Annotated in this window: 49 protein-coding genes, 1 tRNA gene and 2 riboswitches; of the genes, 17 read left to right on the top strand and 33 right to left on the bottom strand. The window is 67.2% G+C overall.

Translation table 11 applies throughout. From position 1 onward, the window contains the following. Positions 1–181 precede the first annotated feature (181 nt). From sucD to AC50YM_RS17285, 6 genes are all read right to left on the bottom strand, one after another. Entirely contained in the window at positions 182–1,084 is a 903-nt protein-coding gene (gene sucD, locus AC50YM_RS17310; RefSeq protein WP_494958180.1) for a succinate--CoA ligase subunit alpha, read from the bottom strand. 12 nt (positions 1,085–1,096) lie between these two features. Then, entirely contained in the window at positions 1,097–2,266 is a 1,170-nt protein-coding gene (gene sucC, locus AC50YM_RS17305; protein ID WP_494958179.1) for an ADP-forming succinate--CoA ligase subunit beta, read from the bottom strand. Between the two features lie 224 nt (positions 2,267–2,490). Then, on the bottom strand, positions 2,491–3,198 hold the full coding sequence (locus AC50YM_RS17300) for a hypothetical protein (protein WP_494958178.1): 708 nt from the start codon (positions 3,196–3,198) through the stop codon (positions 2,491–2,493). A gap of 27 nt (positions 3,199–3,225) precedes the next feature. Beyond that, positions 3,226–3,732 carry a glycosyltransferase gene (locus AC50YM_RS17295; RefSeq protein WP_494958177.1) on the bottom strand — a complete coding sequence of 169 codons (507 nt, stop codon included), beginning with the start codon at positions 3,730–3,732 and terminating at the stop codon, positions 3,226–3,228. Between the two features lie 334 nt (positions 3,733–4,066). Beyond that, on the bottom strand, positions 4,067–6,583 hold the full coding sequence (pcrA, locus tag AC50YM_RS17290) for a DNA helicase PcrA (RefSeq protein ID WP_494958185.1): 2,517 nt from the start codon (positions 6,581–6,583) through the stop codon (positions 4,067–4,069). 166 nt (positions 6,584–6,749) lie between these two features. Next, positions 6,750–7,607: an inositol monophosphatase family protein gene (locus AC50YM_RS17285; protein WP_494958176.1), complete on the bottom strand. Its 858-nt coding sequence runs from the start codon at positions 7,605–7,607 to the stop codon at positions 6,750–6,752. A 125-nt stretch (positions 7,608–7,732) separates the two neighbouring features. Between AC50YM_RS17285 and AC50YM_RS17280 the strand changes: the two genes are divergently transcribed. After that, the gene (locus tag AC50YM_RS17280; RefSeq protein ID WP_494958175.1) at positions 7,733–8,386 is read left to right on the top strand and encodes a hypothetical protein; all 654 of its coding nucleotides are present in this window, start codon (positions 7,733–7,735) and stop codon (positions 8,384–8,386) included. Positions 8,387–8,496: 110 nt separating this feature from the next. Here AC50YM_RS17280 and AC50YM_RS17275 read toward each other — a convergent pair whose 3' ends face one another. Further along, positions 8,497–9,519 (bottom strand): hypothetical protein, encoded by a 1,023-nt coding sequence (locus tag AC50YM_RS17275; RefSeq protein WP_494958174.1) that lies wholly within the window; start codon positions 9,517–9,519, stop codon positions 8,497–8,499. A 210-nt stretch (positions 9,520–9,729) separates the two neighbouring features. Here AC50YM_RS17275 and AC50YM_RS17270 point away from each other — a divergent pair, with 210 nt between their 5' ends. Continuing rightward, positions 9,730–9,882 carry a hypothetical protein gene (locus AC50YM_RS17270; RefSeq protein ID WP_494958173.1) on the top strand — a complete coding sequence of 51 codons (153 nt, stop codon included), beginning with the start codon at positions 9,730–9,732 and terminating at the stop codon, positions 9,880–9,882. 96 nt (positions 9,883–9,978) lie between these two features. Here the strand turns inward: AC50YM_RS17270 and AC50YM_RS17265 are convergent, their stop codons facing one another. The 3 genes from AC50YM_RS17265 to AC50YM_RS17255 all read right to left on the bottom strand — a co-directional run bounded on the left by AC50YM_RS17265 (position 9,979) and on the right by AC50YM_RS17255 (position 13,046). Continuing rightward, positions 9,979–11,514, bottom strand: coding sequence for a putative bifunctional diguanylate cyclase/phosphodiesterase (locus tag AC50YM_RS17265; protein WP_494958172.1), 1,536 nt, complete (start codon positions 11,512–11,514; stop codon positions 9,979–9,981). Further along, the gene (locus AC50YM_RS17260; protein WP_494958171.1) at positions 11,504–11,953 is read right to left on the bottom strand and encodes a DUF7793 family protein; all 450 of its coding nucleotides are present in this window, start codon (positions 11,951–11,953) and stop codon (positions 11,504–11,506) included. The genes AC50YM_RS17265 and AC50YM_RS17260 overlap by 11 nt, the downstream gene beginning before the upstream one ends. A gap of 301 nt (positions 11,954–12,254) precedes the next feature. Continuing rightward, positions 12,255–13,046 (bottom strand): DUF998 domain-containing protein, encoded by a 792-nt coding sequence (locus AC50YM_RS17255; RefSeq protein ID WP_494958170.1) that lies wholly within the window; start codon positions 13,044–13,046, stop codon positions 12,255–12,257. 86 nt (positions 13,047–13,132) lie between these two features. Between AC50YM_RS17255 and AC50YM_RS17250 the strand changes: the two genes are divergently transcribed. From AC50YM_RS17250 to AC50YM_RS17240, 3 genes are all read left to right on the top strand, one after another. Then, positions 13,133–13,205: transfer RNA gene (locus AC50YM_RS17250), tRNA-Arg, on the top strand. Between the two features lies 1 nt (position 13,206). Further along, a complete protein-coding gene (locus tag AC50YM_RS17245; RefSeq protein WP_494958169.1) occupies positions 13,207–13,704 on the top strand; it encodes a DUF6314 family protein in 498 nt (165 codons plus the stop codon). Beyond that, a complete protein-coding gene (locus tag AC50YM_RS17240) occupies positions 13,701–14,105 on the top strand; it encodes an NUDIX hydrolase (protein ID WP_494958168.1) in 405 nt (134 codons plus the stop codon). Before AC50YM_RS17245 ends, AC50YM_RS17240 begins: the two co-directional genes overlap by 4 nt. Positions 14,106–14,150: 45 nt before the next feature. Here AC50YM_RS17240 and AC50YM_RS17235 read toward each other — a convergent pair whose 3' ends face one another. Together AC50YM_RS17235 and AC50YM_RS17230 are read right to left on the bottom strand one after the other, a co-directional pair. Beyond that, complete coding sequence (locus tag AC50YM_RS17235) at positions 14,151–16,064, bottom strand: ABC transporter ATP-binding protein (protein ID WP_494958167.1); 1,914 nt, start codon at positions 16,062–16,064, stop codon at positions 14,151–14,153. Next, positions 16,061–17,731, bottom strand: coding sequence for an ABC-F family ATP-binding cassette domain-containing protein (locus tag AC50YM_RS17230; protein WP_494958166.1), 1,671 nt, complete (start codon positions 17,729–17,731; stop codon positions 16,061–16,063). The genes AC50YM_RS17235 and AC50YM_RS17230 overlap by 4 nt, the downstream gene beginning before the upstream one ends. Before the next feature lie 242 nt (positions 17,732–17,973). Here AC50YM_RS17230 and AC50YM_RS17225 point away from each other — a divergent pair, with 242 nt between their 5' ends. After that, complete coding sequence (locus AC50YM_RS17225; RefSeq protein ID WP_494958165.1) at positions 17,974–18,720, top strand: hypothetical protein; 747 nt, start codon at positions 17,974–17,976, stop codon at positions 18,718–18,720. Continuing rightward, positions 18,717–19,436, top strand: a complete 720-nt coding sequence (locus AC50YM_RS17220) for a hypothetical protein (RefSeq protein ID WP_494958164.1) — start codon at positions 18,717–18,719, stop codon at positions 19,434–19,436. The genes AC50YM_RS17225 and AC50YM_RS17220 overlap by 4 nt, the downstream gene beginning before the upstream one ends. A 427-nt stretch (positions 19,437–19,863) precedes the next feature. On the opposite strand, the gene AC50YM_RS17215 is transcribed toward AC50YM_RS17220, so the two are convergent. The 9 genes from AC50YM_RS17215 to AC50YM_RS17175 form a co-directional block, all read right to left on the bottom strand. Then, positions 19,864–22,893, bottom strand: a complete 3,030-nt coding sequence (locus AC50YM_RS17215) for an alpha-mannosidase (RefSeq protein WP_494958163.1) — start codon at positions 22,891–22,893, stop codon at positions 19,864–19,866. A gap of 103 nt (positions 22,894–22,996) precedes the next feature. Beyond that, positions 22,997–23,872 (bottom strand): formate dehydrogenase accessory sulfurtransferase FdhD, encoded by an 876-nt coding sequence (gene fdhD, locus AC50YM_RS17210; RefSeq protein ID WP_494958162.1) that lies wholly within the window; start codon positions 23,870–23,872, stop codon positions 22,997–22,999. Positions 23,873–23,948: 76 nt separating this feature from the next. Then, positions 23,949–25,490: a molybdopterin molybdotransferase MoeA gene (locus tag AC50YM_RS17205; protein ID WP_494958161.1), complete on the bottom strand. Its 1,542-nt coding sequence runs from the start codon at positions 25,488–25,490 to the stop codon at positions 23,949–23,951. Beyond that, the gene (locus AC50YM_RS17200; RefSeq protein WP_494958160.1) at positions 25,487–25,774 is read right to left on the bottom strand and encodes a DUF6457 domain-containing protein; all 288 of its coding nucleotides are present in this window, start codon (positions 25,772–25,774) and stop codon (positions 25,487–25,489) included. The genes AC50YM_RS17205 and AC50YM_RS17200 overlap by 4 nt, the downstream gene beginning before the upstream one ends. Before the next feature lie 21 nt (positions 25,775–25,795). Continuing rightward, a complete protein-coding gene (gene mobA / locus AC50YM_RS17195; protein WP_494958159.1) occupies positions 25,796–26,512 on the bottom strand; it encodes a molybdenum cofactor guanylyltransferase in 717 nt (238 codons plus the stop codon). 90 nt (positions 26,513–26,602) lie between these two features. After that, on the bottom strand, positions 26,603–27,103 hold the full coding sequence (locus AC50YM_RS17190) for an HNH endonuclease (protein ID WP_494958158.1): 501 nt from the start codon (positions 27,101–27,103) through the stop codon (positions 26,603–26,605). Between the two features lie 215 nt (positions 27,104–27,318). After that, a complete protein-coding gene (locus tag AC50YM_RS17185; protein WP_494958157.1) occupies positions 27,319–28,086 on the bottom strand; it encodes an NlpC/P60 family protein in 768 nt (255 codons plus the stop codon). A 309-nt stretch (positions 28,087–28,395) separates the two neighbouring features. Continuing rightward, positions 28,396–28,554: riboswitch (cyclic di-AMP (ydaO/yuaA leader) on the bottom strand. 146 nt (positions 28,555–28,700) lie between these two features. Continuing rightward, positions 28,701–29,519, bottom strand: a complete 819-nt coding sequence (locus tag AC50YM_RS17180) for a M23 family metallopeptidase (protein WP_494958156.1) — start codon at positions 29,517–29,519, stop codon at positions 28,701–28,703. A 2-nt stretch (positions 29,520–29,521) separates the two neighbouring features. Next, a riboswitch (cyclic di-AMP (ydaO/yuaA leader) is annotated at positions 29,522–29,731 on the bottom strand. 160 nt (positions 29,732–29,891) lie between these two features. Then, entirely contained in the window at positions 29,892–30,587 is a 696-nt protein-coding gene (locus AC50YM_RS17175) for an iron-dependent transcriptional repressor DtxR (protein WP_494958155.1), read from the bottom strand. Between the two features lie 260 nt (positions 30,588–30,847). Here AC50YM_RS17175 and serC point away from each other — a divergent pair, with 260 nt between their 5' ends. Next, the gene (gene serC / locus AC50YM_RS17170) at positions 30,848–31,975 is read left to right on the top strand and encodes a phosphoserine transaminase (protein ID WP_494958154.1); all 1,128 of its coding nucleotides are present in this window, start codon (positions 30,848–30,850) and stop codon (positions 31,973–31,975) included. Between the two features lie 37 nt (positions 31,976–32,012). Here the strand turns inward: serC and AC50YM_RS17165 are convergent, their stop codons facing one another. Genes AC50YM_RS17165 through AC50YM_RS17155 form a run of 3 tightly spaced genes read right to left on the bottom strand, consistent with a single transcriptional unit; the run spans position 32,013 to position 34,464 of the window. Further along, positions 32,013–33,362, bottom strand: a complete 1,350-nt coding sequence (locus AC50YM_RS17165; protein ID WP_494958184.1) for an MFS transporter — start codon at positions 33,360–33,362, stop codon at positions 32,013–32,015. 44 nt (positions 33,363–33,406) lie between these two features. Further along, positions 33,407–34,072 (bottom strand): DUF3027 domain-containing protein, encoded by a 666-nt coding sequence (locus AC50YM_RS17160; protein ID WP_494958153.1) that lies wholly within the window; start codon positions 34,070–34,072, stop codon positions 33,407–33,409. Between the two features lie 8 nt (positions 34,073–34,080). Continuing rightward, positions 34,081–34,464, bottom strand: coding sequence for a cold-shock protein (locus AC50YM_RS17155; protein ID WP_494958152.1), 384 nt, complete (start codon positions 34,462–34,464; stop codon positions 34,081–34,083). A 178-nt stretch (positions 34,465–34,642) separates the two neighbouring features. On the opposite strand from AC50YM_RS17155, the gene AC50YM_RS17150 reads away from it, so the two are divergent. The 6 genes from AC50YM_RS17150 to AC50YM_RS17125 all read left to right on the top strand — a co-directional run bounded on the left by AC50YM_RS17150 (position 34,643) and on the right by AC50YM_RS17125 (position 41,816). Beyond that, entirely contained in the window at positions 34,643–34,876 is a 234-nt protein-coding gene (locus AC50YM_RS17150; RefSeq protein ID WP_494958151.1) for a hypothetical protein, read from the top strand. Between the two features lie 10 nt (positions 34,877–34,886). Next, entirely contained in the window at positions 34,887–37,379 is a 2,493-nt protein-coding gene (locus AC50YM_RS17145) for a helicase-associated domain-containing protein (RefSeq protein WP_494958150.1), read from the top strand. Then, a complete protein-coding gene (locus AC50YM_RS17140; protein WP_494958149.1) occupies positions 37,376–39,022 on the top strand; it encodes a DNA repair helicase XPB in 1,647 nt (548 codons plus the stop codon). The genes AC50YM_RS17145 and AC50YM_RS17140 overlap by 4 nt, the downstream gene beginning before the upstream one ends. Positions 39,023–39,140: 118 nt before the next feature. Next, on the top strand, positions 39,141–39,851 hold the full coding sequence (locus AC50YM_RS17135; RefSeq protein WP_494890182.1) for a response regulator transcription factor: 711 nt from the start codon (positions 39,141–39,143) through the stop codon (positions 39,849–39,851). A 5-nt stretch (positions 39,852–39,856) separates the two neighbouring features. After that, a complete protein-coding gene (locus AC50YM_RS17130) occupies positions 39,857–41,353 on the top strand; it encodes a sensor histidine kinase (protein ID WP_494958183.1) in 1,497 nt (498 codons plus the stop codon). 175 nt (positions 41,354–41,528) lie between these two features. Then, the gene (locus AC50YM_RS17125) at positions 41,529–41,816 is read left to right on the top strand and encodes a WXG100 family type VII secretion target (protein ID WP_494958148.1); all 288 of its coding nucleotides are present in this window, start codon (positions 41,529–41,531) and stop codon (positions 41,814–41,816) included. A gap of 27 nt (positions 41,817–41,843) precedes the next feature. On the opposite strand, the gene AC50YM_RS17120 is transcribed toward AC50YM_RS17125, so the two are convergent. The 6 genes from AC50YM_RS17120 to AC50YM_RS17095 form a co-directional block, all read right to left on the bottom strand. Further along, positions 41,844–42,854 (bottom strand): RNase H family protein, encoded by a 1,011-nt coding sequence (locus AC50YM_RS17120; RefSeq protein ID WP_494958147.1) that lies wholly within the window; start codon positions 42,852–42,854, stop codon positions 41,844–41,846. 227 nt (positions 42,855–43,081) lie between these two features. Next, on the bottom strand, positions 43,082–44,719 hold the full coding sequence (gene groL, locus AC50YM_RS17115) for a chaperonin GroEL (protein WP_160667642.1): 1,638 nt from the start codon (positions 44,717–44,719) through the stop codon (positions 43,082–43,084). A 317-nt stretch (positions 44,720–45,036) separates the two neighbouring features. Then, positions 45,037–46,302, bottom strand: a complete 1,266-nt coding sequence (locus tag AC50YM_RS17110; RefSeq protein WP_494958182.1) for an ABC transporter substrate-binding protein — start codon at positions 46,300–46,302, stop codon at positions 45,037–45,039. Between the two features lie 107 nt (positions 46,303–46,409). Further along, on the bottom strand, positions 46,410–46,616 hold the full coding sequence (locus AC50YM_RS17105; RefSeq protein ID WP_494958146.1) for a cold-shock protein: 207 nt from the start codon (positions 46,614–46,616) through the stop codon (positions 46,410–46,412). Positions 46,617–46,818: 202 nt separating this feature from the next. Beyond that, on the bottom strand, positions 46,819–47,469 hold the full coding sequence (locus tag AC50YM_RS17100; RefSeq protein WP_494958145.1) for a LytR C-terminal domain-containing protein: 651 nt from the start codon (positions 47,467–47,469) through the stop codon (positions 46,819–46,821). Between the two features lie 82 nt (positions 47,470–47,551). Then, positions 47,552–47,869: a DUF3263 domain-containing protein gene (locus AC50YM_RS17095; RefSeq protein ID WP_494958144.1), complete on the bottom strand. Its 318-nt coding sequence runs from the start codon at positions 47,867–47,869 to the stop codon at positions 47,552–47,554. 93 nt (positions 47,870–47,962) lie between these two features. On the opposite strand from AC50YM_RS17095, the gene AC50YM_RS17090 reads away from it, so the two are divergent. Next, on the top strand, positions 47,963–48,787 hold the full coding sequence (locus AC50YM_RS17090; RefSeq protein WP_494958143.1) for a uracil-DNA glycosylase: 825 nt from the start codon (positions 47,963–47,965) through the stop codon (positions 48,785–48,787). A 10-nt stretch (positions 48,788–48,797) separates the two neighbouring features. Then, a complete protein-coding gene (locus AC50YM_RS17085; RefSeq protein WP_494958142.1) occupies positions 48,798–49,637 on the top strand; it encodes a siderophore-interacting protein in 840 nt (279 codons plus the stop codon). A gap of 169 nt (positions 49,638–49,806) precedes the next feature. Here AC50YM_RS17085 and AC50YM_RS17080 read toward each other — a convergent pair whose 3' ends face one another. Further along, positions 49,807–51,303, bottom strand: coding sequence for a threonine/serine exporter family protein (locus AC50YM_RS17080; RefSeq protein ID WP_494958141.1), 1,497 nt, complete (start codon positions 51,301–51,303; stop codon positions 49,807–49,809). A 31-nt stretch (positions 51,304–51,334) separates the two neighbouring features. After that, positions 51,335–52,408, bottom strand: coding sequence for a lipid II:glycine glycyltransferase FemX (locus AC50YM_RS17075; RefSeq protein ID WP_494958140.1), 1,074 nt, complete (start codon positions 52,406–52,408; stop codon positions 51,335–51,337). A 184-nt stretch (positions 52,409–52,592) separates the two neighbouring features. On the opposite strand from AC50YM_RS17075, the gene AC50YM_RS17070 reads away from it, so the two are divergent. After that, positions 52,593–53,078: a TspO/MBR family protein gene (locus AC50YM_RS17070; RefSeq protein WP_494958139.1), complete on the top strand. Its 486-nt coding sequence runs from the start codon at positions 52,593–52,595 to the stop codon at positions 53,076–53,078. A 54-nt stretch (positions 53,079–53,132) separates the two neighbouring features. Here the strand turns inward: AC50YM_RS17070 and AC50YM_RS17065 are convergent. Beyond that, positions 53,133–53,245 (bottom strand): L-serine ammonia-lyase, iron-sulfur-dependent, subunit alpha (locus AC50YM_RS17065; protein ID WP_494958181.1); only part of this gene is annotated, 113 nt, incomplete at its 5' end.

Here is a 53,245-nt window from a genome sequence, read left to right as displayed (position 1 = left end):
GTGTGCATGGTGTGCGCCATAAGAGAAGGCCGGGAAGAGGGCGAAGGGCCTCCCTCCGGGGGAGGGGGTCCTCCCGCCGTCGTACTTAAACAGCAACGCGGGGTCACTTCTGGCCCATCCCGGGGTGTGGGATGGGCCGTAGGTGACCCCGCGTTGTGGTTGGTGCCTTGGTGCTTGGTGCCTAGAGGGTGGCGAAGACTTCGCGCAGGAGCTTGGCGGTCTCGGACGGCGTCTTGCCGACCTTGACACCGGCAGCCTCGAGGGCTTCCTTCTTGGCCTGGGCGGTGCCCGCGGAACCCGAGACGATGGCGCCGGCGTGGCCCATGGTCTTGCCTTCCGGAGCGGTGAAGCCGGCCACGTAGCCGACAACCGGCTTCGTGACGTGTGCCTTGATGTAGTCGGCGGCACGCTCTTCGGCGTCGCCGCCGATTTCGCCGATCATGACGATCGCCTTGGTTTCCGGATCGGCCTCGAACGCTTCGAGCGCATCGATGTGGGTGGTGCCGATGACCGGGTCCCCGCCGATGCCGATGGCGGTGGAGAAGCCCAGGTCGCGGAGTTCGTACATCATCTGGTAGGTCAGGGTGCCTGACTTGGAGACCAGGCCGATGGGGCCCTTGCCGGTGATGTTGTTCGGGGTGATGCCGACGAGGGCCTCACCGGGAGTGATGATGCCGGGGCAGTTCGGTCCGATGATGCGGGTGACCTGCTTGCCGTTGGCGTCGACCTTGGACTGGGCCAGTGCCCAGAACTCGGCTGAGTCCTGGACGGGCACGCCCTCGGTGATGACAACGACGAGGCCGATGCCGGCCTCGATGGCTTCAACGACGGCGTCCTTGGTGAACGCCGGCGGCACGAAGACGATGGAGACGTCAGCGCCGGTCTCGGCCATGGCTTCCTTGACGGTGCCGAAGACGGTGATCTCGGCGTCGCCGTGCAGGACGGTGGTCCCGGCCTTGCGGGCGTTGACGCCGCCGACGACGTTGGTGCCGGCCTTCAGCATCAGGGCGGTGTGCTTGGTGCCTTCGCCGCCGGTGATGCCCTGGACGATGACCTTGGAGTCCTTGTTCAGATAAATAGACATAGTCGGGTCCCTTTACTTCGCTGCGTTGGCGAGCTCGGCGGCCTTGTCGGCGCCCTCGTCCATGGTGGCGGCCAGGGTAACCAACGGGTGGTTGGCCTCGGCCAGGATGCGGCGGCCTTCCTCTACGTTGTTGCCGTCGAGGCGGACTACCAGCGGCTTGTTCGCGGAGTGGCCCAGCTCGGCCAGTGCACCGACGATGCCCTTGGCGACGGCGTCACAGGCGGTGATGCCGCCGAAGACGTTGACGAAGACGGACTTGACCTGCGGGTCGCCCAGGATGACGTCGAGGCCTGCTGCCATGATCTCGGCGGATGCTCCACCGCCGATGTCCAGGAAGTTGGCGGGCTTGACGTTGCCGTGGTTCTCGCCGGCGTAAGCAACGACGTCGAGGGTGGACATGACCAGGCCTGCACCGTTGCCGATGATGCCTACGGAGCCGTCCAGCTTGACGTAGTTGAGGTCCTGCGCCTTGGCCTTGGCCTCGAGCGGGTCGGCAGCATCCTTGTCTTCAAGGCTGGCGTGCTTCGGGTGGCGGAAGCCGGCGTTCTCGTCGAGGGAGACCTTGCCGTCGAGGGCAACGATGTCACCGGCGCCGGTCAGGACCAGCGGGTTGACCTCCACCAGGGTGGCGTCTTCCTTCTTGAAAACGTCCCAAAGCTTCAGGATGACGCTGGCGACCTTGCCGCGCAGTTCCTCGGCGAAGCCTGCAGCGGCGACGATTTCGTCGGCCTTGGCCTGGTCGATGCCGACGGCCGGGTCGATGGCGATCTTGGCCAGGGCTTCGGGGCGCTCAACGGCGAGCTGCTCGATTTCCATGCCGCCTTCTACCGAGCACATGGCCAGGTAGTTGCGGTTGGCCCGGTCCAAAAGGACGGAGAAGTAGTATTCCTCGGCGATGTCCGCACCCTGGGCAATCATCACGCGGTGGACGGTGTGACCCTTGATGTCCATGCCGAGAATGTTGGTGGAGTGTTCAAACGCCTCGTCAGCGGTCTTGGCGACCTTGACGCCGCCGGCCTTGCCGCGGCCTCCGGCCTTGACCTGAGCCTTGACGACCGTTACGCCGCCGATTTTCTCGGCAGCTGCCTTTGCTTCTTCAGGGGTGTGCGCCACGATGCCAGCAAGCACGGGTACACCGTGCGCCTCGAACATATCGCGCGCCTGGTATTCAAACAGGTCCACGGTTTAGTGTCCTTCTACGTCGAAGTAGTTTCTGTACAGCCGGACCCCGCGTTATCGCGGTTACCGGGCTGCGGAATAAACGCACCCTGCAACTAGCTTGGAAACGAGCCACACGGCGCAATGCTCCTCTCGGAACTCTAGCCCTTTCTTGAGACCGGCCCGTTCCAGACTACCCGTAATGTGAGTAAGGACACTATTCTATTGTGCGTAGAAAAACGGCTAGATTACGGGGTTTTTGGGGCTTCCGACGGCGTCTGGGAGGCCTGTTTACCGGCGTCCGAGATCAGTTCGTAATGGTCGCGCGAGACAAAGAAAGCGACGCCGGCGGAGACGTTTCCGCAGGCGACCCCACCGTTGTAGGCCGAGCAGCGCAGGCCGTTGCGCTCCAGGTTCTGGCCCTCCTCGAGGACGGGCAGCTGCGAAATCGGGCCTGAACGGGTCCCCTTGGGTCCGAATTCGGCCTCCTGCTGTGTGACGCCGGAGCGGCACTCGCCGTAGCTGGCGCTCTCCGGGGTGAGCAGCGCGGCACCGCCGAGGTAGCCAAGACCGGTGCCCCCGCAGTCATCCGCTGCGTCCTTCGCTGCGGGTGCCGGGTAGACCGCCAGGCCGCAGTGAGCCACCGGAACGGTCGCCAGTTTGTTGTTGGCGGAGTCCGAATAGCCGTTTTGCTCATAGGGAAGGTTCACGTGCCTGCCCCGTGCCGAGGTCAGCGAGCAGACCACGTTCCGGTCCGCGGTGACGAAGCTGAGCAGGTCCTGGCCCGCCGCGTACTTTGCCGCATCCGCCAGGGGTGCCCGGGTGAGCTGTTCCAGGGCCGGCAGCGGCGCGGGCGGAACGTAGCCCGCGTCTTTTTGCGTGACGGTGCACGCCGTGGACCCCAGCAGAAGGAGGGCGGCCAGGATCCCCAGAAGTGTCCGTCGCATGGGCTCCATTATGCCCGTACGGCTGGCTGGCCGCCGTCAGCGTCCGGCGGCCGGTGTCCCGCCGGAGGCGACGGCGGCTTTGACCACCTCGACGGCGGCGCCGACGCTGTCCGTCGCTTCGAACTGTCCGCGCATCGCCTCCGCCCGTGCGCGCCAGGACGGATCCCCCAGCACGGTGTCGACGGCGGAGCGGATCGCAGCGCTGCTGGGCGTTTCGGTCTTCAGGTTCACCCCGACCCGGGCATATTCCACCCGGGCGTTGACGTCGTTTTTGCCCTCGTTCAGGCCGGCCGTTACGAGCGGGACGCCGTGGGACAGGCTCAGCAGCACTCCGCCGAATCCACCGTTGGTGACGAAAACGTCCGTGGACGGGAAGACCCGGGCGAAGTCGATGTAGTCCCCGACCACAACATTGGGCTGCGGATACCGCCGTCGCAGTTCCTCCGTGCCCATGCCGCCGGTGGCCACGATGATGCGGGAATCCGTGTCCTTCAGCGCCTCGATGGTAGGGATCATCAGCTTCGCCGGGTCCCTGTTGTCCACCGTTCCCTGGGTGACGACGACGGTCCGGCGGTAGCTCCTGTCCGGTATCGGCTGCAGTGGGTCCGCCGCCGGAACAGTGGCGGCGTCCGCTTCCGTACCGGCTCCCGCCCGGTGCGGGAGCAGGGCGCCGACGTAGTGGACTTTGGGATTCAGGTTCCGCCGCGGGAAGTCCAGCGGCGCCGCGGAACGGAAATTCCGACTGCCGGCGCCCCGATGCTCAGACTGTAGGCGGGTGGGGTCCGCGGCACAATGATTCCGGGCAGGTCCCTGGCCGATTCCGCGCGGCAAAACTGCTCCGGACCAGCCGCCGGACGCTGCCGGCCGGTCGGGCCGCCTAGGCGTCGAGCTTGGTCAGCGGGGCGTAGCGGAGCAGGAGCCGCTTCTCGCCGACATTGAATTTCACCTTCGCCACCGTCTTGTCCCCTGCACCCTCGACGGCCAGCACGGTGCCGTTGCCAAAGCTAGTGTGGTTGACCTTGTCGCCCACACTGACGGCGACGATCTCCTTCTGCGGCTGCACCCGGTTCTTGGCGATGGCCGCCGGAACATCGGCGTTGAAGCCGGCGGACGGGCTGGCCTCGGTGCCGCGCGCGGTGCCGGCCCCCCAGAAGGATCCGCCGTAGCGGCTGGAGCCGATAGAGGAGCCGTTCCCCCAGCCGCCGGTCTGGCGGGTGGAGCCTTCGCGCTTCCATTCGACCAGTTCGGCCGGGATTTCCTCGATGAACTGGCTGGCGGGGTTGTACTGGCTCTGGCCCCACATGCTGCGGACCTCGGAGCGGGTCAGGTACAGGCGCTTCCGCGCCCGGGTCAGGCCGACGTAGGCAAGCCGGCGTTCCTCGGCCAGTTCCTTCGGGTCGGTGGCCGAGCGCTGGTGCGGGAACAGCCCGTGTTCCATTCCGGTCAGGAACACCACCGGGAATTCCAGTCCTTTGGCGGTGTGCAGGGTCATCAGGGTGACGACGCCGAGCCGTTTGGCTTCGGCGACGGCGGCCGCGAGCTGGTCCGGGGATCCCGCCGGGGCGTCCGGGATCTGGTCGGCGTCGGCCACGAGGGAGACGCCTTCCAGGAAGGCTCCGAGCGATCCCTCCGGGTTGTCACGCTCGTATTCACGCACGACGGCGACCAGTTCCGCGAGGTTCTCCACCCGGGACTCGTCCTGCGGATCGGTGCTGGAGCGGAGGGTTGCGAGGTAGCCGGTCTGTTCCAGAACCGCTTCCAGGGCGGCCGAAGCGCCCGAGCCGGAGGCCACCTCGGCGAGGTCGTCAAGCAGCTTCACGAAGCCCTGGACCGCGTTGACCGACCGGGTGGCCATGCCGGGGGCCTCGTCGGCGCGGCGGGCCGCGGCCATAAACGAGATCCGGTCGCGCTGCGCGAGGGACGCGACGGCACCCTCGGCCCGGTCCCCGATGCCGCGTTTGGGCTCGTTGAGGATGCGGCGGAGGTTGACGTCGTCGTCCGGGTTGACCAGGACCCGCAGGTAGGCCAGCGCGTCCTTGATTTCCTTGCGCTCGTAGAAGCGGGTCCCGCCGACCACCTTGTACGGCAGTCCGACGCGGACCAGGACATCCTCGATCGAGCGGGACTGCGCGTTGGTGCGGTAGAAGATGGCGACGTCGCCGGGGCGGAGGTCACCCTCGTCCTGCAGCCGGTCGATTTCCTTGGCGATGAACTGGGCTTCGTCGTGTTCGTTCTCGCCGACATAGCCGACAATCTTCTCGCCGTCGCCCTCCGCCGTCCACAACCGCTTCTCCGGCCGGTTGGGGTTGCGGGAAATGACCGAGTTGGCGGCGCTGAGGATTGTCTGGGTGGAACGGTAGTTCTGCTCGAGCTTGATGGTGCGGGCGTCCGGGTAGTCCTTCTCGAACTCCACGATGTTGCGGATGTCGGCGCCGCGGAAGGCGTAGATGGACTGGTCAGAGTCGCCGACGACGGTCAGCTCGGCGGCGCCGGGGCCCTCGCCGACGATCTCCCGCACGAGGGCGTACTGGGCGTGGTTGGTGTCCTGGTACTCGTCAACGAGGACGTGCCGGAAGCGGCGCCGGTAGGAATCGGCGAGCGCCGGAAACGCCCGGAACATGTAGACCGTCTCGGCGATCAGGTCATCGAAGTCCATGGCGTTGGCCTGGTGCAGCCGCTGCGTGTAGCCCTTGAAGACCTCGGCGACGGCCTGCTCGAAGGGGTCGTTGTGGTTGGCGCTGGAGGAGTAGCTGTCAGCGTCGATCAGTTCGTTTTTGAGCGCCGAAATCTTGTGCTGGATGGCTTTGGGGGCGAACCGCTTCGGGTCCAAGTCCAGGGTCTTGGACACGAGGTTGATCAGGCGCAGCGAGTCGGCGGAATCGTAGATGGAAAAGTTGGAGTTCAGGCCGACATTCTTGGCTTCGCGGCGCAGGATCCGGACGCAGGAGGAGTGGAAAGTGGAGACCCACATGGTCTTCGCCCGCCCGCCGACCAGGGCTTCGACCCGCTCCCGCATTTCAGCGGCAGCCTTGTTGGTGAAGGTGATGGCCAGGATCTCGCCGTGGTGCGCGCGCCGCGTGGCGATCAGGTAGGCGATCCGGTTACTGAGCACTCGGGTCTTGCCTGAGCCCGCACCGGCGACAATCAGCAGGGCACTGCCGGCGTGCTTGACGGCTTCTTCCTGCTGCGGGTTCAACCCCTCGAGGAGTTCCGCCGGGCCGGGCAGCTGCGGATGGTCCTGGTCCCCGGCGGGGCTGTGCCCGGGGCTGCCATGAGTCCCGAGACCGCCGGCTGAGTTCACGGCCGCCATACCGGTTCCCGCGGGCGTTTTCGTGCGCACCGCCGTCTTCGAAGCAGCTTGTAAGGGTCCGGCGGCGTAAGGGTCAAACAACATATCCATGGTGTTAACAAGTCTAGGCGGTGCCGCTGACACCGGCCGCCGCCCCCGCAGGACATGCCCTCCCCTGTCCGCGGCCAGTGGGCATAGTGCCACTATGCCCATTCCCCGCGGCCAACAAGGAGCATGTCCCGCGGCGGCGGGGGGCGTTGTGCGCCGGGGGCTACCCCGCGGAGCCGGATTCGAGCGCGGCACGGAGCTGCCGGACCGCCGTCGTACCTCCGGCCATGAACCAGTCCAATCCGTTGACCCGGACGACGTCGGCCGCCCCGCCGGCCGCGAGGACGATCGCCTGGCCGGGCAGCCAGTCCCACTCCGGGCAACTGTGCTGGAACCAGCAGCCCAGTTCGCCGTCGGCCACGCGGCTGAGGTCGCAGGAGCCCGAGCCGAACATCCGCAGCGCGGCGGCGGCGGTCGCGGCCGCGTGCCACGGCATCGCGCACATCGGGTCGGCAAGCCAGCTGGGGTGGATGTAGGTCGCGGCGCCGAGCTCGGACAAGGGGATGTCCGAGCGGCTGGGGCCCGCGACTCCATCGGGTCGGAATGTGGTCAGCCGTTCACCGTTGAGGCTGGCCGGACGGTCCGTTCCGCCGAGCCAGAGCTTGTCCTCCTCCGGCTGGAAGATCGCGCCGAGCAGCACCCCGGAGGAGTCCTTGAGGGCAATGGCGGAGCACCAGTAGGTGGAGCCGTGCAGGAAGTTGTAGGTGCCGTCGACCGGGTCGATTACCCAGGTCCTGCCGCTGGTGCCCGTCACGGAAGAACCTTCTTCGCCGAGGATGCCGTCGTCCGGGCGGCAGCGCTGGAGCTGTTCCAGCACGTACGCCTCGGCGGCGTGGTCAGCGGCAGTGACGACATCGGACACCGAGGTTTTTTGCCGGCCCTCCAGCCCGGCCTGGCGCATAAGGAGCGCCAGGGTCCCGGCCTCGCGCACGAGCGCCTCGGCGAGCTGGTAATCATCCAGGGCGGGGTTGAGTTCGGCGGTGCTGTGCCGGCCGAGCCGGTGTTTTCCAAGTTCAGTCACGCGCTCCAGCCTATCGGCGCCCGCCGGCAGTGAACAGGCGGCAGGTACCCGGCGGGCAGGCAGGCGCTGGCGGCCTGGGTGGCGGCCGGCGTCCGCTGCCCGGGCGGCCGGGCCATAATGGAGCCATGGCCAAGACACCCGCACAGCGAATCAAGAAGCACGGCTCCAACGCGACCGTCCCTCAGCACCACCTGCCGTCGGTGATCAACCCGAGCACCACGCGGACCCCGAAGAAGGCGCAGAACAACAGCAATCTGATCCTGATTGCCGGGGTCGTGGCCAGTCTGTTCCTGTTCTGGTACCTGCACCTGCTCACCCTGAACCAGCTCACGCAGCTCAGCGGGGGCATGGCCATGCCGGACTCCCTGATCGGGGGGTTCGACCAAAGCTTCGTGGAGGGCCTGCGGGCCGCTATGGACGAGGATGCCCGCGGGCAGCTCAACTACGTCCACAAGACGGCAGGCATGCTCTTTCCACTGATCTTCGGTTTCACCTGGCTGCTGCTGATCGGCACGAACGTGGCTCGGAAAGGACTGCGCTGGGCACTGTGGGCCGTGCCCCTGCTTTACGCAGCCGTGAAGCTGTGGGGCAATGCCACGATTGACTCGATGATGTCCGCCGACGCGGTCGACGCCGGCCAGGTTGCCCTGGCATCGGGACTCACCGTCGCCGGCTGGGTGCTGCTGGTCCTGAGCCTGCTGGTTGGAATCACCTCAGTGTTCCTGGGCCGCAAGCCTGCCGCCGCCGTTCCTCCCGCCTCGGGACATGCCCAGTCCTAAGCGCGGCCACTGGACATAGTGGCATTGTGTCCAACCTTCGCGGAACCCGGAGGGCATGTCCCACACCGGGGCCCACTACGGGAACCGTTGGACCGCCTAACCGGCCGGGCTCACGCCTCGTTGGCGAGGTACTCGCGAGCCTGTTCCGCACGCTGCTGAGCGCCGGCTATCTCGAAGTGCTCCGCCGCCTTCAGAAGTTGCTCTTGGGCGGCAGAGTGGTCGCCCATAGCGGCCCTGGCCCTTCCCAAGAGCAGGCACGCCTCGCCGAGAATCTGGGGCCCGGTGTTGTCCACCTCATTGCTGATGCCTTCAAGTATCGGTATAGCTTCTGCCACCTCGCCTGCAAGAAACTTCCAGTGCCCGCGGTTGAGCCTGAGCAGCACCAGGTCGCTAACGCTTCCGCCGACAACGTCGGTGGCCAGTTCTGCCCGTTCAATGCACCGCAGGGTGTCGTTATCCGCGATTTCGGCCGCGAGCCGCATGGCGGCCGAGGCCCTGTTGAACTTTGCCCAAACGTCAAGGTTCCTTGCCGGAGAAAACGTCGCCGCTGCGAGCTCGTGATATTCAAGCCCCTCCTGGACCTTGTTGCAGAGGAACGCAACATTGCCGATCACCCAGTAAACCTTGCCGATCAGTTGGTCATCGACTTCGGTAGAAACCGCGTCTGCCAGGGCTAGACACTCGATCCAGGCCTCCTCCAGCCTTCCGCTGTCTGCCAGGGCTGCGATCAGGGCCTGATGCGCTTTGACGAGGATCTCGACGTCTTCGTCTGTTACGAGTTCGGAAGCTGCCCGGGCGGCTTCCGCCGCCTCTTCCAGCAAGCCTGCACCCTGTCTTGCTTTGGCGACCAGAATGTAGGTCAGCGCCCTGGCCTGTGGCTCCATCGTTGCGTCTTGGCCACCAATGAGGTCTGCGGCGAGTGCTGCGCAGGCCTCAAACTCCTCGGCATCCAAGAGATTCTCGGCTTGCACGAATGTCATGTTCCACCAGGATTCCAGGTCCCCGTCAATGCGGGCAATTTCAGCCGCTTCATGTGCGCTGCGGGCTGCCTGAACGAAATCGTGATTGGTCCGGAGCTCGTATGCGCGCAATTCTGCGGCAGCGTATAACGGCGAAGCGGAGTGCAATGGCATGTCTCCATTATCCGTTGCCGCAGAAGCAGATCGGGACACGCCGCAAAAGCAGCGGCTGCACAGTTTTAGCGCAGGAAGTCCTCAGCTTCGCGCGGATAACATATTAAAGGACGAGTCACGAAGATTGTTCCGTCACGGCGTGTTGAATACCCCTATACTGAACCAGCACCACATGAGAAACATCAGCCACTTACGTATCAGGAGCACTCAATGAAGAAAACCCTTGCAACACTCCTCGTTGCCGGTGCGCTGGCCGCTGCCGGTCTTTCCGCAACCTCGGCAATCTCTGCCAGCGGCGAAAACTCCGGCCAGGGCGCAATCTCGGCCGTGTACTGGTGGCCTAACTCCACTCCGCGCTACTAAGCAGAGCAGCGTTCCAGGCGGGCACCGGACTCCACGTCCGTTGCCCGCCTTTGTCTTAATCGGACGATTTGCTCCGGACGCAAACGCCCGCCTCAGCTACTCGGAGCCGCGGGCTCCCGGCCCGATCAGGGCCTCGACCTGCGCGGCCGGCACGGGCCGGCTGAAGTAATAGCCCTGGCCGCTTGCGCAGCCCAGCCGGAGGAGTTCGGCTGCCTGCTCCGCCGTCTCGATGCCTTCGGCAACGGCTGTGAGCCCGCAGGCGTGGATGAGGTGCAGCACCGCAGCGACGAAGTTGCTCTGTTCCTCATCTGTTCCCAGCCCGGCGATCAGGCTCTTGTCGATCTTGACCACGTTGACCGGCAGCTGCCGCAGGTAGCTGATCGATGAATATCCGGTGCCGAAGTCATCGATTTCGAGCTGCACGCCCAGGCGCCGCAGCCCGCTCAGTGAATACTTGTCCACATCCCCGCCGTTGATGGCCATCGACTCCGTGAGTTCGACGATGAGGTTGGCTGCGTCCACCCCGGTTTCCTGGAGGATGTCGCGGACGTGGTCGATCAGGTCGAGGTTCTGCAATTCGGTCGTTGAGATGTTGACGCGGACGTTGAACTTGTCGTCCACGTTCAGCTCCTGCTGCCAGCGCCGCAGTTGGCGCACGGCGTTCTGCAGGACCCAGTGGCCCAGGTCCACGATCATCCCGGTCTCTTCGGCCAGGGGGATGAAGGAATCGGGCATCAGGAGGCCACGCTCCGGGTGGTTCCAGCGCACCAGCGCTTCCACACCTTCAATCCGGCCGGTGGCAAGGTCCACCACGGGCTGGTAATGCAGGGTGAGCTGGTCCTGGTGGATCGCCTCGCGCAGTTCGGTGATCAGCACGCTCTGCAGCCTGCGGGCATAGAGCAGCGCCGGTTCGAACACCTTGATGCTGCTGTGCGGCTGGGCTTTGGCGGCGTACATCGCGGTATCTGCCTCCATGACCAGATCGTCGACGGACTGTCCGGGTTCCGCGACCCGCAGCCCGATGCTCGTACCGCAGGTAATCCGGAGGTCCCCGATTTCCAGGCTCTCGCCGAGGGACTTGAGGATCCTGTTGGCGACCCGCCGGGCCCTGACCAGATTGGACTTCGGCAGCATCACCGCGAATTCGTCGCCGCCGAGGCGTGCGACCGTGTCCGTCTCGCGGACGGCCTGCTGCAGCCGCCGCGAGATCACCCGGAGGACATCGTCACCGGCGCTATGGCCCAGGGTGTCGTTGATGCCCTTGAACGAGTCGAGGTCAAGGACCAGCAGTGCCGGCGGCAGTTCTCCCCGGGTCGTCTCCGCGAGCGCGTGGCCCAGCACCGAGTTCAGCGCCGTCCGGTTGGCCAGTTGAGTCAGCGGGTCGGTCAACGCCATCCGCTCCAGCTCGACCTGGGCGTCGCGCAGCATAGCCGTCCGGCTTTCGACGCGTTCCTCGAGTTCCTGGTAAATGGTCTGCAGGTCATCCGCCATCAGGTTGATTCCGGCGATGACCGCCGCGACGTCGTCCCTGGCCCCGGACTGGGGAATCCGGGTGGTCAGGTCACCACTGGCGATCCGGACGATGCCTTCAACGAGGGCGTGCAGCCTGGGGTCCGGCGGATCAGTCTTCACTGGCGTAGGGCCCTAACCAGTCGATGGCCTCGGCTTCGGACATAAAGAACTGCGCCGGGACGGTCTCGGTCTTCGACCGCAACAGATAATGCGCGATCACACGGTCGACGGGGCTTTCGCCCACGAGGGCAAACGCGGACGCCGCAATAGAGCTGCTGTAGACGTGCCGCGCTTCGGGGCTGATGCCCACCACCCCCGTGATGACCAGCAGCACAGGCATGCGCCGGCCGTTGGCCAGGGCCCTGACTGCGGCTCCGGCCACCCGGGCCTCGGGTCCCTCAATTTCGGCGTCGGCGGGAAGCTCGATCTCGATGATGCCGCCGTCGCGCAGACGAACTCCGATCACGGCGGGCGTCCGTGATACCGACAAAATATCTTCCGTGTCGGCAGGCTCTGCGGGGGTCAGTTCGCCCGGTTCGGCCAAGGCATCGATCGTCATCGGAAGTCAGTCCAGCGGTGGGCCGGAACAGCCGGATTGCGGGGCAGGCCGGCGTCGTCGTCGACAACACCCTCCCCCATGCCCGCCAAGGCAGTCACTGCCCTAAAGCGCCGCAAGCCTAGCTCATCAGACATTCGTCCCCATTGGACTCCGACGTCGGCCACCCGCCGTGCGCGGGAGTCACGTCGCGCACGCCGCACCGGAGTGTTCCGGTGAATGCCCCCATGATAATCCAAGGTCAGTCGATCGTGAGACATAAGACACCCCGAACTGATCTGCCCGTCCGCCCAGGAGCCCTGCCTTAGACGGCACCGCGGGACGCCGGCGTCGCCCGCGCCCTGGCCAGCCGCCGGACCGCGCGCTCCTTGCCCACCCGCTGCGCGACCACCAGCCCGACGGCGGACGTGCCGATCGTGATGGGATATCCCATCAGCCGCTCCAGGGCGCCGGGCTCCGGCACGCCCATGCCGGTCACGCCGCCGGCGATCAGGGCGCCGAGGGACACAACTCCGCACACGAGGATGAACCTGCTTAGCGGTGTCTGCCGCAGCCAGAGCCAGCCCAGCAGCACCAGCGCCAGAGCCCCTGCCGCGAAGTACAGGATGGCGCCCAGCCCATGCCACGCGGAGCCGGCGTCCTCGGGAGCCAGCCCCACGATGACGGTCCCGAGGCCGGCGGCGGCGGTGAGCGCGCGCGCGGCGATCGCCGTCGCCCACGGGATCCGTCCGCCCGGAACCAGGGTGAACCGTGCGCCGGGCTTTGCGGCCATACACAGCACCGGCACGCTGATCAGCAGCGCACCCACCATCATGCCGATCCCCTGGACCACGAAGGAGGCGTTCATGAGCACGTGCGCCGGCGAGCAGACGTCCCGGCCGTCGAAGACTCCGCAGCCCACGGCGCCCAGGTCACTGATGAAGCCGGTCCGGCGGCTGTACGGCTCCGTGCCCGCCCATGCTCCGATCACGGCGGCCTCTGCCACGAAATACTGCAGCACGCTGAGCAGAGCCAGCGCGCCCGCATAGAACCTGGTTGACGGCAGGTCCGGGATGTAGATGATGTCCTGGGAGGGCTGGCCAGTGGGGGCGGTCATGCCAAGAGCGTAGTACGGCCTGTCACCTTGTATGCTTATATCCGTGTCCGAACGGGCCGGCCAGCGGCCGGCCAGCTGGGACGCCCGCCCTCGTAGCTCAGTGGATAGAGCACGGCTCTCCTAAAGCCGGTGTCGTTGGTTCGATTCCAATCGAGGGCACTTGAACCCCCAGTCCCCGGACGACGCTCCGGATTTCGATCTCAGCGCCTACCTGCAGGGCGACTGGACCGTGCAACGCACCCTCCTCGACCGGTCCACCGGCACCCACGGGACCTTCACCGGCGTCGTCCGCTTCACCGAAACACCCGGCGACGGCGGCCTCCGCCTCCGCGAAGAGGGCACCGTTTCCTGGGCCTCCGTCCCCGGCGGACCGGTAGGCACACCGTTCACCGCTCCCGCCAGCCGGGAGTACCTGCTCCGCCCCGCCGGCGCACCGGACTCGATGGACATGTCCTTCCCGGACGGCCGGCCGTTCCACCGCATCGGCTTCGGCCCGCAGAGCAGCCAGGACCAGCACTGGTGCGACCCTGACACCTACCGCGTGCACTACACCCGGATCGGCCCGGACGAATTCCGCTACGAGTGGGCTGTCACCGGGCCGGCCAAGGACCAGCTGCTCACGTCGATCCTGCGCCGCGCCACGGGTTCCGCGGCATGAATCCGCTCATCGTTGTCTCCGCGGTCTGTGTCTTCGACGAGGCAGGACGACTCCTGACCGTCCGCAAACGGGGCACGGACAAGTTCATGCATCCCGGCGGGAAGCCCGAGGCGGGCGAGACCGCAGCCCAGACGGCCGCCCGGGAACTGGCCGAAGAAGTCGGGATCGTCCTCGCAGCGGACGACCTGGTACTTCTGGGCATCTGGTTCGCGGACGCCGCCAACGAGGCCGCCACGCAGATCCAGGCCACTGTCTTCACGGCCCCGGGAGTCTGGCAGGCCCATCCCTCCGCCGAAATCGTCGAGATCCGCTGGCTCGACCTGGCCGGGGAGCTGCCGGACGATCTCGCCCCGTTGCTCACCGACCACGTCCTGCCCGCCCTCGCCGGCCATGCCGGCTGACCAGGCCCGGCCGGCTGACCAGGCCCGGCCGGCTGACCAGTCGGGCTAGATTCCCGGAACGGCGTCTTCGGCCACGGCACTGGCCTCGCTGAACTGGGTGCGGTACAGCTCGGCGTACCGTCCCTCGGCGGCGAGCAATTCGGTGTGCGTGCCGCGCTCGACGATCCGGCCGTCCTCCACAACCAGGATGGCGTCCGCGGCCCGGATGGTGGAGAGCCGGTGTGCGATCACGACGGCGGTGCGGCCCTCGAGCGCCGCCCCCAGCGCCGCCTGGACCGCGGCCTCATTGGTCGAGTCCAGGGCCGCGGTGGCCTCGTCCAGGATCACGACGCGCGGCTGCGCGATGAGCAGCCGGGCGATGGTGAGCCGCTGGCGTTCGCCGCCCGACAGCCGGTAGCCGCGCTCCCCCACCACGGTATCCAGGCCGTCCGGAAGGGAGCGGATCATGTCTTCCAGCCGGGCCTGCCGCAGCACGTCCCACATCAGCTCGTCGCTGGCCTCCGGACGGGCCAGTCGCAGGTTGGAGGCGATGCTCTCGTGGAACAGGTGGCCGTCCTGCGTGACCATGCCCAGGGTCTGCCGCATCGAATCGAAGGTCAGGTCACGGACGTCGACGTCGGTCCCGGGCGTGCTTCCGCCGAAGCGGACGGCGCCGGAGTCGACGTCGTACAGGCGCGAGAGCAGCTGCGCGATGGTGGACTTCCCGGCGCCCGAGGAGCCCACCAGGGCGACGGTCTGGCCGGGTTCCACGCGGAAGCTGATGCCGTGCAGCACCTCTTCGCCGCCACGGGTGTCGAGTGTGGACACGTCCTCCAGGGAGGCCAGCGAGACCTTGTCGGCCGCTGGGTAGGAGAAGCGCACGTCGTCGAACTCCACGGACAGCGGCCCGGCCGGCGAGGACACCGCGTCAGGCTTCTGCTGGATGAGCGGCTTGAGGTCCAGGATCTCGAAGACGCGTTCGAAGCTGACCAGGGCGCTCATGATTTCGACCCGGGCGTTGGAAAGCGCGGTGAGGGGCGCGTAAAGGCGCGTGAGCAGCAGTGCCAGCACGACGACGTCGCCCGCGGCCAACTGCCCCTGCAGCGCGAGGAAGCCGCCCAGTCCGTAGACCAGTGCGAGGGCCAGCGCCGAGACCAGGGTCAGGGCGGTCACGAAGGTGAACTGCAGCATCGCGGTCCGCACGCCGATGTCCCGGACGCGGCCGGCGCGGGCCGCGAATTCGCGGGATTCCTCGTCGGGGCGGCCGAAGAGCTTCACCAGGGTCGCGCCGGGGGCGGAGAAGCGCTCTGTCATCTGGGTGCCCATGGAGGCGTTGTGCTCCGCCGCTTCGCGGCGCAGGTCCGCAAGTTTGGAGCCCATCCGGCGGGCCGGAATCAGGAAGATCGGCAGCAGGATCATGGCGAGCACGGTCACCAGCCAGGACTTGCCCATCATCACCACGAGGGTCAGGGCGAGGGCCACAACGTTGCTGACGACGCCGGACAGGGTTCCGGCAAAGGCCGACTGCGCGCCGATCACGTCGTTGTTCAGCCGGCTCACGAGTGCCCCGGTGCGGGTGCGGGTGAAGAAGGCGATCGGCATTTTCTGCACGTGGTCGAAGACCTTGGTGCGCAGGTCCACGATCACACCTTCGCCGATGATGGAGGACAGCCAGCGGGTGACCAGCCCCAGTCCGGCCTCGGCGACCGCCACAATGGCAATCAGCACGGCCAGCCAGACCACGACGTCGGTGCCCGCACCGGCGATGATCGCGTCAACCACCTGGCCGGCGAGCACCGGGGTGGCGACGGCCAGCACGGCCATCACGATAGATAGCAGGACGAAGGCGATCAGCTTGCCCTTGTGCGGGCGGGCGAAGCCGAACACCCGCTTGAGCGTCTCCTTCGAGAACGGCTTCGAGCCGCTCGAAGCGCGCGTGATGTTGTAAAGGGAGCTCCAAGCTACCCGGTCCATGCTCATTTTTTGTTGCCTTTCGGGGCGGTATGGCCCAAGAGCTCGGTGACGACGCCGTTGTCCACGTTCCAGCGCGCGTCAAGGCGCACGTTTTCCAGCAGCCGGCGGTCGTGCGTGACCAGCAGCAGGGCGCCTTCGTAGCTTTCGAGGGCTTCCTCGAGCTGTTCGATCGCCGGCAGGTCCAGATGGTTGGTGGGTTCGTCCAGTACCAGCAGGTTCACGCCGCGGGCCTGCAGCAGGGCCAGGGCAGCCCTGGTCCGCTCCCCCGGCGAGAGCGAATCCACCGGGCGGGATGTGTGGTCGGCCTTAAGCCCGAACTTGGCCAGCAGGGTGCGGACTTCCGCGGGGGTCTGGTCCGTCAACACGGCTTCGACGGCGTCGCCCAGTTTCAGCTCGCCGGCCAGCAGCCCGCGCGCCTGGTCGATCTCACCGAGGGCGACCGATGCGCCCATCGAGGCGTCGCCGGCATCGGGCCGCTGGGCGCCCAGCAGCAGGCGGAGCAGGGTGGACTTGCCCGCACCGTTGGGCCCGGTGATGCCAATCCGTTCCCCGGCGTTGAGCTGCAGGTTCACCGGTCCGAGCGTGAAGTCCCCCTGGTGCACCACGGCGTTGCGGAGCGTCGCCACAACGGCGCTGGAACGCGGGGCTGCCCCGATGCTGAACTGCAGCTGCCATTCCTTGCGTGGTTCGTCGACCTCCTCAAGCCGGGCGATGCGGGATTCCATCTGGCGGACCTTCTGGCCCTGCTTTTCGGAGGACTCGGTACTGGCCGCGCGCCGGATCTTGTCGTTGTCCGGGCTCTTCTTCATCGCGTTGCGGACGCCCTGGGAGCTCCACTCGCGCTGGGTCCGGGCCCGGGAGACGAGATCGGCCTTGGTGTTGGCGAACTCCTCATACCGTTCGCGGGCATGCCGGCGCGCCACGGCCCGCTCTTCCAGATAGGCCTCGTAGCCGCCGTCGTAGACCGCCACGGAGTTTTGCGCAAGGTCCAGTTCCACGATGGTGGTCACGCAGCGGGCGAGGAACTCCCGGTCATGGGACACCAGCACCACGCCGCCGCGGAGGCCCTGCACGAACGCCTCGAGTTTGGCCAGCCCGTTGAGGTCCAGGTCGTTGGTGGGTTCGTCCAGCAGCACAATGTCGAAGCGGCTCAGCAGCAGCGCCGCCAGCGCCACGCGGGCCGCCTGGCCGCCGGAGAGCCCAGTCATGTCGGCGTCCTGGCCGATTTCGAGGCCCAGGTCCGCCAGTACGGGCGGGACGCGGTCTTCCAGGTCCGCGGCGCCGGAGGCCATCCAGCGGTCGAACGCGAGCGAATAGTCGTCGTCGGAACCCGGCGCGCCAACGCCCAGAGCCTCGGCCGCGGACTCCATATCCTGGGTGGCCTGGGCGCAGCCGGTGCGCCGCGCGATGTAGCCGCCGACCGTTTCGCCCTCGATCCGTTCGTGTTCCTGCGGAAGCCAGCCCACAAACGCGTCTGCCGGGGAAAGGCTGACGGTTCCTTCCTGCGGCGCGTCGACGCCGGCGAGCAGCCGGAGCAGCGTGGATTTGCCCGCGCCGTTGGCGCCGACGACGCCGACGACGTCCCCCGGCGCGACGGTCAGGGAGAGTTTGGAGAAGAGGGTGCGGTGGTCGTGGCCACCGGTAAGGTCCTTGGCAACAAGGGTTGCAGTCATTAGTCCATCCTCTCACCGCGGCCCAAAACCGGAGGCCCAAAACGGTCCGCCGGCGGGCAAGCCAGGCGGCCGGGGGACGCCGGGCATGAAAGAACCCGCCGGTCCGGACTTGGGGGGTGTACGGACCGACGGGTTCGAGCATTTAGCATAGTTGAATCAGCACCTCCCGTAAAATCAAGGAAGCCGGCGCTTCACCGAACCTCAGAAACCGCGCCGGCCTTCGACTCTGCAGGAAGCCATAAATGCCCCTACCCGCCAAGGCGTTTCAAGTCTGGCTCCATGTCGTCGCCCCCAGCGCGAGTACGTCCGACATTTGCAGGATCTCCGGGATCAAGCGCACCACCCTCGCCCAGCAGCTGGTTCGCGGAAAAGTCGCCGAAACCACCCTCGTCAGCATCAGCCGGGCCCTGAAGTTAAGTCCGCTCGCCGAACTGGCTGGCTTCGACGCCTACGCCGAGCTGTCCGGGCAGCCGCAGCCGCCGACCGCCGCCGAGCTGGTCAGCCAGGTTGCCACCATGGATCTGCTCCGCGCGGTGATTTCCCGCGCCTCCCCGGCGTACGGCGGCTACGGCGATGACGGCAGCGCCTTGACGCCGGCGCTCGGGCCCGCCCCGCATGCCACCTCGGTCAGAAACTGGGTGGACGCGATCGACGACGGCGAGTTGCGGCACCGGGTCTCGGCCACCACCGGCGTGGCGCCGCAGAACTATTCGGCCCAGTTGACCGCCAACCGGCTCTCCCCGGAACTGGCGGTCGCGACTGCCCGCGCCGCGGGCGTAGGATTCACTGGCGGTCTCGTCGCCACGGGCCTGATCACGGAAGCCGAGGCCGGCTGGCCGCCGGGGGCAAAACAAGCCGCACTGGACGCCCTCTCCGACGGCGAGCTCACGGCCCTTGCCGGCGAGCGCCTGCAGTCCCTCGGTAAAACCCTGCGCCGCCAGGAACACGAACACGAACAAACCAAAAAGATATGGGAGAACCTCGGATGATCGCGATCCTGCAGTGGACCACTCTGGCGGTCTGCGCTCTCATCGCAATCGCGCGGATTCCCAGTGCCCTCAGGGGTGAGAACAGGTCCATTTTCGGCGTCTTTGCGCTGTCTACCCTTGCCATTCTGCTCAGCATCGACGTGAGCTATAGCGCCGTCGACTCGTGGCTGGGTTCGGAGAACTTCACAAATCTCCTTCTTCGGTTTGTCGTTTATGGGGCATTGCTGCTGGCCGGATACCGGATAGCCAAGGCCTTCGCCGCCCGGAAGAGCATCCGCCTCATCGCCGGCCCAGTGGGCATGGGTGTGCTCGCCGTCATAGGCATCGCCACAGTCATTCTCTTTCTGTTGGCTGACACCGCGGGAACCGCCACCGGGTTGAGCGGGTTGCCCGCTAGAAGCCCTCAGAATGCGGCGCTCATCGAAGCGTACGCCGCCGCCGGTCGCCTCTACCCGGCCTACGTGGCCGTTTGCATCCTGCCCGCCACCTACCTGGCCATCGGTCAGCGGCTGCCCAGAACCATCCGCATCGGAGCACTATTGCTGACCATCGCCTTCGCCGGCATGGTCATCGGAACCTTCTTCCCCTTGATCCCACCGCAAGTTGTATACCTCCAAGCTGTCATTAATTACACCGCGGTGTTGTGCCTTTCGCTGGGTCTCGCCCTCATCTGGATCTCCGGTTTGATGGCAAAGCGGGCAACGAAACCCCGATGAAGTCCCGGACTAAATTGCCCGGATAGACACTGCGATGTGAGGCGCTGAGCGCGTTCGGAGAACCCTGACTATGGCAACCCTGGAATGGGCAACCGTGGCGTTCTTCCTGATGTGGTTCGGCCTTGGGCTCCGTCGTTGGCCTCGCCGCGTTCTGGTTCCCGGGCTGATCGCGGACAGATCAGGTAACGCTCAGGCAACATTACGTCAGGCTACCCGCTAGGCATTCACAAAATCATTAGACCATGAGAGAATCATGAATGTGTGAATGCGGCAGTCGTTTCGTGAACGGGATAATCCGTGCGAAACCAAGGCAGCCGTCCAAGCGCCATTGGGGGGATGAGTGGTAGCGGTCCAACTGGACCGCTCCCACTCAGCCTGTTTAACGCCCCCTTTGCCGGGGCGTGTGGGTTTCCCCAGGCCGCGGACCTCAGCGCCCGAATCTCAAAGTGACCAGCTGGAAGGGCCGAAGCGCCAGGTCCGCTGAGTCCCCCGCCGCCGACGCCGTGACTCCCGGCGCTGCGGCCGGACGCTCCAGCAGGTCCACCGGGTGGACGCTGTTGGTGCCGAAGCGGGCGGTCACAAGTCCCGCGGAGCGCTCCCCCAGCGATTCGTAGATCCGCACGATCACATCGCCTGAGCCATCCTCTGCCAGTTTCACGGCTTCCACGACAAGGGCCGGGTTGGAAACCGTGATGATCGGTTCCACGCCGTGGGCGCCCTGCAGCACCCTGGGCGCAAGGTTGGTGCGGTAGCCCTCCTCGACGGCGTCGGCGATGCCGGCACCGGGCCGGATGGTGACGTTCAGCTCGTGCCGGCCGCGGTCCGCGCCGGGGTCCGGAAACCTGGGCGCGCGCAGCAGCGAGAGCCGGACCGTGGTGGTCGTCCCGCTGTCGTCCTGGCGGACGGTCCGGGTGACGTCATGACCGTAGGTCGATGAGTTGGAGACCGCCACCCCGTAGCCGGGCTCGGCGACGTGGATCCACCGGTGGGCGCAGATCTCGAACTTCGCGGTTTCCCAGGAGGTGTTGAGCGTTGTCGGGCGGAAGACGTGGCCGAACTGCGTCTCCGAGGCCGAGCGGTCCGCCCGGACGTCGAGGGCGAACCCGAGTTTGAGCAGCTTTTCGCTTTCCTGCCAGTCAACGTCGGTGGAAATGGCCAGCGACGCAGCCCCGGGCTCCAGCGAGATCCGCTGGGTCACCGCGGAAGCGCCCGCCAGGCGTTCCACGACGACGGCGGCGCCTCCGCCGCTGCTCTCGACCGCCAGCGAATTCGCAGCGGTCAGCTGGACGACGTTGCGGCGGTAGAAGGCGTCGATGTCCCAGGCATCCCATTCGTTGGGTGTGTCCCGGTGAAGCTCCAGCAGGTTCCCGAACTCCCCGGGGGCGATCGCGTCGCGCCCGCTCGCATAGTCGATCAGCGATTCCAACAGGCCGTCGGCGTTGAGGACGGCGCGGATGATCCCGTTGTCGAGGATGTAGCCGCCGCCGGCTTCGGTGACCAGCACCGGCTGTCCGGTGATCGCCGGTTCTGCCGCGCCGAGCGGGGCGACGCCGTGACGGGGGTGCGGGGCTGCGTTGAGCAGGAAGTCGGTGTCCCCGGCACCCAGCACCGCAGCGGCGGCGTCGGCGATGATTGCCTCGAGTGCAGTGCCGACGGCGGTGTAGTTCCGCTCGGCGTCCTGGTGCACCCACGCGATGGAGCTGCCCGGGAGGATGTCATGGAACTGCTGCAGCAGGACCAAACGCCAGAGCCGCTTGAGCTCTGCCGCCGGGTAGCTGAACCCGGTGCGCACCGCCGCCGTGGTGCACCAGAGTTCGGCTTCGCGGAGCAGGTGCTCGCTGCGGCGGTTGCCCAGTTTGGTCTTCGCCTGGCTGGTGTACGTGCCGCGGTGCAGTTCGAGATACATCTCGCCGACCCAGACCGGGAGTGCCTCGTACTCGGCCTGCGCCCGGGCGAAGAAGCTCGCGGCGGAGCCGAGCTCCACTTTCGGCGATCCCTCAAGGTCAGCGGTGCGGCGCGCCGCCGCGAGCATCTCGCGGGTGGGCCCGCCGCCGCCGTCGCCGTAGCCAAACGGGACCAGCGACGTCGTGCCCCGGCCGTGGTCCCGGTAGTTGCGCTCGGCGTGGGCGAGCTCCCGGCCGCTGAGTTCGGAGCTGTAGCTGTCCACCGGCGGGAAATGTGTGAAGAGCCGGGTACCGTCGATCCCTTCCCAGTTGAACGTGTGGTGCGGCATCCGGTTGACCTGGTTCCAGGAGATTTTTTGGGTGAGGAACCACTTGCTGCCGGCGGCCTTGACGATCTGCGGCATGGCCGCCGAGTAACCAAAGGTGTCCGGAAGCCAGGCTTCCTCGCATTCCACGCCGAATTCGGCCAGGAAGAAACTCTTCCCCTCCAGGAACTGGCGGGCAATTGCCTCGCCGCCGGGCATGTTGGTGTCCGACTCGACCCACATGCCCCCCACCGGGACAAACTGGCCGGTTCTGACCTTCTCCGTGATCCGTTCGAAAAGCTCGGGGTACAGCTCCTGGATCCAGGCGAGTTGCTGGGCCGAGGAGCAGGAAAACACGAACGCGGGATCCTCGTCCATCAGTGCAAGGACGTTGGAGAAGGTGCGGGCGCACTTACGGATGGTTTCGCGGACGGGCCAGAGCCAGGCGGAGTCGATGTGCGCGTGCCCGGTGGCGAGCAGGTGGTGCGCCGAGGCGTAGGCCGGCCGGGCCAGGACGCCGGCGAGGGCTTTCCGGCCCGCGGCTGCCGTGCCCGGGATGTCATCAGGATCCATGACGTCCAGCATGCGTTCCAGGGCCCGCAGGATTTCATGGCGGCGGGGAAGTTCCATCGGCAGCTCGTGCATGAGGCCGGACAGCGTCCAGATGTCCTGCTGCAGCTCCCAGACGGTCTGGTTGAGCTCGGCGATGGCGATCAGGCCGAGGCGGTACTTCGGTTCGTTTCCGGAGGTCGCCTTGTCGCCGTAGGGCGTGGCCGCGAACGTCCACCCCTGTGACAGATCGGGGTTGGCGGCGGCTTCCACGAAGAAATCGACGGACGTTCCACTGCCGAGGAGTTTAAGCGGGATGTACTGGTTCCGCGGCGAGATGGCTTTGACGATGGTTCCGTCCGGCCGCCAGGCGATTCCCTCGCACTGAAACCCGGGAAGGTCGCTGTTAAAACCCAGGTCCACGATGATTTCCACCGAGGTGCCGGGCGCCGTTCCCCAGGCGTCCGGCACCTGTCCCTGCAGGCGGAGCCATTTGGTGCTCCATGGCCGTCCCCAGGCGGCTCCGTGCTCCTGGGGCGTGAACGTCTGCCGCAGCGCCTCCGTGGCGGGCACCGGCTCATCCGGGACGTCCCAGCTGCTCAGGGTGAGCGGCACACTGCGCGGGTAGACCGCGGGGACGATGCGTTCGCGAACAAAACGGTCGAGCCGGACTTCCGTGAGACGGCGGTCGTCGTGCAATGAGTTCCTCTTAGCGCTGCGTGGATGACTCTGAAATGCATCCAATCGTTGGATAAAACTTACGTCGCCGCTCCTCCCAAACCAAGGGGGCCTTCAGTTGACGCTAGCTGCCGACGGGCGCGGGCACGCCGGCCACTCGCCCGGCGCCGGCGTACACATTCAGCGACGTGCCGCGGCTGAACCCGGCCAGTGTGATGCCGCTGGCCTCGGCCAGTTCAACGGCCAGGCTCGACGGCGCGCTGACCGCGGCCAGGGCGGGGATCCCGGCCAGGGCAGCCTTCTGCACCAGCTCGAAGGACGCCCGCCCGGAGACCTGGAGCACGGTGCCGCGCAGCGGCAGCAGGTTTTCCCGGAGGGCCCAGCCGACCACCTTGTCGACGGCATTGTGGCGTCCCACGTCCTCGCGCACGCACAGCAGGTCGGCGGAGCCGTCCTCGGCGATCCGGAAAAGTCCGGCCGCGTGCACGCCGCCGGTGACGTCGAAGACTGCCTGGGCTTCCCGCAGCCGGTCCGGGAGGGACGCGAGCGTGGCCAGCGGGACTATCAGCGGGTCCTCGGCCGGGCTGTAGTGGGAGGACTTGTGCACTGCTTCGATGGAGTCCGTGCCGCAGATGCCGCAGGAGCTGGAGGTGAAGATGTTCCGCCCGGTGTCCGGGCGGACGACGTCCGGCCTCAGCTGGGCTTCCACCACGTTGAAGGTCTGGACGCCGTTCTCGTCCTCCCCGGCGCAGAACCGCAGCGAGACGAGCTGTTCGGGGCTCCAGATGATGCCCTCGGAGACGAGGAAGCCTGCCACGAGGTCAAAGTCGTGTCCTGGTGTCCGCATCGTGACAGAGAAGGACATCCCGCCGAGCCGGATTTCCAGCGGCTCCTCTACGGCGAGCACGTCCTCCCGGTGCCGGACGGGGAATTCGAGGGCCTGCGGCGACCCGTCGAGGACATATTTGTGCACCTTGCGGCGCTGTGTGAGGCGGCCCATCAGGTTTTCCTAACCAACATAACTCCATCATGGCAAGCACTGGGCCGGGTGGCCAGCGCGCGTTTCAGGCCGGGCATTACCCCAGCAGTTCGCTCCAGTCCACCGGGCCGGGGGTGCCGGCGGGCTTCCGGGCGGTCCGCTTGGGGGCGGGCTTGTCCTTCGCCGGGACGGGTGCCGGGAGGGCGGCACGCCAGGGAAGGGCGAAGGCAGGGACGAGTTCGCCCAGCTGCACTCCATGCGGCGGGACCACCAGGACGCCGTCGGCTGCGGCCAGTCCGCGCATCATCCCCGGGCCGGTGTGCTGCGCCGGAGAGGCCATGCCGTAGAGGAGCCGGAACGGCATGAGCCGGGTCCTGCCCGGGTCGGGTTCGATCATGGAGCCGCAGGGAAGCTCGGTGACGGGCGTCGGGGTCCGGTGCCCCAGCGCCGCAAGCAGCGGGGCCCCAATGGTTGACAGGGCCATCATGGCCGCGAGGGGGTTCCCGGGAAGCCCGATAATGAACCTGCCGTCCGGCAGTTCAGCCAGCACGGCCGGATGGCCCGGCCGCATGGCGATGCCGTCGATGAGCAGGCGTCCGCCGAGCTCCGCGACCGAACGGCGCAGGTGGTCGGTGCCGGACCTGCCGGTGCCGCCCGTGGTGATGACGACGTCGGCGGGCAGCAGCTCCGCGGCCGAGGGACCGGCCGGCTGCGCGGCTGGAGCCGCGCCGTTTTCCGCCGCGGGGTCGGTGTCCTCGAGGGCGGTGAGCCATTCGGCGTAGCTGTCGCCGATTTTCGTTTCGCCGGTGCAGATTCCGCCGAGCATCTCCACGACGCCTGCGAGCTGGGGGCCGAAAGTGTCGCGCACCTCCCCCGGCTGCGGGATCCCCGCCGAGACCACCTCCGAGCCGGTGAACACCAGCCGGACCAGGGCTTTGCCCAGCACCGGGAGGGCGTCGTGACCGCCAACGGCAGCGAGCGCGAGGTGGGCGGGGTTGAGGAGGGCGCCAGCCTTGATCAGCACTTCGCCGGCGGCGGCTTCCTCCGCGGCTTTGCGGATGTGTTCGCCGTTCCGCGGCTCACCGGGTTTGGCGCCGCCGCCGAGGCGAAGGACTGGCAGCCCGTCCTCGTCGCTGGCGATCGTGCCGCTCTCGCTGCGCAGCACGGCCTTCGCCCCGGGAGGGATCAGTCCGCCAGTGACGATCGGACTGGCCTGGTGGGGTGCCAGCCGCTGGCCGGGTTCCGCGAGGATCCAGGGTCCGCTGCCGTTGACGGCCCAGCCGTCCATGGCGGAGGAGGCGTAGTGCGGCAGGTCCACCAGTGCTTCCACATCGGCGGCAAGTGTCCGGCCCAGGGCCTCCCGGAGGGCAACGGGTGCGGCGGGGATCGGAGTCGCGCAGCCGAAGGCGAGCTGCCAGGCTTCCTGCCAGGTGTGGGCAAGGGGCCGATGCGGCGCCTCCGTCTGGGGCACCTCGCTGGCCGCGTCGCTAATGAGCCCCGCGGAACTCTCGTCTTGGTGCCCGGCGGGCGCGGCGGCAGGCGCGGCGGCGGGCGCGGCGGCGGGGCTGGTGTCGGGGGTGTTCGTTGCAGGCTCGTCCCCGGCGGCAGCTGGGCTGCCGTGAGGGGGTGCAGGTGTCATGCCCCCGAGGCTTCGCTGGCCGCGTAGTCCGTGGCGAGTTTGCGGGCTACGCCCATCGCGGCCTGCATGGAGACGGAATCCGTGGCCTGCCCGGAGCCGGAGGCCAAACCGGCCGCGAATCCGGCGATAAACGTCGTCAACGGTGCGGCCGGGCGCACCACGGAGTGAGCTGCCACTCCGGCGAGGGCCAGGACCTCGTTCACGTCAACCTCGACGTCTTCCAGTTCCAGGGCCTGAAGCAGGGCACGGCACCAGTCTTCGAGTGTTTCATCCTGGCTTTTCACCGTTTGCCTCCAAAGTTGAGTTCAGCTGGGGTCCCCGGGCCGGATGCCATGGTCTCGGCTGCCCCGTGCAGGACTGTCGCGTTCGGGACGGTCGTGTTCAGGACGGTCGCTGCCATGCCGGTCCGGCGGGCGGGTAACCCCTAATGCGGAGGCATCGTCCCAAGTGTCCACATCATCCGTGGACCCTTCGGGGACGCTTACTTCCCGCACCTCCAGCCTAGCAAGAAGCGCGAATACCGAGGCATTTTCGAGGGCACCGCGCCGGGCTGCATCGGCCGCGCGCCGTTGTAGCACAGCTGTGCGATATAAGCCCATGAGAGGTTGCCGGTGTCCATCACGAGACACTGCCATGAGCCCGTCGTGCACCTCCGCTTCGGCGGCCGCGCCGAGCAACGCCCGGATGGCGGCGCCCGCCCCGGGCATGTCGCAGGCAAGGACGAGGGTGAAGGGCGCGGCGGAAGGGTGGCGCGGGTCGTGGGCGCGGTTCCGTTCCAGGGCGGCGAGTCCTGCCGCGATGGCGGCGGCAGGCCCGGCAAAGGGCGGATCCTCCCGGCATCTGACCACACCGTCCGGCAGGGTGCCGGGGTCGGGCCCGACGACGGCGACCGCCGCCGCCCCGCGGGCGGCCCGAAGGGCGAGCTCAAGGAGGGTGGCGCCGTCGTGCATCAGGCCCGACTTGGGCACCCCGCCCAGCCGGGATGACCTCCCCCCGGCGAGGATGACAGCATCAAATTCCACCCGCCCAGCCTAGCGCGGCCCTGCAGACTGCCACTCCGGCCGGACCGGATCCCCGGACCGGCCGAGATCGGACCGGACCGCCGGACCGGATCAGGCAGCAGATTCCGGCAGCAGGAAAGGGTCCCAGGCCGGCGTCGGCTTCTCCAGTTCCTTGATCTGCCAGGTTGTCCCGCGGGGCGGCGCCGGGCTGAAGCCCAACTTCCAGCCCATTTCACCCGGCGTGTGGTCCCCTTTGGCATTGTTGCAGCGCAGGCAGGCCGCGACGAGGTTCTCCCAGGAATCCGCACCACCCCTGGATTTGGGTTGGACATGATCAATGGTGTGCGCCGCCTTCCCGCAGTACGCGCAACGGTGTCCGTCCCGGCGAAGCACGCCGCGGCGGCTGACAGCCGTTATGTTGTTGTACCGGGGCCTGATGTAGCGATTCAGCAGAATCACCGAGGGCCGGCCAAGGACGTCCTGGGGCCCGACGACAGGAGTGTCGCCTTCCGCCACGACGCTGGCCTTTCCGGTCAGCACCAGCACGAGTGCCCGGCGGAAAGTGACAACCGCCAGCGGTTCATATCCAGCATTTAGAACGAGAGTGCGCATCCGCATACCTCTTCACGGCCGCACCCGCCAGGGGCACGAGGGCCGGCTGCCCTCTGCTTGGTCGGGCTATGGACAAAACAAGAGTAAACACGGAGGTGCCGATTTACCGAATATTTTTCCCGCGCCGCGACCGCAGCCCTCGAAAGTTCACCCGGCGGCAATGCAAAAGGACCCCCGCCAAACGGCGGGGGTCCCTCGGGTTTGCTGCTGTGGTCTTAGGCGCCGACGCGGATGAAGACCGGGCCGGAGCCGACGTTGACGGACTGCAGGGACGTGGTCCCGCCGTTCCAGCCGCCGTGGACGGCCATGCCGTTGCCGACGTAGACAGCGATGTGGGCCATGCCCGAGCCGCCGTTCTGGTAGTACGCGAGGTCGCCGGAGCGTGCCTCGGCGGCGCTCACGGTGCGGCCGAGGGACAGGTAACCTGCCGGCCAGCCGTGGTAGTTGATGCCGGCAGCAGCCAGCGCGTTGGTAACGAGGGCGGTGCAGTCCTGGCCAATACCGAGCTGGGCGTAGGCAGCGGCGGCGATCGTGGCGCCCATGCCGCTGGCGACGGCGGGTGCCTTGGTGCTGGCAGTTGAGGCGGCCGCCAGGGTGGCGCCACCGACCTTGGTGCCGGAGGTCTTGGCAGCGGGTGCTTCCTCGACCTTGACGACGGGCTTGGGGGCCTCGACGACGGGGGCCGGGGAGGTGGTGACGGCCGGCTTCTCGTAGGAGATGGCGATCGTGGAGGCAGCCGAGATGGTCGCCGGGGAAGCAGCCTGAACCTCAAGGGTGGAAGCGGAGGTGGCTTCGCGCTGGACATTGGCCTCAGCAGCGTTGGCTGCGATACCGCTGGTCAGGACGAGGCCGGAGGCAGCAACGATGACGGCTGCCTGGCGACCCATGCCGCCGGCGTTGTCGCCGACAGCTTTGGCAATGACGGCCAGCGAGTTGGTCTTGGTGACCTCGGCGCGGTGCCGTGCGTTTGCACGAGTAGTCATTAAGTTCTCTCTTTCGTGATCCTGGGTCCGCGCTTTTTGGGCGCGGTCTGAGGACGCTCCGGCATCTTGGGGGTACGCCGGATCGCCCCGAAATGGGTTACTTAGCGAAGGGTGTACTGCGAAGACGCGCCAAAAGCGGGAACTGCTTGCAGGTGCATGGCCTGCGGGCCGGACTCAGCAGAAATTGAGTCGGCGGTATGGAATCCGTTCCGGGCACCGGCAAGGGCGACACGGCGGTTGGATTCCAGCGGGCTCGTAAGAGCCGCGCGAGCGCGGTTAAGCGCAGCATTGTGGCGTGAAGACACGAAAGTAGCCTCTCCCAATGCCTGCGAGGTGAGCTGTCGGATTCGGATGGGAGTCACCCGGCCGCGCTGCTTCCTGGGAAGCATTGCGACTTAACCCCAAGGTCTTCTTGCGAAGACCAAAATTGGTTCCCCCGCCCCTGCCAGACGATGTCATGCGAACGGACCTTGAGCGGTGGCAGAGCTAGGCAATCCACTCAAGAGCGCCAACTTCGGAAAAGTTGGCGTAGCTCAAACGGTACAGCAGTTGGGAGGCAATGTCACATTCAGATCACGGCGTGTCACAAGAATGCGAGAGCGTCCCATCAGCTCTTAGAGCCAGCCGGTCGGATCGACGACTTCGCCGTTGACCATGACTTCAAAGTGCAGGTGGCAGCCGGTGGAGGCGCCAGTGGTGCCGCTCATTGCCACGACATCGCCGCGGGAGACCTGCTGGCCCACCTTGACGGTGGCTGACGACAGGTGGTTGTAGGTGGTCTCCAGGCCGTTGCCGTGGTCGATCACCACCCGGTTTCCGCCGCCATAGGGATGCCATCCGGTGAACGTCACGGTGCCGCTGGCGGCCGCAAGGACGGCGCTGCCGCACTGGGCGGCATAGTCCTGGCCGCGGTGGAATTCCCCGGAGCCGCCGGTAATGGGGCTGACGCGGTAACCGAAGGGTGACGCGGTTATCAGCTGGGCGAGGGGCGCCCCGAGGCTGCCCGCGGAGGCTGCACGGGTGATCGAGCCGGCGGACTGCGCGCTCAGCAACTGCTTGAGCTTTCCGTCCGGGTCACCCTGGGTGGTGACGGCGCTGCGGCTGAAGTCAATCTTGGCGTCGTCGGCCGTGATGTCCGGCTGGACCGCGGCGGAGATGGAACCGGCGGCGGAGGTGTCCGTGGCCATGACCGGGCCCGTCGCAGGGACGGCGACAGTGAGGACCAGTCCCGTGGCGGCCAGGGCGAGGCCGGCCTTTTGCCCCACGCCGCTGGCGGCCGCGAAGTCAGTTACCTGCCGGAACGGGCTGCGGCGGTCCCGGCGTGCGTCGCGGTGCGCGTCACGTGGGCGGTCTGCCGGCAAGGCGACGGCCGGACGGGGCTCCGGAGCAGGACCGGTCGCACGACGGCGGCCCCTGGCGGTCTGGGTGGTCAAAAGGTTCCTCTCTGGAGAGCCTGCGAAGTTAGCTGTCGGATTCGGGTCAGAGAGTTCAAAGACCCGGTCCGCCGTGGCAAGAATCCAGGCACAAAGGGACCCGAAGGGTCCATCGGTGGAGGGTACTTGCCGCTGACGGACTTCACCCCAAGGCTGTTGAACAGCCGGAAGTGGTTCCCCCGCCCCTGCCAGAAAGGTGGTTCTGTTACTGATCCGCTGGCAGAGCTCGGCTTCGGATCAGGTAACGCTTTGGTATCGGTACTAGAGACCAACTATAGGCGATGAAGCCATTCAGAGATAAATCCGTTATGGAACCTGTGCGCAACTCAGGGGTGGTCCCCTCAGCGGACAGCTAATACCGGTGAAGCGGCGTTAATCGACGGTAACGAAGACGTGGGCTGCAACCTCGGGCGGCAGCTCCAGCGCGCCTTCGATCTCCGGCACCCGCACCGAGATGTATTCGCCCACCCGCTCCAGCGAAACACTGGCGCCAGGGCGGATGCCTCCCTCGTCCAGTTGGACGAGCAGTTCCGGTTCCACCTGGATGGGCTCCGCGAGCCGGCTCACCCTGATCCGGGAATCCGGCCCGTAGCCTGCCATGGCGTCAAGCAGGTTCACGACGACCGGAGCGTTGGGCTCGGACGCCAGGCCGCCCAGTTCCGCGAGGCCGGGAATCGGGTTGCCGTACGGCGAGACCGTGGGGTGGTTCAGCAGGTCGAAGATCCGCCGCTCCACCCGTTCGCTCATAACGTGCTCCCAGCGGCAGGCTTCCTCATGGACATAGGCCCAGTCGAGGCCGATCACGTCGGCCAGCAGCCGCTCGGCGAGGCGGTGCTTGCGCATCACCCCAATGGCACGTTTCCGGCCGGTTTCGGTCAGTTCAAGGTGCCGGTCGCCGGTAACAACGACCAGGCCGTCGCGCTCCATGCGTCCAACGGTCTGGGAAACGGTCGGGCCGGAGTGGCGCAGCCGCTCGGCGATGCGGGCGCGCAGGGCAACAATGTTTTCTTCTTCAAGTTCGAGAATGGTCCGGAGATACATCTCGGTTGTATCGATCAGGTCCGTCATTCAGCTCAGCTCCTCGAGCGCCGTCCTTGCGTGATTCCCACGGTACCGCCTGCGGCTGGCGCCCTCGCGGGGTCCGCTACGTTCGCAGGCCAGCTTAGCCTATTTTGAATTACTCCGGATAATCTCAATGACCGGACTGTGACGGTCTCTTTTCCCTGCGGCGCCCGGCAGTCAGGCAGAATGAAACGGTGGCTCCGCCGCAGCCATCCTGCCGGGCCGCCCCGAGCCGCACCTCGTACCTGCCGAAAATTGGAGCCACAGTGAGCGACACCAGCATCACGATTCCCGCAAATCTCCTGCCCAAGGACGGCCGGTTCGGCGCCGGACCGTCCAAGGTCCGTCCCGAACAGCTGGCGGCCTTGGCCGCGTCGTCGAAGCTGCTGGGCACGTCCCACCGGCAGGCGCCGGTCAAGAACCTTGTGGGATCGGTCCGGACCGGGCTCAGCGAGTTTTTCCGCGCCCCCGAGGGCTACGAGGTCATCCTGGGTGTCGGCGGGTCCACCGCGTTCTGGGACATCGCGAGCTTCGGCCTGGTCGAGAACAGGGCACAGCACTTGTCCTTCGGCGAGTTTGGCTCAAAGTTTGCCGCCGCCACCAACAAGGCACCGTTCCTCGCGGACTCTTCCATCATCAAGTCCGAGCCCGGCACGCGCCCGGCCGCCCGGGCCGAGGCCGGCGTCGACGTCTACGCCTGGCCGCAGAACGAAACGTCCACGGGCGTGGCTGCTCCGGTCCGGCGCGTGGTGGGTGCCGACGCGGACTCCCTCGTCCTGGTGGATGCCACCTCGGCTGCCGGCGGGCTCGACGTCGACGTCGCTGAAGCGGACGTTTACTACTTCGCCCCGCAGAAGAACTTCGCCTCCGACGGCGGCCTGTGGCTGGGCCTGTTCTCCCCGGCAGCGCTGGAACGCGCGGCGCGGATCAAGGCCGGCGGACGCTGGATCCCGGACTTCCTGGACCTCCAGACGGCGATCGACAACTCACGGCTGAACCAGACCTACAACACGCCGGCACTGGCCACGCTCGTCACCCTGGACGCCCAGGTGCAGTGGCTCAATGCCAGCGGCGGGCTCGACTTCGCCTCGGCACGGACCGCGGATTCGGCCGGCCGCATCTACCGCTGGGCCGAGGCATCGGAATACGCCACGCCGTTCGTCGCGAAGGCTGAAGACCGGTCCAACGTCATCGCCACCATCGACTTCGACGACTCCATCGACGCCGCGGCGATTGCCAAGGTGCTTCGCGCCAACGGCGTCGTGGACACCGAGCCATACCGCAAGCTGGGCCGCAACCAGCTCCGCATTGCGACCTTCGTGGCGATCGAGCCGGACGATGTGTCGGCGCTGCTGGAATGCATCGACTTCGTTGTGGGCGAGCTGAAGAAGTAGCACCGCGCCCGTCCTGGCCCGTCCCGGCGCTGAAGCGTCAGCGGTCGACGGCGTCGTCGGCGTCGTCCGGTTTCTGTCCCCGTCCGGCGCCGTCCGCGTCTGGTCCGGTTCCGTCGGGGCCCCGGGCACCGGCGGATACCACACGGAAGTGCTGCAGCCCGCGGGCGCGGCGGTCGAACCGGATCCGTAACTGCAGGGCCCTGACAATCCACACCAGGCCGATCAGGGCCGCGACCAGGCCGGAGGCCGCCGCGACGCTCAAGGACCAGCGGGGGCCGGCGACGTTGGCGATCCATCCCACGAACGGCGCCCCGATGGGTGTGCCGCCCATAAAGATGGCCATGTACAGCGCCATCACGCGGCCGCGCATCACGGGGTCCGTGGTCGTCTGGACGTAACCGTTGGCGCTCGTCAGCATGGTGATGGCGAAGAGCCCCACCGGAACCAGCGCCACACCGAACCAGAAGTAGCTGGGGGCCAGCGCGGCGATGCCCGAGGTCACACCGAAGGCTCCGGCAGCCCCGAAAATGATCCGCAGCCGGGGCTTTTTTCGCCCGGCGGAGAGCAGTGCCCCGGCGACGGAGCCAATGGCCATGATGGAATTCATCAGACCGAAGGCGCCGGCGTCCAGGCCGAATTCCGTTCCGACCATGGCCGCGATGAAGAGCACGAAGTTCAGTCCGAGGGTGCCCACAATAAAGACGGCGACCAGCACCACCACGATGTCCGGGCGGAACCGCACATACCTCAGCCCCTCGCGGATCCGGCCCTTGCCGGCCGCTGCCCGGGGCAGCTGGCGCAGCGACGCCGTCGGAATCCGCCACAGGCTAAGAAGCAGGGCGACGAAGGTCAGGGTGTTGATCAGGAAGACCCAGCCGGGGCCGACGGCGACCGTGAGGACGCCGGCGACTGCGGGCCCGATCATCCGGGCGACATTGAAGGACGCGCTGTTGAGGGCCACCGCGTTGGGCAGGTAATCGTCGCGGACAAGTTCGGAGACGAACGTCTGGCGCACGGGGGCATCGAGGGCAGACACAACACCGAGCAGCAGGGCGAAGCCGTAGACATGCCACAGCTGCGCCGCCCCGGAAATTACCAGGATGCCCAGGCCCGCGCTGAGCAGCCCCATCGCGGACTGGGTCAGGATGAGCAGCTGTTTGCGGTTGAAGCGGTCGGCCACCAGCCCGGCCACGGGGGCGAGGAAGAGCTGGGGGCCGAGTTGCAGGGCCATGGTGAGGCCCATGGCGCTGGCATCGTGCTCGGTCAGGTGGTCAAAGACCAGCCAGTCCTGGGCGGTGCGCTGCATCCAGGTCCCGATATTGGAAATGACCGCCCCGATGAACCAGATCCGGTAGTTCAGGATATGCAGGGACTTGAAGGTGGACATCATGTCCAGCCCTCACTATTCCGGCCCCCGGATGGTTCCAACCGTTAGTCAGCCTGCCTTGAGGGCAAATCGTCGTCCGGGGCGTCTGCGGAATCCTCACCGTCGTCAGAGTCGTCGTCGTCAACAGCGTCGTCGTCAACATCGTCGGCGTCGTACTCGTCGCCGGCTCCATCGGCATTTCCATCGGCGTCGTCGGAGTCGTCCTCGGGACTGTCCGCGGGATCGGGGGCGCTGTCGGCGGCGGGTTCGCCCGCGTCGGGCAGGGGTGCGGCAGGGGCGGCGTCCGCAAGTTCATCCTCGCCCTGTTCGTCGCCCGGGCGCACGCGCTCGGCCCACGGGATCCAGTCCGGCGCCAGGATCGACTCTTCGGAAGGCAGCAGGCCCAGCTCGTCGACCGTAACAACCTTGGACCGCGAGTTGCGCGTGAGCACGGCGTACCATTGCCAGCCCCCGTAGCCGGCCAGCCTGGACTCGAAGAGGTGGGTGACCAGGCGGTCCCCCTCGCTCTTGGCTGCCAGGTGCGGGCCGATCTGTTCGGCGGGGGCGATCCCTTCCAGGGCGGCACGGGCGGCGTCGACGGCGGCAGCCAGGAAGGCGTCGGGCTTGCCGGTGCGCCAGACGGGAACGCCCGGGCGCGGCTTGGAGCCGACGTTTGTGCCGGCGTTCGTGTCCCCGGCCCGGGGCGCGTTCTGATCAGATTCCGGAGTCATCGCGGGACCTACGCGTCCAGCTCGTCGGCAACCTTACGCAGGGCGACGGCAATCGCCTTGCCCTTGTTGCCTTCCGGGTATTTGCCGGCGGACAGCGTTCCGGACAGGTTGTCCAGCACGGAGACGAGGTCCTGCACCAGCGGCGCAAGGTCTTTCGGGCTGGGCCGCTTGGCCTTCGCGATGGACGGCGTCTTGTCCAGCACACGCAGACCCAGGGCCTGGGCGCCCTTGCGCCCGTCGGCCACGCCGAATTCGACCCGGGTACCGGCTTTAAGTTCGGTTACGCCCTCGGGCAACGCCGACTTGGGCAGGAAGACCTCCTGGCCGTCCTCGCCCGCGAGGAATCCGAAGCCCTTTTCCTTGTCATACCACTTGACCTTGCCGGTAGGCACGTAATCAACCTTCTTCGTTCTGCTGGTGACACGGCCGACGGCCACCGCATCCGCATGGATATGCGGGTTCAGGGTATGACTGCCCGGACCGTGTTGGTCTGTTCCTTCAAGGTTATCCTGCCAATCCCACTTTGGCCGTTTGGGGCGCGGGACAGGCCGGACTGTTAGCGTTAGCACCATGACACCATTGCGTTTCCGACGGCCACTGTTGATCGTTGCGGCCGCCTGCGCCGTTCTGTCGCTCGCGGCGGTCGGCGTCGTGATGGCGATGGCATTCGACAACGCCGTGTCCCCCGTTTGGATCACGTCCACGGCCCTCTACGGGCTTCCCGTCGCTTTCCTGCTGATGCTCCTGCTCGTCATTGATGGTGTGGCAGCCCGGCGACGGACCCGACGGCCCGACGAAAGGTAGCCTTGCACTGATGTCCCTGATCCGCGCGCTCAGCAAGGAACTCCAGGCACGCAGCGACGATTCGTTGCGGGCCCTGTTCGCCGCGCGGCCGGACCTCATCTCCCCCGGCGTGCCGGACTTCGCTGCCCTCGCCGCCCGGGCCAGCGGCCGCGTCAGCGTACAGCGTGCCCTGGAGCGGCTCAACCGCCCGCAAATGCAGGTCCTCGAGACCCTGCACCTGTGCACGAACACGGACACCGGGCACAGCGCCTCCGCCCCGATGCTGAAAAAACTCATCAACGCCGCCACCCTGAACTCCATCGAAAAGATGCTGCATTCGCTGCAGGAACTGGCCCTGGTCCACCGGGCGGAACCCCCGCACGGCGCCGCACCTGCTGCCGCTGCGAAGCTTCGCTATTACCTGCCGGTGGGCAGCCTCAAGGACGTGATCGGCATCTACCCGGCCGGGCTGGGGCGCAGCTACACCGAACTCGTCCGGCTCCAGCCGGCCTTCGCCCAGCGTGTGGTCCAGCTGGTCGGGGAACTCCACCGCAGCGGAGCGGCGATCTCCCCGGCGACCACGCCGATGGAGGCCGCGTTGTCCCTGCAGCACTGGACCGCCACCCCGGAATCCCTCCAGCGGATCCTGGCCGCCGCCCCGGAGCGCACAGCGGCGCTGCTCGCACGCTTCGGCAACTGGGCCATGGGCGCCGTCCCGCAGGCGCAACGGCGCGCCTCCGTCCTGCACGAGCCCACCGACGTCCGGCCCGTGGACTGGCTCCTGGCCCGCGGGTTGTTGGTGCCGCTGGACGCCGCCCACGTGGAGCTCCCGCACAGCGTCGGTGTGTCCCTGCGCGGCGGTTACGTGATCGAGAAGTTTGCCCTGACTCCCCCGGTGCCGCGGCTGGGTTCCACGACCGCGGCGCTGCGCCGCAACGCCGCCCTTGGCGCGATCGCCGAGACCCTCCGGCTCGTCGGCGAACTGCTTTACGCCGTCCGGGAACAACCCCTCGTCACCCTGCGCAGCGGCGGTGTGGGCGTCCGGGAGCTGAAACGCCTGGCGGACGGGCTGCAGCTCGGGCTGCACGAGGCCGGGGTGCTGGCGGAGTTATGCGCCCTGTCCGGCCTGATCCGCCTGGACGTGGATAATTCCGCCTGGGTCCAGCCCGCCCAGCTCGAATGGCAGACGCTTCCGCGGCAGGAGCAATGGCTGTGGCTCGTCAACGCCTGGCTCGCCAGCGAGCGGGCGCCGTCCCTGGTCGGCCAGCCCGTCAACGGCCAGGCGGCGGTCCCGGCCCTTCACCGGGGTGCGGCCGGGAATACCATCAACGCGCTGTCGGCCGAGGCGCAGCGGCCGGACGCTCCCGTGGTCCGGAAGCGGATCCTGGAAATTATTGCCGAGCTGACCGGGGAGGCCGCGGCCGCGGACGGGCAGGCGCCGGTACTGGACGCCGCGGCCGTGCTCGAGCGTGCCGATTGGACCCAGCCCCGGATGGCACGGCGTTTCAGCTCGCTGATCGGGGGTGTCCTGGCCGAGGCCGAAATGCTGGGCCTGATCGGCTCCGGCGCACTCAGCCAGATCGGAGCGGCCATCGCCGCGGAGCGGCCCGACGAGGCGATGGGGATCCTGGGCGAACACCTGCCGGCGGCCCTGAACCATGTCCTGCTCCAGGCGGACCTCACCGCCGTGGCGCCCGGCTACCTCGCCCCGGAACTGACCGAAAAGCTCCTCACCATGGCCGATGCCGAAGGCCAGGGCCCGGCAACGATCTACCGTTTCTCCGTCGCCTCGGTCCGGCGGGCGCTCGACGCGGGCCAGGACGCCCAGACTATGCTGGATTTCCTGGACCTGCACTCGGCCACCGCGATTCCGCAGCCGCTGAAATACCTGATCGAGGACACCGCCTCCCGCCATGCCAAGCTGCGGGTGGGGTCCGCCGCGACGTTCATCCAGAGCGACGACGAAACGGCGCTCCTGGAACTGCTCAACGCGCCCGGCGCCTCCACCCTGGGCCTGGTCCGGATCGCACCCACCGTGTTGATTTCGCGGGCGGGGCCGCGGGAAACGGCGCAGGTCCTCCGCCACCTTGGGCTGTCCCCTGCGGTGGAGGAATCCGACGCCGGCGGCGTCCGGCTGCGACGCACCACCGCGGTGCCGGGCAGCGCGCGCCCGGTATACAGCGCTCCGCGCACCGCCCCTCCGGAGGCCGACGTCGATGCCCAGCTGGCCGTGCTGCGCAGCGAGCGGCCCTCCGGCAGTAGCAACGGGCACGCTGCCGTCCTGCCCGGCAGTGAGGAATCGACCCAGCTGGGGCTGGAAACCCTGCAGAAGGCGATCCGGCTCAAGCAGCGTGTGGTGATCAACGTCGTCGACGGCTTGGGGAATGCCGTGCGGGAAACGGTTGTCCCCGTAGCTGTGAACGGCGGACGGGTGCGGGTGTTCGATCCGGCGAAGGAAACCGAACGTGTCCTGTCCATCCACCGGATTATTGACGTTGAAGTCGCAGAGGAACTGCTCCAGTGAACGATGGACCGCTGATCGTCCAGAGTGACAAAACCATCCTGCTCGAAGTCAACCACGAGCTCGCCACCGAGGCACGGCATGCCATCGCGGCGTTCGCCGAGCTGGAACGCGCCCCCGAGCACATGCACAGCTACCGGCTCACGCCGCTGGGCCTCTGGAACGCCCGCGCCGCCGGCCTCGACGCCGAAAAGGTGCTGGACACCCTGCTGAAGTACTCCCGTTTCCCGGTGCCCCACTCGCTGCTGATCGACGTCGAGGAAACCATGTCCCGCTACGGCCGGCTGCGGCTCGAAAAGGATCCCCAGCACGGCCTGGTCCTGCGCACCTCCGACTATCCGGTCCTGGAGGAAATCAGCCGCGCCAAAAAGATCGCCCCGCTGCTGGGGCCGAGGATCGATGGCGAAACCGTCGTCGTGCATTCCTCCCAGCGCGGGCAGCTCAAGCAGCTGCTGCTCAAAATCGGCTGGCCGGCCGAAGACCTGGCCGGCTACGTGGACGGGACGCCGCATCCGATCATGCTCGACGAATCCGGCTGGAAGCTCCGCCCGTACCAGCAGCTGGCGATGGAGAACTTCTGGGCCGGCGGCAGCGGCGTCGTTGTGCTTCCCTGCGGGGCCGGCAAGACCCTGGTCGGTGCCGCCGCGATGGCCACTAGCTCCACCACGACGCTGATCCTGGTGACCAATACCGTTTCCGCCCGGCAGTGGAAGGACGAGCTGCTGAAGCGGACCTCCCTAACCGAAGAGGAGATCGGCGAGTACTCCGGCTCCGTCAAGGAAGTCCGCCCCGTCACGATCGCCACGTACCAGGTGCTGACCACCAAGCGGGGCGGGCTCTACCCGCACCTGGAACTGGTGGACGGCAACGACTGGGGACTCATCATCTATGACGAGGTCCACCTCCTGCCCGCCCCGATCTTCCGGATGACCGCAGACCTGCAGGCGCGCCGCCGGCTCGGGCTGACCGCCACGCTGGTCCGGGAAGACGGCCGCGAGGGCGAAGTCTTCAGCCTGATCGGACCAAAGCGCTACGATGCGCCGTGGAAGGACATCGAGGCGCAGGGCTACATCGCGCCCGCCGACTGCGTCGAGGTCCGGATCGACCTGCCCCGGGACGAGCGCGTGGCTTATGCCATGGCAGAGGAAGCGGACAAATACCGGCTGTGCGCCACGTCCGAATCCAAGACCCTGGTGGTGGAACGGCTCGTGGCCGAGCACGCGGGCGAGCAGCTGCTGGTGATTGGCCAGTACATCGACCAGCTGGATGAGATCGGCGAGCGCCTGCAGGCGCCGGTGATCAAGGGCGACACATCCGTCAAGGACCGGCAGAAGCTCTTTGCGGCGTTCCGCGCCGGGGAGGTGCAGACCCTTGTGGTGTCCAAGGTCGCCAACTTCTCCATCGACCTGCCCGAGGCTTCGGTCGCCATCCAGGTCTCCGGCTCCTTCGGTTCCCGGCAGGAAGAGGCCCAGCGCCTGGGCCGGCTGCTGCGGCCCAAGAAGGACGGCCGCGCCGCCCGCTTCTACTCCCTGGTGGCCAGGGACACCCTGGACCAGGACTTTGCGGCCAAACGCCAGCGCTTCCTGGCCGAGCAGGGCTACGCCTACCGGATCATGGACGCGAAGGATGTGGGGACAGCCAGCTGAGGCTGCCCCCTGCGTCAGCCGGGAATGAGCCCTCAGCCCGCCGGCAGGGATGAGTCGTCCACGCAACACACATCTGCCATTCAGAAAACTCCCAGAGTCTGGGAGCATGATGGGAATCATGAAAAAGAACGGTCCCGAAGCCAAACTGCTCGTCGTCGATGATGAACCCAACATCCGCGAGCTGCTCTCCACGTCCCTGCGCTTTGCCGGCTTCGAGGTCGTCTCGGCGTCCAACGGGCGCGAGGCTTTGGCGGCCGCCGACCTCCATGCCCCTGATCTGGCCGTGCTGGACGTCATGCTGCCGGACATGGACGGTTTCACCGTCACCCGGCGGCTGCGCGCCGCCGGCAAACACTTCCCGGTGCTTTTCCTGACCGCCAAGGATGACACCGAAGACAAGGTGATGGGTCTTACCGTCGGAGGTGACGACTACGTCACCAAGCCGTTCAGCCTCGACGAGGTCGTGGCACGCATCCGCGCCGTGCTGCGCCGCACGCAGCCCCTGCAGGATGATGACGCGGTCATCCGGGTCGATGACCTGGAGCTCGACGACGACGCCCACGAGGTCCGCCGCGGCGGCACGGTGATTGAACTGTCCCCGACCGAGTTCAAGCTGCTGCGCTACCTGATGCTGAACCCCAACCGGGTCCTGTCCAAGGCCCAGATCCTGGACCACGTCTGGGAATACGACTTCAGCGGAGATGCCTCGATCGTGGAGTCCTACATCTCGTACCTGCGCCGCAAAGTGGACATTGATCCCGATGCCCCGGCCCTGATCCAGACCAAACGCGGCGTCGGCTACGTGCTGCGGACGGCCGAGAAGCGCTGACCTTGTTGCTCCAGCGTTGGCAGTCGGCCTCGCTCAGATCGCAGCTCGTCGCCATCATGACCGCCCTGATGCTGGTGGCTCTCACCGCCACGGGCGCCGGGACGATGACCCTGCTGCACAGCTATCTGCAGGGGCAGGTCGACGACAAGCTCCGGGCCGCGGTCGCCTCCGTCCGCCATCAGCAGTCGTTCAGCCAGCTGCAGGTCCAGAGCGAGAGCATCCCCACCGACTACTCGCTGATGCTCTTTACCCCCGGCCAGCCGCCGGTGCCGTTCGGCGGCGACAGGGAGCTCCACCCGGACATCACCAGCATCAGCGCCGCCGAGGCCGCGGACCGCGAGCAGGTCCCGTTCCAGGTCCGCGGCACGGACGGGCGCAACTGGCGCGTCGTCGCACTCAACGTCGTGGACACCAACCAGCGCAGTTCGGTGGTGGTCATCGGGCTCCCGCTGTGGCCGGTCGATTCCGTGATGGAACACGCCGTCCTGGTGGTCGTCGGCGTCGGGCTGCTGACCCTTGTCCTCGCCTTCTTCATCGCCACCTGGAGCATTTCGCGGTCCTTCCGGCCGCTGGCCCGGGTCGAAAAGACCGCCGCAGCGATTGCCGCCGGCGACCTCTCCCGGCGCGTCGAAGTCGAAAACCCCCACACCGAAGTGGGCCGGCTGGGCAGTTCCCTCAATGCCATGCTTGCCCACATCGAGACGGCCTTCGCCGCCCGGATGGCCTCCGAGGAGCGGATGCGCCGCTTCGCCGCGGACGCGTCGCATGAATTGCGGACCCCGCTGGTGACGATCCGTGGGTTCTCCGAGCTGTACCGGCACGGCGCGCTGGCCACGCCGGAGGATGTCACAACCGCCATGGGCCGGATCGAAAGTGAGGCCAAGCGGATGGGAACCATGGTGGAGGACCTCCTCCTGCTCGCCAGGATCGATGAGCAGCGGCCGCTGCAGCAGAAGCCGTCCGACCTGCTGCTGATTGCCAACGACGCCGTTGTGGACACGCAGGCGAGCGACCGCGGCCGCACTGTCGTGCTGACCGGGCTCGACGGCGGTCCCCCCCGGCCGGCCCCGGTGCTCGGCGAGGAAGCCAAGCTGCGCCAGGTCGTCGGGAATTTGGTGGGCAACGCCCTGCGCTACACCCCGGACGGCACGCCCATTGAGCTGGCCGTCGGCGTCCGGACCGCCGGGGACGGTACCCGGCAGTCCGTCATCGAGGTCCGCGACCACGGTCCCGGTGTTCCGGACGAGGAGGCCGCCCGGATCTTCGAGCGGTTCTACCGCGCGGACACGTCCCGCACGCGGGAGACCGGCGGCAGCGGGCTGGGGCTGGCGATTGTCGCGGCCATCGTGGGCTCGCATTCGGGCACGGTCAGGGTCGCGCATACCGACGGCGGCGGCGCCACTCTTGTGGTCAGCCTGCCGTTTCTGGACGAAGGCACCGAGGACAGCGATTCACGGGCCGACGCACGTTCACGGACCGGCTCCGACGCGGACGGGGAGTAGGGCCTCCTGCTTCCCTGCTTCCGAGCCTCCTGCTTCCCTGATTCCGGGCCTCCTGCTTCCGGGCTTCCGGAGGTTCTCCACATACCGGAGTCCGGCCGTTCCCCGCGCCTCCCGGGCCTGCCTAAGCTCGGAAGGTCCGGAGAGTCCGGATCAGGCACCGTCGAGAGGCCACCCCATGAGCATCATCTCCGTCGACACGGAACTCCTCCAGCTCAAGTCAGCGACCGTCAAGGCCACGGTCGACCGAATCAGCGCTGACGTCCAGGCCATGAAGCGCGGCCTCGATGAGTTGCAGGCCACCTGGCGCGGCTCGGCCGCCACCAACTTCCAGGCCCTCGTCTCCGAGTGGACCCTGACGCAGGGAAAGGTCGAGGCCTCCCTCGCCTCGATCAACATGGCGCTAAACTCAGCAGCCGCGAGCTACGCGCAGGCCGAACTGCACAACACCCAACGTTTCAGCTGACGGGCGCTGGCTGGCCCACAGGCGCGCTCAGGCTTCGGGGGTGCCCTGGTGGAAGCGGAGCCGCCATTGGGCGCCGTCATGGACCCACAGGGAGCTGCGCACGGCCGTTCCCGATCGGGTGCGGCTGCGGTACGTCAGCAGAACTGTCCCCTCGCCCAGCCGGTCTGAGCCCAGGATTTCCAGCTCGGCGGGGCCGGCAGGTTCCTCGACCCGAGACATCATCATGGCGTCCCTGGTCCAGATCCGGCCCGAGCTGCCAATTTCGGTGAAATCCGGGTGCAGCAGCACACCGGTGCGCCCGAGGTCGGCGCGCGTTTCCGGCCGGAGAAGTTCACGTTCAAGTGACTCGACGATGGCCTCCGGGCTCGCGTCCGTGCCGGGCGCGGGCGTGGTGTCCTCGTCGAGTTCGCTGAAAAGGTCGGGCTCGTCGAAGAGCGTGGGCTCCCCGAAGAGCTGCCGGGAGGACAGCTCCGTCGCCGTCCGGGGCGCCGGCTGTGCCGCCGGCGCCGCTGAGGCTGCGGACGCGGACGCGGATGCGGATGCGGCCCGGGATCCCTGACCTGCGCCGGCCGCGGCGCCGAAACCGGGACCCTGCCGCACTGCTACGCCTTGCTGGTAGGCGGTGGCGGCGGCCCTGGCGCGGTCATCGGCTGCCTCATTGAGGTCGTGCCCGGCGTGGCCCCGCACCCACTCGAATTTGTATTTGCGGCCGACCAGCGCCTGGTCGATCTCCTTGAGCAGCTCGACATTCATCACCGGCTTGCCGTCGGATTTACGCCAGCCCTTGCGCTTCCAGCCCGGCATCCACTTGGTGACGGAGTTGATGACGTACTGGCTGTCGCAGAGGATGTGCAGATCCTCGGCGGGCAGATGCGCAGTGCAGCGGAAGAGATCCAGCACAGCCATGAGCTCGCCCATGTTGTTGGTGCCGTGCGGCCATCCGCCGGCTCGCCAGCAGTCGTCGTTCACATACCAGGCCCATCCGGCCGGGCCGGGATTTCCTAAAGCCGAACCGTCGGCTGCCGCTGTAATCGTCACTGCACTATCCTGCCAGACCCCGCTGGCACTAATGTCACCGCACGACTCCCTGACCGACTTGCCGGCCCGCCTCCCCACGCCACTCCCCACCCCTCCGGCCGGTGGCTGACGGGTGGCGTGTTTCGGTGATTGGGGGAACGCCGACGGCGGCCCCACCCGAAGGAGGGACCGCCGTCGTTGAACTGGACGTTCAGCGCTGAACTGCTCAGCGCCGGGAGCAGGGGTGGTTAGAAACCGCCCATGCCTCCCATGCCGCCCATGTCGTCGCCGCCGCCCATGGCCGGGGAGTTCTTCTCCGGCTTGTCGGCCACAACGGCCTCGGTGGTGAGGAACAGGCCGGCAATGGAAGCCGCGTTCTGCAGGGCAGAGCGGGTGACCTTGACCGGGTCGTTGATGCCGGCAGCCAGCAGGTCGACGTACTCGCCGGTTGCAGCGTTCAGGCCATGGCCTGCGGGCAGGCCGCGGACCTTGTCGACGACAACGCCCGGCTCAAGGCCGGCGTTGAAGGCGATCTGCTTCAGCGGGGCGTCGATGGCAACGCGGACGATGTTCGCACCGGTTGCCTCGTCGCCTTCGAGCTGCAGGTTGGCGAAGGCCTTGGCGCCGGCCTGGATCAGGGCAACGCCACCGCCGGCGACGATGCCCTCTTCGACAGCAGCCTTGGCGTTGCGGACGGCGTCCTCAATGCGGTGCTTGCGTTCCTTGAGCTCAACTTCGGTTGCGGCACCGGCCTTGATGACTGCAACGCCGCCGGCCAGCTTGGCCAGGCGCTCCTGCAGCTTCTCGCGGTCGTAGTCGGAATCGGAGTTCTCGATCTCGGCACGGATCTGGGAAACGCGGCCAGCAATCTGGTCAGCGTCACCCGCACCCTCGACGATGGTGGTCTCATCCTTGGTGACGACGACCTTGCGGGCGCGGCCGAGGAGTTCGAGGCCGGCGGTCTCAAGCTTGAGGCCGACTTCCTCGGAGATGACCTGGCCACCGGTGAGGATGGCGATGTCAGCGAGCTGCGCCTTGCGGCGGTCGCCGAAGCCCGGAGCCTTGACGGCGACGGACTTGAAGGTGCCGCGGATCTTGTTGACGATCAGGGTGGCCAGGGCCTCGCCCTCGATGTCCTCGGCAATGATCAGCAGCGGCTTGGAGGACTGCATGACCTTTTCGAGGACAGCAACCAGTTCCTTGACGTTGGAGATCTTGGAGTTGACGATCAGGATGTACGGATCCTCAAGGACCGTTTCCTGGCGCTCAGCGTCGGTGACGAAGTAAGCGGAGATGTAACCCTTGTCGAAGCGCATTCCCTCGGTGAGTTCCAGCTCCAGGCCGAAGGTGTTGGACTCCTCGACGGTGATGACGCCTTCCTTGCCGACCTTATCCAGGGCCTCGGCAATCAGTGCGCCAATCTCGTTGTCACCGGCAGAGATGGACGCGGTGGCCGCGATCTCTTCCTTGGTCTCGATTTCCTTGGCGGAGGCCAGGAGCTCGCGGGTGACGGCTTCGACAGCCTTTTCGATGCCGCGCTTGAGGGACAGGGGATCAGCGCCGGCCGCGACGTTGCGCAGGCCTTCCTTGACCAGGGCCTGAGCCAGCACGGTGGCGGTGGTGGTTCCGTCGCCGGCGACGTCATCCGTCTTCTTGGCAACTTCCTTGACCAGCTCGGCGCCGATCTTTTCGTAAGGATCGTCCAGCTCGATCTCCTTGGCGATGGAAACACCATCGTTGGTGATCGTGGGGGCGCCCCACTTCTTTTCGAGGACGACGTTGCGTCCACGCGGGCCGAGGGTGACTTTGACGGCGTCGGCGAGGATGTTCAGGCCCCGCTCAAGACCGCGGCGTGCCTCTTCATCAAATGCAATGATCTTGGCCATAACGGCAGTAGTCCTTTCGGGACAGTCGTTAAGAATGAACCTTTGCTGCGGTGCCCGCGACGGACGATCCTTGCCCTGCGGCCTCTGTATGCCGCCGGGCCAGGGATCTCACCCCAGCCAGGTGTTTCTTTCGCTCCTGGATCGCCTGCTGCAACTTCGCGGCCGGGCAAACCGGGCGTTGTGTTAGCAGTCAATACTCGGGAGTGCTAACTCAATAATTAGCACTCCCCCGGGGAGAGTGCAAGCAGCGGGCGTGCCGGACGGCGCCGCTTCGGCCCGCTGGCGGCCCGCGGCACGACGCAATACGCTACGGGCGATTAACCGCCGCTGCTGTTGGCCGTTTCGCTGCCGCTCATGGTGGCCCGGTTGTCTGCCCCATAGCGGTAGACAACGTAGTTTGCGCTGCTGACGTCGCCGCGGGAGTCGAAGCCGATCCGCCCGGATTCCCCGTCATAATCGGGTTTCTTGCCCGCCCGGATGACGTCCAGGCACTCCTGGTAGTTCCTGCAGACTGTGGCTTCGCCGGCGGGGCCTGCGCTCCCGGCGGCCTGGACTTTGCCGCCCGAGACGGCGATCAGGCCGGCGGCGATGGAGGTTCCGGCGTCGTCCTGGGCAGCAGCGGCGGCGATGGCGGCGAGGTTGACGGCGTCGTACGCCTCGGCGGCAAAGGTCATGTCCTTCAACCCGGGATCCACGGCCACCAGTTCGGCCTGGAAGTGTGCGGAGGCAAACGTCCCCGGAAGGATGCCGCGTGCACCGTCGAGGGCCCCGGAACCGAGGCCCGAACCGTATTGGCTGACCGCACCGTCGCTGAGAATGAGTTTCGTGCCGGCGAGTCCGGCGTTGTTCAGCTCGGCGACGGCGCCCTGGGCACCTGCGCGGGAGACCAGCACGACGGCGTCCGGGGCCGCCGCCTTCGCGGCCGCGGCCGCCTGCTGCGCCTGGCCGGGCGCGAACCCTGCGACGGCGACGATCCCGACACCGGATTCCTTGGCTGCGGCGGCGACCGCGGTGGACATGTCCTTGCCGTGGCTGCCTTCCTCATAGACCACGGCCAGGGTTCCCGCGCCACCGTCCTTGGCGAGCTTCACGAGAACGGGGGCCTGCGCGACATCAGCTGCCGCAGTCCGGAAATAGTAGCCTCGGCTCTCATAGCCACTGAGTCCGCTGGCGGTGTTCGCGGGGGAAATCATGGCGATCCTGGCGTTGGACAGGACATCGATGGCGGCGGGTGCCCGGCTGGAATCCGTCGGGCCGATGACGACGTCGGCTTTGGCCGCCACGAGCGCCTTTGCCTGCGCAGCGGTGTCGCCGCTGACGGTCTCCGGGAGCAGTTCCACCGGCTTTCCCTTGTGGCCACCCGCGGCGTTGATTTCCTTGACCGCCAGCTTCGCGGCGGCCAGCTGGGGGGCGTTGAGGAAGTTCTGCGGGCCGGTGTTGTCGAGGAGCAGCCCGATCCGCAGGGTGCCGTCACCGCTCGCGTCGGCCTGCTGCACGCGTGCGCCGCCTGTTGGCCCCAGGCACGCGGTGGTGGTCAGCGCCGCAACCGCTGCTACGGCCACGGCCCGGCCGGGCCGCAGCACTCCGGCCCAGCGCCGGACGGGGCTGCCTGCTCCCCTTCGGGCGGTGTTCGCTGCGGCAGGGTCATGCACGGCTGGGTCGTGCGGTGCATACGCTGCGGCGGAAAAGGTCACGGGGCGGGCCGGACGCTTTCGGCCTGAGGGCCCTTTTCGCCCTCGCCGATTTCAAGTTCCACGCGCTGGCCCTCGGTCAGGGCGCGGTAGCCTTCCCCGGTAATGGCTGACCAGTGCACAAAGACGTCGTCCCCGGACCTGTCCACGGTGATGAAGCCGTAACCCTTTTCGGCGTTGAACCATTTGACGGTTCCCTGTTCCATGGGGTCCACCCTTTCAGTCGGCCTGCGGGCGGCCACCACAATGTACGCCGCGGAATGCAGATCGCAGAATGCAAAAACGTGGATGCAAGACGCAGAATGCAATCGCAGTCCGCAAATACTCTACCCACAGGCCCTGCCCGGGGCGCGGGGCGCTGGCGGGCGGGGCGGCTAATAGTTATTCAGGCGTAACCGGACGGACCTACTACTTGAAGCCCGGGCCCAGCACTACGACGAGGGGCAGCTCGAAGTCGGCCGAGTCAACCACGGTCGTGATGCCCAGGAGTTTTCCGAGCGCTTCGGCGTTAGCCTTTTGCGCGGCGCCGCCGTAGAAGATGACGGAGCGCTGCTGTGCCACACCACCCCAGTTCCCGAGCGTGCCAACGGTCCAGCCGGCGCTGGAGACGGTTCCGCCCACGCGGTTCGCCAGTCCGGCGGTGGTGGTGGCGTTGAAGACCCCCACCGGCTGGGCCTTGTCGACGACGGCGGCTGCCGCCGAGGGCGTGGTCGCCGCCGAGGGCGTGGCTGCCACGGAGGGCGTGGGTGCCGCCGATGGTGTCGCACTGGCTGCAGTGCTGGTCGGTGCGGGGCCGGAGGCTGTGGGCGCCGGTGACGCGGCGGCGCTGCTGCCGCCCTGCTCTACCGATACCGCCTGGGTGCTGCCGGCGGAGGAGAGCCCAAGTTTGGGCAGAACCAGAAAGGACAGGAGGCCGACGGCCAGCGCCGCGGCGCCGACCGCCAGAATGGGAACCAGCCGGCGGCGGTGGCTCCGGGATGCGGCGACTGCCCGATGGACACCCTGACGAGTGGAGGTCTCCGGGACCCGATCAAATTCATCCCGAGCGTATTTGGTCATGGTAAAACGACGTCCTTGCTGATTTCTAACGACTTTGGGCACGCTGTCTTCGGCGCGGAAATCCGCACGTCAGGTTTTGCTCCTACGCGTCCGAGCCCAAGCGGCGGGCAGTACGCGCGCGTTGGCGTGACGTACGTAGTCTACGCAGTCTCTTCACCAACATCGGATCGTGGGCCAGCGCATCCTCGCTGTCAATGAGGGCATTGAGGATCTGGTAGTAGTGTGTCGCGGAGAGGTCGAAGAGCTCCCGGATGGCTTGTTCCTTGGCTCCTGCGTACTTCCACCACTGCCGTTCCAGCGCCAGCATCTGCTGGTCCCGGCTGCTGAGCGGCGACTCGGGGTCGGTCCCGGCGGACAGCGATTCCGTCGTCGACAGGTGCTCCTGCGCTTGTTCGGCCACAACACACTCCCTGGCTGGATCCGGTCAAAAGTCTTTCCCATGTTACGGGCGAATAACAGGCTTGTCATTTGCGACCCTGCGAGAATGGTCCCTGTGGTTACCCCAGACGCGCTTGGTTCCGATGCCCTGTTCGAACTGCACCCCCCCTCAGCCGGAGCTGCCGACTTCGCTGAGCTGGCACGCCTGCCGTTGCGCGAGCTCGTTGCTCCGGACTGGGCCGAGGCGCTGGCGCCGCTTGAACGGCAGCTGCAAAGCGTCCTGGCTTTCCTGGGCCGGGAAGTTGCCGGCGGCCACGCGGTCCTGCCGGCGCCGCCGAACGTGCTCCGGGCGTTCCGGCAGCCGTTGTCGGACGTCCGGGTACTGATAGTGGGCCAGGACCCGTATCCGACCCCGGGCCATGCCGTCGGGCTGTCCTTCGCCGTGGACGGCGCCACGCGGCCCATCCCGCGCAGCCTCGCCAATATCTATAAAGAACTCGACGCCGATCTTGGCCTACCGCCACGGATTCACGGCGACCTCAGCCACTGGGCGGACCAGGGGGTGCTGCTGCTCAACCGGGTCCTCAGCGTCCGGGCCGGGGAGGCAGGCTCGCACCGCAACAAGGGGTGGGAAGCCATCACGGCCGCGGCCATCAGCGCCGTGGCGAACCGCGTCACCGCCGCCGGCTCCCCCGCGCCGCTCGTGGCCCTCCTCTGGGGCAAGGATGCCGGGACCGTCCGGCCGCTGCTGGGCACCGCGCCGGTGATCGCCAGCGCCCATCCGAGTCCGCTCTCGGCTGCACGGGGGTTTTTTGGTTCCCGGCCGTTCAGTCAAGCCAACGCGCTGCTCCAGGAGCAAGGGGACGGCACGGTGGACTGGGAACTGCCGCCGATTCCCCCGCGGCTTCACAGTCAGGGCCCGCGCAGCCTTCTTGGCTAATCTTGATGTCATGACCACAGTCCCCGCTGCCACCGCGGCCACCCCGAAATCACGCCCGCAGACCAACCTCACCGTCCTCCGCCGCGAACAGCTCTCCCCGCACATGGTTCGGATCATTGCCGGCGGCCCGGGCTTCGCGGGCTATGCCAACAACGCCTTCGTGGATCGGTACGTCAAGATCCTGTTCCCCCAGCCCGGGGTCAACTACGCGGAGCCGCTGGACTTGGCCGCCATCCGGGAATCCCTGCCGCGGGATCAGTGGCCGCTCACCCGGACGTACACCGTCCGCTGGGTCGACGGGGCCGCCGCGGAGCTGGCCATCGACTTCGTGATCCACGGCGACGAAGGCCTTGCTGGACCGTGGGCCAACTCCGCCCGGCCCGGCGACGCCTTGATCTTCACCGGCCCTGGCGGGGGCTACAACCCGGATCCGGCGGCGGACTGGTATCTGTTCGCTGGCGATGAATCCGCACTGCCGGCCATCGGCGCCGCGATTGAGTCGCTGCCGGCGGATGCCCGCGGGTTAGCGTTCCTCGAGGTGGACAGCGCCGCCGACATCCAGGCGATCGCCGCGCCGGCGGGTGTGGAGCTGCGCTGGCTCCTGCGCGGCGGCGTGCCGGCCGGGGCCAGCGAACTCCTGGTCACTGCGGTGCGCGACACCGCCTGGCCGGAGGGCAGAGTCCAGGTCTTTGCGCACGGCGAGCGTGGCTATATGAAGAGTTTGCGGGAAGTGCTCTTCACTCAGCGCGGACTGGAGCGCTCACAGGTCTCGCTGTCCGGTTACTGGGCGTTGGGACGGGTGGAAGACGATTTTCAGGCCGAGAAGAAATTGGCCATCGGCAAGATCTAGGGGCACAGGGTCTGGCGGCGCGGCATCGACCGGCACCAGATACAACAACGCGGGGTCGGATCCGGCCCATGGGCGGGCCCACAATCGGCCGGATCTGACCCCGCGTTGGTATGAACCGGGATTGCGCGGCCCCGCCCGCGGTGCTCAGGGGCAGGGCATCAGGGTTGCGCTAGCGGCGGCGCGCCCGCCGTCGTTCGTTGCTGGCGAGGCTGCGGGTCAGCGGCCGGGCCAGCGTATCGCCGAGCACGATGCCCGCGGCGACGCCGAACACGATGGCGCCGGCGCTCAGCATGCCCCCGGCACCCAGCAGGAGGTCCGATTCCTCCACCGTCAACACATACATGGATCGGAATATGGTGAGGCCCGGCAGCAGGATCAGCGCGGCCGGCACGGCCACCACCAGTTGCGGGGCTCCCATGCGGAGTGCCACCACCCGGCCCAGCAAACCGATGACGACGGCGGCCAGTGCGGGCGAAAAGCGGGGACCGATGGCCAGGGCATCGGCCCCGATCAGGACCAGATACCCCACCACGCCCACGGCAGCGGTCGGCAGCAAGAGTGCCACGCTGGTCTGCTCGGTGATGCCGATCATCAGCACCGCTATGGCGATCAAAATGACCACCACCCACAAGTCATACGCCGGCGGGAATGTTTTGGTGACGTCGATCGGCTCCATTCCGGTCACGTCCCCGACCACGAAGCCGATAGCAATGCCGGCCACGAGCGCTCCGAAAGTCAGCATGGTGGAGAGGAACCGGCCGGCCGCCGTGACCGGGAATCCGTTGATCGCGTCCTGTACCGAGGAGACGAGGCGCCCGGTTGGCAGCAGCAGGAGGATGCCGCCGACCACCACGATCTCTGGGGCGATCTGGATCCCCACCAGACCGCCGAACCGCCAGAGGAGCAGGGCGAGAAAGGTGACCAGGAACGAGCAGGACGCGGTGATGAAGAAGTCCGGGGTGCGCCACCGCCCCAGCTGCCGTGCCAAGAGGCTGATCAGCAGATTGGAGAGAAAGGCGACCGCGGACGCTCCGGGTCCGCCGCCGAGCACACCGACGAAGACGGCGGAGAAAACCCCGTACGCCACGGTGACCATCCAGCGCGGGAACGGCTTGGCGCTGCGGGTGATCTCCTCGAGCCGGCGCACCGCCTCCTCGCGGCCCACCCCGCCAGCCACGATTTCAGTGACCAGCTGGTGGACCTGCGAGAGTCCCGCGTAGTTGTTGGTCCAGGACCGGACCACGCGCAACAGCGAGATCGGAGTCTGGTCCTTGGGGGCGTAGTTAATGGCCACCGACTGGTTGGTGATGTCGACTTCGATGTGCTTCAAACCCAGCGCGGCTGTGATGGCGATGATGCTGGTTTCCACTTCGAGGGCGCCGGCGCCGTACCGGAACATGGACTCGGCCAGGTGCAGCGAGAAGTCGATGGTCTTGCGGGCCGAGGTGTCCACCCCGCCCACCTGGATCATGGGGTTGGCGTAGGGGCTGCCGGCGAGACGGTCCACAATACTCATTGGGGCGGTCGGCGGGTTCTCGCCCTGGACGAGCCGGCGCAGCATCCGCTTGCCCGCGGCACTCTGCCGGACCTGCGCAGCCGACATCGGTTCGGTCCTGGGCAGTGCGTTGGTGTGCGGCCGTTGGCGGCCGTCGGGTTCTTTGGTCATTCCGGCGTCCTTAATCTTCGTGGCAGCCGGTTTAGTAGAACTGCTGGCCCGTGCGGCGGGTGTAGAGCTGGCGGGCAACGCGTTCCCCCGCCGCCATCCAGACCTTGTACTTCAGCGGGCTCAACACCTGGTCGTAGCAGCCGACGAAGTCGGTCACCGTTTTGCTGAAGCTGGTCTTGAACAGGCCCAGTCCGTGGAACGGGTTGGACGTGTCTTTCAGCTGGTCGCTGGGGGGCGTGCCGCAGAAGTCGTATTCGCTGCAGCCCAGGGTCTTCAGCTGGGTGATCGCCGTCCACTGCACCAGGTGGGAGTCACCGTACTGGCCGCGTTTCTGCAGCGAGCCGCCGTCCTTGTACGTGCCCTTGCGGCCGTAGTTGATAACGAAGGCGCCGACCGAGGGGACATCGTTCTCGTAGACGAACAGCAGCCGGCCCTGGCCCCGGCTGATGAAGTTGGTCCAGAACTGCCGGTAGTACTCGTATTCGCGGACGCGGACCTGGGACTTGGCTTCCACCGTGTCAGTCATCAGTCCGTACATGGCGCGGAAGTTCTCTTCGGTGGGCTCCACCTGGTGCACTTCCACTCCCTCGCGGATGGCCCGGCGGACGGCGTTGCGGCCGCGGGAGTGCAGGTTTCGCAACAGCTGGTTCTCCTCCGGGGAGATGTCCAGCAGTGCCGTCGAGTCGTTGGGCTGCAGGTTGTGGGTCTTGACCAGACCGGCGCCTTCGATCACGCGACTGGCTTCCTCGGAGCGCACGATGTCAGGCTCGATCTTGATGGCGAAGACGCCGAGCCGGGCGCGCTTGACGAACTCGGCGTTGGCCGCGGCTATTCCGGGGATGTCATCGACGGAGGCCACGTCCGGGCCCTTGATCAGGTACCAGAGCTTGCCCAGGACCGGAAAGGACTTCTCGAGGATGAGGTTGTAGCTGGTGTAATCGGCCGTTTCGTACACGAGCTGAAGCGGTTTCCAGCCAAAGTGCTGCTTGACCTCGGCGAAGGCCTCCGATTGCAGGAGATTGCCGCCATTGGGGTTCGCAGTGACGAGGGTATCCCAGTTGGCGATCTCTTCGGCGGCGGCAAAGCGGGCAGTGAATTCTCGCAAGGGTGCGGCATCCAATCATTGCGGTACGAGCGTCGGCGGCATGCGGACATGCAGGTTCAAGTCTATCCGCCCGGCCCCATGCTCCTGCCCTGGGCGGAACGGCTACGCTGGAAGCATGCCGTCTGACCAGCAAGCACTTTCCGCAGGATCCGGACGCCGGGGACACGCTGCCGGGAGGAGTGCGATGGGCACCCAGCTGCTGGTGCTCCTGGGCTTCCTCGCAGCCTCCGCACTGGTCGCCGGGCTCGGCGGACTGGCGACCGCTTTCAACGTCAACGGCTGGTATGCCACCGCGGACAAGGCGCCCTGGTCGCCGCCGAACTGGGTGTTCGGGCCCGTCTGGACCCTCCTCTACATCGCGATGGCCGTGGCCGCCTGGCTGGTCTGGCGCCGCCGCGCCGAGGGCACCCGGCCCGCCCTCACCGCCTACGCTGTGCAGCTGGTGCTGAACCTGCTGTGGACGCCGGTGTTCTTCGGCCTGTACCCGCTGTTTGGTTCCCCGGCCCTCTGGGTCGGCTTCGTCATCATCGTGGCACTTGCCATCACGGTGGCCATCACGGTGCAGCGCTTTGGCCCGATCAGCCGCACCGCCGGGCTCCTGATGCTCCCCTACTTGTCCTGGCTGGTATTCGCCTCGTCCCTGAATCTGTGGGCGGCGCTGAATAACTAGGGGACCACCACCGGGTCCACTACAGCGCCCACAACATGCAGCACCGTTACGGAATCAGCATTCGACGACGTTGACGGCGAGGCCGCCCATGGCGGTTTCCTTGTATTTGGAGCTCATGTCTTTGCCGGTTTCGCGCATGGTGATGATGACTTCGTCGAGGGAGACGC

This window comes from Pseudarthrobacter sp. RHLT1-30-1, from assembly GCF_059383415.1.
The sequence above is the reverse complement of the archived record's forward strand: the minus strand, read 5'-3'. Positions and strand labels throughout refer to the sequence as shown.

Excerpts from the sequence above, each read along its gene's own strand:
- sucD (WP_494958180.1), bottom strand. The coding sequence starts at position 1,084 with ATGTCTATTTATCTGAACAAGGACTCCAAGGTCATCGTCCAGGGCATC.
- AC50YM_RS17300 (WP_494958178.1), bottom strand. The coding sequence starts at position 3,198 with ATGGAGCCCATGCGACGGACACTTCTGGGGATCCTGGCCGCCCTCCTT.
- pcrA (WP_494958185.1), bottom strand. The coding sequence starts at position 6,583 with ATGTTGTTTGACCCTTACGCCGCCGGACCCTTACAAGCTGCTTCGAAG.
- AC50YM_RS17280 (WP_494958175.1), top strand. The coding sequence starts at position 7,733 with ATGGCCAAGACACCCGCACAGCGAATCAAGAAGCACGGCTCCAACGCG.
- AC50YM_RS17275 (WP_494958174.1), bottom strand. The coding sequence starts at position 9,519 with ATGCCATTGCACTCCGCTTCGCCGTTATACGCTGCCGCAGAATTGCGC.
- AC50YM_RS17270 (WP_494958173.1), top strand. The coding sequence starts at position 9,730 with ATGAAGAAAACCCTTGCAACACTCCTCGTTGCCGGTGCGCTGGCCGCT.
- AC50YM_RS17260 (WP_494958171.1), bottom strand. The coding sequence starts at position 11,953 with ATGACGATCGATGCCTTGGCCGAACCGGGCGAACTGACCCCCGCAGAG.
- AC50YM_RS17255 (WP_494958170.1), bottom strand. The coding sequence starts at position 13,046 with ATGACCGCCCCCACTGGCCAGCCCTCCCAGGACATCATCTACATCCCG.
- AC50YM_RS17240 (WP_494958168.1), top strand. The coding sequence starts at position 13,701 with ATGAATCCGCTCATCGTTGTCTCCGCGGTCTGTGTCTTCGACGAGGCA.
- AC50YM_RS17235 (WP_494958167.1), bottom strand. The coding sequence starts at position 16,064 with ATGAGCATGGACCGGGTAGCTTGGAGCTCCCTTTACAACATCACGCGC.
- AC50YM_RS17230 (WP_494958166.1), bottom strand. The coding sequence starts at position 17,731 with ATGACTGCAACCCTTGTTGCCAAGGACCTTACCGGTGGCCACGACCAC.
- AC50YM_RS17225 (WP_494958165.1), top strand. The coding sequence starts at position 17,974 with ATGCCCCTACCCGCCAAGGCGTTTCAAGTCTGGCTCCATGTCGTCGCC.
- AC50YM_RS17220 (WP_494958164.1), top strand. The coding sequence starts at position 18,717 with ATGATCGCGATCCTGCAGTGGACCACTCTGGCGGTCTGCGCTCTCATC.
- fdhD (WP_494958162.1), bottom strand. The coding sequence starts at position 23,872 with ATGGGCCGCCTCACACAGCGCCGCAAGGTGCACAAATATGTCCTCGAC.
- AC50YM_RS17205 (WP_494958161.1), bottom strand. The coding sequence starts at position 25,490 with ATGACACCTGCACCCCCTCACGGCAGCCCAGCTGCCGCCGGGGACGAG.
- AC50YM_RS17190 (WP_494958158.1), bottom strand. The coding sequence starts at position 27,103 with ATGCGCACTCTCGTTCTAAATGCTGGATATGAACCGCTGGCGGTTGTC.
- AC50YM_RS17185 (WP_494958157.1), bottom strand. The coding sequence starts at position 28,086 with ATGACTACTCGTGCAAACGCACGGCACCGCGCCGAGGTCACCAAGACC.
- AC50YM_RS17175 (WP_494958155.1), bottom strand. The coding sequence starts at position 30,587 with ATGACGGACCTGATCGATACAACCGAGATGTATCTCCGGACCATTCTC.
- AC50YM_RS17165 (WP_494958184.1), bottom strand. The coding sequence starts at position 33,362 with ATGTCCACCTTCAAGTCCCTGCATATCCTGAACTACCGGATCTGGTTC.
- AC50YM_RS17160 (WP_494958153.1), bottom strand. The coding sequence starts at position 34,072 with ATGACTCCGGAATCTGATCAGAACGCGCCCCGGGCCGGGGACACGAAC.
- AC50YM_RS17150 (WP_494958151.1), top strand. The coding sequence starts at position 34,643 with ATGACACCATTGCGTTTCCGACGGCCACTGTTGATCGTTGCGGCCGCC.
- AC50YM_RS17145 (WP_494958150.1), top strand. The coding sequence starts at position 34,887 with ATGTCCCTGATCCGCGCGCTCAGCAAGGAACTCCAGGCACGCAGCGAC.
- AC50YM_RS17135 (WP_494890182.1), top strand. The coding sequence starts at position 39,141 with ATGAAAAAGAACGGTCCCGAAGCCAAACTGCTCGTCGTCGATGATGAA.
- AC50YM_RS17125 (WP_494958148.1), top strand. The coding sequence starts at position 41,529 with ATGAGCATCATCTCCGTCGACACGGAACTCCTCCAGCTCAAGTCAGCG.
- groL (WP_160667642.1), bottom strand. The coding sequence starts at position 44,719 with ATGGCCAAGATCATTGCATTTGATGAAGAGGCACGCCGCGGTCTTGAG.
- AC50YM_RS17105 (WP_494958146.1), bottom strand. The coding sequence starts at position 46,616 with ATGGAACAGGGAACCGTCAAATGGTTCAACGCCGAAAAGGGTTACGGC.
- AC50YM_RS17100 (WP_494958145.1), bottom strand. The coding sequence starts at position 47,469 with ATGACCAAATACGCTCGGGATGAATTTGATCGGGTCCCGGAGACCTCC.
- AC50YM_RS17085 (WP_494958142.1), top strand. The coding sequence starts at position 48,798 with ATGACCACAGTCCCCGCTGCCACCGCGGCCACCCCGAAATCACGCCCG.
- AC50YM_RS17080 (WP_494958141.1), bottom strand. The coding sequence starts at position 51,303 with ATGACCAAAGAACCCGACGGCCGCCAACGGCCGCACACCAACGCACTG.
- AC50YM_RS17070 (WP_494958139.1), top strand. The coding sequence starts at position 52,593 with ATGGGCACCCAGCTGCTGGTGCTCCTGGGCTTCCTCGCAGCCTCCGCA.